The sequence below is a fragment of the Pseudacidovorax intermedius genome, assembly GCF_001476815.1.
Taxonomy (GTDB): Bacteria; Pseudomonadota; Gammaproteobacteria; order Burkholderiales; family Burkholderiaceae_C; genus Xenophilus; species Xenophilus intermedius_A.
On the sequence record NZ_LDSL01000145.1, the window covers coordinates 1 to 45,364 of the forward strand.

At 71.7% G+C, this 45,364-nt stretch carries 42 protein-coding genes; 19 read left to right on the plus strand and 23 right to left on the minus strand.

Translation table 11 applies throughout. The annotated features are described in order from the left end of the window. Positions 1-115: 115 nt before the first annotated feature. Together NS331_RS20805 and NS331_RS20810 are read right to left on the minus strand one after the other, a co-directional pair. Positions 116-1,015 (minus strand): TauD/TfdA dioxygenase family protein, encoded by a 900-nt coding sequence (locus NS331_RS20805; RefSeq protein ID WP_082702660.1) that lies wholly within the window; start codon positions 1,013-1,015, stop codon positions 116-118. 13 nt (positions 1,016-1,028) lie between these two features. After that, complete coding sequence (locus NS331_RS20810) at positions 1,029-1,340, minus strand: hypothetical protein (protein WP_058643862.1); 312 nt, start codon at positions 1,338-1,340, stop codon at positions 1,029-1,031. Between the two features lie 178 nt (positions 1,341-1,518). Here NS331_RS20810 and NS331_RS20815 point away from each other — a divergent pair, with 178 nt between their 5' ends. Together NS331_RS20815 and NS331_RS20820 are read left to right on the plus strand one after the other, a co-directional pair. Beyond that, on the plus strand, positions 1,519-2,454 hold the full coding sequence (locus tag NS331_RS20815) for a LysR substrate-binding domain-containing protein (RefSeq protein ID WP_153012959.1): 936 nt from the start codon (positions 1,519-1,521) through the stop codon (positions 2,452-2,454). A 46-nt stretch (positions 2,455-2,500) separates the two neighbouring features. After that, complete coding sequence (locus tag NS331_RS20820) at positions 2,501-3,094, plus strand: DNA-3-methyladenine glycosylase (protein WP_058643863.1); 594 nt, start codon at positions 2,501-2,503, stop codon at positions 3,092-3,094. Between the two features lie 10 nt (positions 3,095-3,104). Here NS331_RS20820 and NS331_RS20825 read toward each other — a convergent pair whose 3' ends face one another. Further along, positions 3,105-4,319, minus strand: coding sequence for an MFS transporter (locus NS331_RS20825; protein ID WP_058643864.1), 1,215 nt, complete (start codon positions 4,317-4,319; stop codon positions 3,105-3,107). A gap of 140 nt (positions 4,320-4,459) precedes the next feature. On the opposite strand from NS331_RS20825, the gene NS331_RS20830 reads away from it, so the two are divergent. Beyond that, positions 4,460-5,380 (plus strand): LysR family transcriptional regulator, encoded by a 921-nt coding sequence (locus NS331_RS20830; protein ID WP_058643865.1) that lies wholly within the window; start codon positions 4,460-4,462, stop codon positions 5,378-5,380. A gap of 42 nt (positions 5,381-5,422) precedes the next feature. On the opposite strand, the gene pepE is transcribed toward NS331_RS20830, so the two are convergent. The 3 genes from pepE to NS331_RS20845 form a co-directional block, all read right to left on the minus strand. Continuing rightward, positions 5,423-6,184: a dipeptidase PepE gene (gene pepE, locus NS331_RS20835; protein WP_058643866.1), complete on the minus strand. Its 762-nt coding sequence runs from the start codon at positions 6,182-6,184 to the stop codon at positions 5,423-5,425. Beyond that, entirely contained in the window at positions 6,181-7,719 is a 1,539-nt protein-coding gene (locus NS331_RS20840) for an OPT/YSL family transporter (RefSeq protein ID WP_058643867.1), read from the minus strand. Before NS331_RS20840 ends, pepE begins: the two co-directional genes overlap by 4 nt. A gap of 102 nt (positions 7,720-7,821) precedes the next feature. Beyond that, complete coding sequence (locus NS331_RS20845; RefSeq protein ID WP_058643868.1) at positions 7,822-8,583, minus strand: IclR family transcriptional regulator; 762 nt, start codon at positions 8,581-8,583, stop codon at positions 7,822-7,824. Positions 8,584-8,873: 290 nt separating this feature from the next. Between NS331_RS20845 and NS331_RS20850 the strand changes: the two genes are divergently transcribed. From NS331_RS20850 to NS331_RS20865, 4 genes are all read left to right on the plus strand, one after another. After that, positions 8,874-9,863, plus strand: a complete 990-nt coding sequence (locus NS331_RS20850; protein WP_058643869.1) for a DUF1177 domain-containing protein — start codon at positions 8,874-8,876, stop codon at positions 9,861-9,863. Between the two features lie 69 nt (positions 9,864-9,932). Next, a complete protein-coding gene (locus NS331_RS20855; RefSeq protein WP_058643870.1) occupies positions 9,933-11,255 on the plus strand; it encodes an Nramp family divalent metal transporter in 1,323 nt (440 codons plus the stop codon). 125 nt (positions 11,256-11,380) lie between these two features. Next, on the plus strand, positions 11,381-11,671 hold the full coding sequence (locus tag NS331_RS20860; protein ID WP_058643871.1) for a YciI family protein: 291 nt from the start codon (positions 11,381-11,383) through the stop codon (positions 11,669-11,671). Further along, positions 11,668-12,594: a hypothetical protein gene (locus tag NS331_RS20865; protein WP_058643872.1), complete on the plus strand. Its 927-nt coding sequence runs from the start codon at positions 11,668-11,670 to the stop codon at positions 12,592-12,594. Before NS331_RS20860 ends, NS331_RS20865 begins: the two co-directional genes overlap by 4 nt. A gap of 10 nt (positions 12,595-12,604) precedes the next feature. Here the strand turns inward: NS331_RS20865 and NS331_RS20870 are convergent, their stop codons facing one another. After that, positions 12,605-13,636 carry a pirin family protein gene (locus NS331_RS20870; RefSeq protein ID WP_058643873.1) on the minus strand — a complete coding sequence of 344 codons (1,032 nt, stop codon included), beginning with the start codon at positions 13,634-13,636 and terminating at the stop codon, positions 12,605-12,607. Between the two features lie 208 nt (positions 13,637-13,844). Between NS331_RS20870 and NS331_RS20875 the strand changes: the two genes are divergently transcribed. The 3 genes from NS331_RS20875 (at position 13,845) to NS331_RS20885 (ending at position 16,188) form a co-directional block, all read left to right on the plus strand. Continuing rightward, the gene (locus tag NS331_RS20875; RefSeq protein WP_058643874.1) at positions 13,845-14,132 is read left to right on the plus strand and encodes a hypothetical protein; all 288 of its coding nucleotides are present in this window, start codon (positions 13,845-13,847) and stop codon (positions 14,130-14,132) included. 105 nt (positions 14,133-14,237) lie between these two features. Next, positions 14,238-14,618 carry a response regulator gene (locus NS331_RS20880; RefSeq protein ID WP_058643875.1) on the plus strand — a complete coding sequence of 127 codons (381 nt, stop codon included), beginning with the start codon at positions 14,238-14,240 and terminating at the stop codon, positions 14,616-14,618. A gap of 136 nt (positions 14,619-14,754) precedes the next feature. Beyond that, the gene (locus NS331_RS20885; protein ID WP_058643876.1) at positions 14,755-16,188 is read left to right on the plus strand and encodes an amidase family protein; all 1,434 of its coding nucleotides are present in this window, start codon (positions 14,755-14,757) and stop codon (positions 16,186-16,188) included. A gap of 3 nt (positions 16,189-16,191) precedes the next feature. Here NS331_RS20885 and radA read toward each other — a convergent pair whose 3' ends face one another. After that, positions 16,192-17,574 (minus strand): DNA repair protein RadA, encoded by a 1,383-nt coding sequence (gene radA / locus NS331_RS20890; protein ID WP_058643877.1) that lies wholly within the window; start codon positions 17,572-17,574, stop codon positions 16,192-16,194. A gap of 158 nt (positions 17,575-17,732) precedes the next feature. Between radA and NS331_RS20895 the strand changes: the two genes are divergently transcribed. The 3 genes from NS331_RS20895 (at position 17,733) to NS331_RS20905 (ending at position 20,673) form a co-directional block, all read left to right on the plus strand. Then, on the plus strand, positions 17,733-18,719 hold the full coding sequence (locus tag NS331_RS20895; RefSeq protein ID WP_058643878.1) for a Bug family tripartite tricarboxylate transporter substrate binding protein: 987 nt from the start codon (positions 17,733-17,735) through the stop codon (positions 18,717-18,719). Then, entirely contained in the window at positions 18,719-19,570 is an 852-nt protein-coding gene (locus NS331_RS20900) for a class II aldolase/adducin family protein (RefSeq protein ID WP_082702661.1), read from the plus strand. The genes NS331_RS20895 and NS331_RS20900 overlap by 1 nt, the downstream gene beginning before the upstream one ends. Before the next feature lie 122 nt (positions 19,571-19,692). Next, entirely contained in the window at positions 19,693-20,673 is a 981-nt protein-coding gene (locus NS331_RS20905; RefSeq protein WP_058643879.1) for a 2-dehydropantoate 2-reductase, read from the plus strand. Positions 20,674-20,682: 9 nt separating this feature from the next. On the opposite strand, the gene NS331_RS20910 is transcribed toward NS331_RS20905, so the two are convergent. Beyond that, positions 20,683-21,480, minus strand: a complete 798-nt coding sequence (locus NS331_RS20910) for a hypothetical protein (protein ID WP_058643880.1) — start codon at positions 21,478-21,480, stop codon at positions 20,683-20,685. An 82-nt stretch (positions 21,481-21,562) separates the two neighbouring features. Next, complete coding sequence (alr, locus tag NS331_RS20915) at positions 21,563-22,663, minus strand: alanine racemase (RefSeq protein ID WP_058643881.1); 1,101 nt, start codon at positions 22,661-22,663, stop codon at positions 21,563-21,565. Positions 22,664-22,837: 174 nt separating this feature from the next. On the opposite strand from alr, the gene lplT reads away from it, so the two are divergent. From lplT to NS331_RS20940, 5 genes are all read left to right on the plus strand, one after another. Beyond that, positions 22,838-24,142 carry a lysophospholipid transporter LplT gene (lplT, locus tag NS331_RS20920; RefSeq protein WP_058643882.1) on the plus strand — a complete coding sequence of 435 codons (1,305 nt, stop codon included), beginning with the start codon at positions 22,838-22,840 and terminating at the stop codon, positions 24,140-24,142. Positions 24,143-24,309: 167 nt separating this feature from the next. Then, positions 24,310-24,798, plus strand: coding sequence for a glutathione peroxidase (locus NS331_RS20925; RefSeq protein ID WP_058643883.1), 489 nt, complete (start codon positions 24,310-24,312; stop codon positions 24,796-24,798). A gap of 74 nt (positions 24,799-24,872) precedes the next feature. Next, positions 24,873-25,250, plus strand: coding sequence for a DUF2946 family protein (locus tag NS331_RS20930; protein WP_058643884.1), 378 nt, complete (start codon positions 24,873-24,875; stop codon positions 25,248-25,250). 176 nt (positions 25,251-25,426) lie between these two features. After that, positions 25,427-27,784 (plus strand): TonB-dependent receptor, encoded by a 2,358-nt coding sequence (locus NS331_RS20935; RefSeq protein WP_082702662.1) that lies wholly within the window; start codon positions 25,427-25,429, stop codon positions 27,782-27,784. Positions 27,785-27,815: 31 nt separating this feature from the next. Continuing rightward, on the plus strand, positions 27,816-28,703 hold the full coding sequence (locus NS331_RS20940; protein WP_058643885.1) for a copper chaperone PCu(A)C domain-containing protein: 888 nt from the start codon (positions 27,816-27,818) through the stop codon (positions 28,701-28,703). Positions 28,704-28,964: 261 nt separating this feature from the next. Here the strand turns inward: NS331_RS20940 and NS331_RS20945 are convergent, their stop codons facing one another. From NS331_RS20945 to NS331_RS20985, 9 genes are all read right to left on the minus strand, one after another. Beyond that, positions 28,965-29,333: an HU family DNA-binding protein gene (locus NS331_RS20945; protein ID WP_058643886.1), complete on the minus strand. Its 369-nt coding sequence runs from the start codon at positions 29,331-29,333 to the stop codon at positions 28,965-28,967. 232 nt (positions 29,334-29,565) lie between these two features. After that, positions 29,566-29,970, minus strand: coding sequence for a carboxypeptidase regulatory-like domain-containing protein (locus NS331_RS20950; protein ID WP_058643887.1), 405 nt, complete (start codon positions 29,968-29,970; stop codon positions 29,566-29,568). A gap of 170 nt (positions 29,971-30,140) precedes the next feature. Next, a complete protein-coding gene (gene glcF, locus NS331_RS20955; protein ID WP_058643888.1) occupies positions 30,141-31,373 on the minus strand; it encodes a glycolate oxidase subunit GlcF in 1,233 nt (410 codons plus the stop codon). A gap of 77 nt (positions 31,374-31,450) precedes the next feature. After that, positions 31,451-32,266: a YoaK family protein gene (locus tag NS331_RS20960; protein ID WP_082702663.1), complete on the minus strand. Its 816-nt coding sequence runs from the start codon at positions 32,264-32,266 to the stop codon at positions 31,451-31,453. A gap of 52 nt (positions 32,267-32,318) precedes the next feature. Next, entirely contained in the window at positions 32,319-33,422 is a 1,104-nt protein-coding gene (glcE, locus tag NS331_RS20965) for a glycolate oxidase subunit GlcE (RefSeq protein ID WP_193758166.1), read from the minus strand. Positions 33,423-33,451: 29 nt separating this feature from the next. Further along, positions 33,452-34,414, minus strand: a complete 963-nt coding sequence (locus NS331_RS20970) for an SMP-30/gluconolactonase/LRE family protein (protein ID WP_058643890.1) — start codon at positions 34,412-34,414, stop codon at positions 33,452-33,454. A 223-nt stretch (positions 34,415-34,637) separates the two neighbouring features. Further along, entirely contained in the window at positions 34,638-36,161 is a 1,524-nt protein-coding gene (locus tag NS331_RS20975; protein WP_193758167.1) for an ammonium transporter, read from the minus strand. Between the two features lie 34 nt (positions 36,162-36,195). Then, on the minus strand, positions 36,196-36,534 hold the full coding sequence (gene glnK / locus NS331_RS20980; RefSeq protein WP_017762018.1) for a P-II family nitrogen regulator: 339 nt from the start codon (positions 36,532-36,534) through the stop codon (positions 36,196-36,198). A gap of 72 nt (positions 36,535-36,606) precedes the next feature. Then, a complete protein-coding gene (locus tag NS331_RS20985; protein ID WP_058643891.1) occupies positions 36,607-37,455 on the minus strand; it encodes a TorF family putative porin in 849 nt (282 codons plus the stop codon). A 192-nt stretch (positions 37,456-37,647) separates the two neighbouring features. On the opposite strand from NS331_RS20985, the gene NS331_RS20990 reads away from it, so the two are divergent. After that, positions 37,648-39,186: a YifB family Mg chelatase-like AAA ATPase gene (locus NS331_RS20990; protein WP_058643892.1), complete on the plus strand. Its 1,539-nt coding sequence runs from the start codon at positions 37,648-37,650 to the stop codon at positions 39,184-39,186. Here NS331_RS20990 and NS331_RS20995 read toward each other — a convergent pair. The 4 genes from NS331_RS20995 to NS331_RS21010 are packed head-to-tail and all read right to left on the minus strand — an operon-like array spanning position 39,170 to position 45,214. Next, positions 39,170-43,207 carry a molybdopterin cofactor-binding domain-containing protein gene (locus NS331_RS20995; protein WP_058643893.1) on the minus strand — a complete coding sequence of 1,346 codons (4,038 nt, stop codon included), beginning with the start codon at positions 43,205-43,207 and terminating at the stop codon, positions 39,170-39,172. The genes NS331_RS20990 and NS331_RS20995 overlap by 17 nt on opposite strands. Beyond that, the gene (locus NS331_RS21000) at positions 43,204-43,695 is read right to left on the minus strand and encodes a (2Fe-2S)-binding protein (RefSeq protein ID WP_242873845.1); all 492 of its coding nucleotides are present in this window, start codon (positions 43,693-43,695) and stop codon (positions 43,204-43,206) included. The genes NS331_RS20995 and NS331_RS21000 overlap by 4 nt, the downstream gene beginning before the upstream one ends. A gap of 8 nt (positions 43,696-43,703) precedes the next feature. After that, on the minus strand, positions 43,704-44,441 hold the full coding sequence (pncA, locus tag NS331_RS21005) for a bifunctional nicotinamidase/pyrazinamidase (RefSeq protein ID WP_058643901.1): 738 nt from the start codon (positions 44,439-44,441) through the stop codon (positions 43,704-43,706). 35 nt (positions 44,442-44,476) lie between these two features. Beyond that, positions 44,477-45,214, minus strand: coding sequence for an ABC transporter ATP-binding protein (locus NS331_RS21010; protein ID WP_058643895.1), 738 nt, complete (start codon positions 45,212-45,214; stop codon positions 44,477-44,479). Positions 45,215-45,364: the final 150 nt, after the last annotated feature.

Genomic DNA, 45,364 nt, shown 5'->3' on the forward strand with positions numbered 1-45,364 from the left:
GGCGGGGGTCGTCGGCATGGCCGATTCTGTGCTGGTGGGCGCTCGCGCGGTATCGCCGGGCGACTGCCCGCCATGCGCCCGCACGCCGGCGCGCGGCCGACCCGGCCCCGCGCGCCTACGCCGAGTGCGCGCGGCTGCGCTGGCCGTGGACCGACACGGGCACCTCGCCGACCACGGTGGCGCGGCGCATCACGCGCATGCGGTCGCCATAGTCGTTGATGGCGTAATGCTGGGTGCTCCGGTTGTCCCACATGGCCACGTCGCCGGGCGCCCAGCGCCAGCGGATGGTGTTCTCCAGGCGGGTCACGTGCGCCTGGAAGACCTCGTAGAGCCGGTCCGAGTCGTGGGTGTTGAAGCCGACGAAGCGTTGGGCGTAATGGCCCAGCAGCAGGCTGCGCTCCCCCGTTTCCGGATGGACGCGGACGACGGGATGCTCGTGCTTGATAACCTGTGCCGCATACTGGCGCCGGTACTTCCGCGCCGTGTCGTCATGCAGCAACTCCACCCGGCTGGCCGCATAGTCGAAGTCGTTGCCGTGCACCGCCCAGAGCCGGTCCGCCAGCAGCTGCAGTTCGATCGGCAGGTGCTGGTAGGCCGCCACCGTGTTGGCCCACACCGTGTCGCCGCCCACCTCGGGCAGGGTGACGGCCCGCAGCACCGACAGCTTGGGCGGGGCCTGCTCGAAGGTGACATCGGTGTGCCAGGAATTGGCACGGCCGCCCTGGTGCGAATGCAACTCCAGGATCTGGGAATCGGAATTGCCGACCGTGGGATGCCCGACCATCTGGCCGAATTGGCTGGCAAATCCCAATTGCGTCGCGTCGCTCAGCCCGTGCTGGTTCCGGAAGAAAACCACCCGGTGCTTGAGCAGCATGGCGTGGATGAATTCGATGTCGGACGCCGGCATTCCCTTTCTGATGCGAATGCCGTCGATGATGGCGCCCAGGCTGTCCGACAAAAGGGTGACGGTGGATCGCGCCTCGCCTGCTGGCATTTCTTCGGCTTCCTTGTACATGTCTCGCTCCTCGTCAGGATTTCTCGAATGAATGCATGGCCGCCGGGTCGGCCAGGGTGGCCGCGCAGCGCGAGCGCAACTCGAAGATGAGCTGCGTGTCGCTCGCTGTTGCGGCACGGCGGCGCTGGGCCGCCAGCGCCGCGGCGAGTCCCGATTCGTACCTGGAAAGGAATTCGCGGCTTTCGCTGCCGGGCGGCGACACCATGTAGGCGCAGAATTCGACGTTGGACGCGAATTTTTCGGCGTCGCCGGAATTCTGCGCATTGGCTGCCGTGCCGGTTCCCAGAAAAAACAGAAAGCCGAATAAGAAAGCCGGTTTATTCATTGTCCGCGTGATGGTTCGGACCCATGCTAATGAGCGGCCGGATCAGGTACAAACAACGTTTTCAGAAGCTCTGCATAAGGGTTCGTGATGGTCGCCGGGGCCCCGGGGACGCCGCGGCCCGACCGCCATGGAAGACCCCACGCCTTCGACCGCCCCCCGCGGTGCTGCGCCGCGAGGCATGCCCCGGTCATCGCCGGCCGCGGCCGGCCCGCCGCTCGGCCGCCTGCTGGACCCCGAACTCCTGCGCGCCTTCGTCGCCGTCGTCGACTGCAACGGCCACACCCATGCGGCGCACCACCTGCACCGGACGCAGGCCGCCGTCAGCCAGCAGGTCTCGAGGCTGGAGGACGCGGTCGGCACGGCGCTGTTCGCAGGCCCCAAGCGGCACATCCGGCTCACGGCGGCCGGCGGCGTGCTGCTGGACTATGCCCGCCGCCTGCTCGCGCTCAACCAGGAGGCGCTGGAGCGGCTGCGCCCCGAGCCGGTCAGCGGCACCGTGCGCATGGGTGCCACGCACTACTACGCCACCAGCGTGCTGCCCGGGCTGCTGGCCGAGTTCTCGCGGCGGCATCCCGGCATCCACATCGAGATGGAGGTGGGCGTGGCCGACGACATGCAGCGCAAGCTGGGCCGCGCCTACGACCTGATCATCAACGCCTTCCCCGGCGGCTCGGGCCGCGGCGTGCTGCTGCGGCGCGAGGCGGTGGTCTGGGCCGCCGCGCGCGATGGCGATGCGCCCGCGCGCGACCCGGTGCCGCTGGCCGTGCTGCCGCCCGGCTCGCTGCTGCGCAAATGGGCCGAGGCCGCGCTCACGGCCGCCGGCCGCCGCTGGGTGGTGGTGCAGGAAAGCCTGAGCATCGAGGTGCTCAAGGCCAGCGTGCGCGCCGGCGCGGCCGTCGGCGTGTTCCAGGCCGCCACGGTGCAGGCCGCGCCGCCGCTGCGCGTGCTGGATGGGGCGGACGGCTTCCCGCCGCTGCCCGCGTCGGAAATGTGGCTGGACAAGGCCGACCGTGCGCTGCCCAAGGCGGCGAGCTGCCTCTACGACTTCCTGCGCGAACAGTTGCCGCCCTGGCAGGAGGCCGAGGCGCCGTCCGGCGCGGACGATCCGGGCTGATGGCCACGATGGTTGCTTCCTGCTGCGCGCTGCTGACCCGCTCCCCATGGCCCCGCCCACGCCCGTCCTGCCCCATCTCGCCATCGACTTTTTCGCGCCGGCCCACGAGGTGGCCGCGGCCCTGATCGGGGTCGAGCTGCTGGTGGACGGCGTGGGCGGCCGCATCGTGGAGACGGAGGCCTACGACCGCGACGATCCCGCCTCGCACAGCCACCGCGGCCCTACGCTGCGCAACGCCGCCATGTTCGGGCCGCCGGGGCGGGCCTACGTCTACCGGTCCTATGGCATCCACTGGTGCCTGAACGTCGTGTGCGGGCCGGAAGGCCACGGCGCCGGGGTGCTGATCCGCGCGCTGGCGCCCACCCATGGTCTGGCCCGCATGCGCGAGCGGCGCGGGCTGCAGGACGTGCGACTGCTGGCCGCCGGCCCCGGCCGGCTCGGCCAGGCGCTGGCCATCGACCCCCGCCTGAACGGCCGGCCGCTGGACCAGCCGCCCTTCGAATTGCGGCCCCGCGCGGGAACGGAGCAGGTCCAGATCCAGACCGGCCCGCGCATCGGCATCACGCGCGCGGCCGACGTGCCCTGGCGCTTCGGCGAGGCAGCGTCGCCTTTCCTGAGCCGGCCCTTTCCGCGGCGCTGAGTGCAAGGAATCAGCGTCGGCCAGCCCGCATCCGCACCACCAGCGTCCCCCCCGCACTCGCCATCGCCAGCAGCACCACGCCCCACCAGCCCACGTGCGCCAGCACCTGGCTGCCCAGGGCGGCGCCGGCGGCCATGCCGATGAACATGCCGGTGAACAGCAGCGCGTTCAGCCGGCTGCGGGCACCCGGGTCCAGGCTGTAGACCAGCGTCTGGTGCGCCACCAGCGTGGCCTGCACGCCGAAGTCGAAGCCGATGGCGGCCACCACCAGCAGGCCGATCTGGGCGGCGGGCGGCAGCAGGTCCTGCAGCAACAGCAGGGCGAACGACGCCAGCGCCAGGCCGGCGCCCAGCTGCGTCACGCGGTTGGGACCGCGGCGGTCGGCCAGGCGGCCGGCCAGCGGGGCGGCCAGGGCGCCCGCGGCACCGGCCAGGCCGAAGGCGCCGGCGGCGGCGCTGCCCATCTGGAAGCGCTCGTGCAGCATCACCGCCAGCGTGGACCAGAAGGCGCTGAAGCCGATGGACAGCAGGCCCTGCGCCAGCGCCGCGCGGCGCAGCGGCTCGTGCCGACGCCATAGCTGCACCAGCGAGCCCATCAGCTGGCCGTAGCCCAGCTGCGTGGTGGGCACAAAGCGCGGCAGGCCGCGCCACAGGGCGATGCCGATGAGCGCGATGGACGCCGCCGCCGCCACGAACACGGCGCGCCAGCCCCATTGCTCGCCCACCAGCCCGCTGGCCACCCGCGACAGCAGGATGCCCAGCAGCAGCCCGGTCATGACGGTGCCGACGGTGCGGCCCCGGTGCGCCTCGGGGGCCAGGGCCGCGGCGGCCGGGACGATGTCCTGCGCCAGCGTGGCGGTGAGGCCGATGGCCAGGCTGGCCACCATCAGCGCGCCCAGGCCCGGCGCCAGGGCACAGGCCAGCAGCGCCAGCATCAGCAGCACGGCCTTGGCCAGGATGATGATCCGCCGGTCGTAGCGGTCGCCCAGCGGAATCAGCAGCAGGATGCCGGCCGCATAGCCCAGCTGGGTGAGCGTGGGCACCAGCCCGGTCTGTGCCGGGCTGGCGCGCAGATCGGCGCCCAGGATGCCGAGCAGCGGCTGGGCGTAGTACAGGGCGGCGGCGCCCAGGCCGGCGCCGGCCGCGAGCATGAGCACCAGCGGGCGCGACAGGCCCGCCTCGGCGGGCGCCGTGGGCGCGGTGGCGGACAGGGGAAGGGAAGACATGGCGAAGCTCCTGATCACGAAGACGGCCGCAGCGCCGGCCCCTCCAGGCCGCGATGCTGCAGTGCAACAGGCTGCATTCTTCCAACGAATGATTGCCCGCTGTAGAGGCCGGCAATGCAGATTGGATATACGCTCAACGCATGAAAGACCCTGCCGTTGCCGCCGACCGCCTGGAACTGCTGCAGACCTTCCTGCGCATCGTCGAGGCCGGCAGCCTGTCCGCCGCCGCCCAGCAGATGGGCAGCACCCAGCCCACCGTCAGCCGCCGGCTCCAGGCGCTGGAGCGATCGCTGGGCCTGCGGCTGCTGCACCGCTCAACCCACGCCATGGCGCTGACCGAGGACGGCGAGCGCTGCCTGGCCCATGCCCGCGACCTGCTGGAGCGCTGGGACAGCTTCGAGGCCGAGGCCCGCGGCGCGCGCGACCTGCCGCGCGGCCACCTGCGCGTGCTGGTGCCGCATGCCTTCGGGCAGGACCAGCTGATGGCGCCGCTGCTGGGCTTTCTGGACGCGCATCCGCAGGTCAGCATCGAATGGCTGCTGCACGACCGCCAGCCCGACTTCATCGCCGAGGGCATCGACTGCGCGATCCGCGTCGGCGCGGTGAGCGACCCGTCGGTGGTGGCGCAGCGCCTGACCGAGATCCAGCGCGTGGTCGTGGCGCCGCCCGGCCTGTGGGGCAACGGGCCGCCGCCGGCCACGCCGCAGGCGCTGGCCGACCTGCCCTGGCTGGCGCTGCAGACCTTCTACCGCGACGAAGTGACGCTGACGCGCGAGGCCGACGGCGCACGCGAGACCTTCCCCATCCGCCCGCGGCTGGCCACCGACAGCCTCTATGCCACCCGCCGCGCCGTGCTGGGCGGGGCGGGCATCGCGCTGGTGTCGGCCTGGGCCGTGGCGCCGGACCTGGCCGCCGGCCGGCTGGTGCGCCTGGCACCGCAGTGGGTGGGCGATCCGCTGCCCATCTACCTGATGCATCCCTACGCCCGGCAGTACCCGCCGCGGCTGCGGGCCTTCACGGCGTGGATGCGTGAGCACATGCCGCTGCCGGGCAACTTCTGAACCCCGGGCCGGCACGCTGGCGGCGTCACGCCGCAGCGCCCTTCAGCGCCGCGCAGCGACAGTTGCCGCTACGGGCCCTTCCGGCACCTGGCGCAGATCACCATCACCTGCGAGAAGGAAGACAGGCCCGCCCAGAACACGCATTCCCTGCGCACCGACGTGAAGCCCCGTGCCCTCGGGCAGAGCCCAAACCGGCACGTCTGGATTGAGCGCGCAGAACTCCTGCAGACGCTGCAGCCGTGTCTCACCCCGATGCCCCGACGGATGAACCTGCGTGAAGTGCGGATTGATCTGAAAGGGCACGGCGGCGAGCGCATCGAATCCACCGGGGTCCACCACTGGCATGTCGTTCGTCGTGCGAATCGTGGGGCAGGCCAGATTGGCACCCGCGCTCCAGCCCAGGTAGCTGCAATGCCACTGCCTGACGCGATCCGCCAGCGGCGCCAGAAGCCCGCGCCGGCGCAGCTCGTACAGGAGATGGAAGGTGTTGCCTCCACCGACGACCACATGGGTCGCCCCAGCCAGCAGCGCCTGCATGTCGGCCGCTCGATGGAGCGGCCGCAGAGGGATGCCGAGCCGCTCGAGTGCGCCGGCGACGAGTTCGGCGTAGGCATCCCAGTCACGCACGACGCCCGCGAAGGGCACGAACACCGCTTCGCCTGGCGCCTCGCCAAGCGCCCACCAGGTCCGGATGGCGTCGAGCGCGTGGGCGAGATAGCCATCGGCGCCCACCGAATTGCTGAGCAGCAGGAGGTTGGCCGAAGGAGCTTCCCGCCGGCCGTCTAACGCTCGGGGTTCAGTCATCTGGATTTCGTGTACGACTTCGCGGCCGAGTTGCAGAAGCTGAACAGCGCGTCGCCCGCGATGACGCCCCCGGCGAACACCTCCAGGCGGCTGCGCACCGTCTCGCCACCCCAACGTTGCGCCACCAGCCTCAGCACCAGGCCCACGGCCACGGCCCAGCCGGCCATCGGATGGGTGATCAGCAACCCCGTGGCCAGCATCACGCCCAGTTGGCGCCGGGGGCCACCGGCCCACTGGATCAGTGCGCCCGGCACGGCCCACATCGCCAGCTTCAGGCCGACACCGCTGGCGATGCCGGCCTGGATGGTCGTCGCATAGACGCGCGCGACCGGCGGTAACAGGTTCTGCGAGAAGAACATGGGATGGCTGAAGTAAACGACCGGGATGGCGACGACAAAAGCCAGCATGCCGCCCATCAGCTGATGGCGCCGGCCTTCGAGCTCGAAGGCCGGGTCCTGTCCGTTGCCACGCAGGATGAAGCCGGCCTTGAGGTCATATCCCATGTCGGCGAAAGCCGGTCCCGTGGCGGCGGAGAAGCCGCACAGCACGACCAGGGCCACGGGCGGAAAACCCAGCAGCATGCCGATCAGAAGCGTGATGAGGGCGACGGCGAATGCAGGAAACCATCCGGAGTGCATCGCGGCCACGCCGACGATCAGCTCGTGCACATAGGCGGCGAAGGCCGCGTACATCACGAAGCCGACCAGCGCGAGCAGCGACATGTCTGCATAGAGTCCGCAGACAAGGGCGAGAAAGGCCGCGATCAGAACGTAGGCGACGGCCCCCTGGCGCAGCACGCGGTGCATCTGCGTGGCGTCCAACCGCGGCTCGGCGTTTGCGGGCGCATCGCCGGACACCTTTCGGTGGCGCAACTGGCCGGCCACCTGTATCAGCGCCACCAGGCCGGCACCGATCATCAGTCCGTGAGGCAGATACTGTTTGCCGATATCGATGCCCACGAGGGCCTGGCTATAGCCTCTTGTCAGAAGGCCCAGCCCGAACATGCTCAGTGCCCAGACGTTGCCGATGAAGGCGGTACCGAACGCGGACATGGGCACGCTCAGCCAGGCGCCCGCAACGCCGACGCCCAGGCCCAAGGCCAACAAGCGCGCCTGCCGGCCACCTTGATCGCCCGCCTTGATGGCCTCGGCGGCTGCGACGCCGGGCGGCCACGCACCCGACGCAGGAAAGACCCGCGAGTCGAACATGCGGTAGAGCAGCCAGCCGTCGAGAAGCATCGCCAGGCTCACGCCCACCAGCATCGGCAGCACCAGGTCGGCACGGCCGAATGCAAAGGGCACGGCGATCGGCAGCAACAGGCTGTTGGCCGCGCCGAAGGTGGCCGACGAAATGACGGTCTGCGCCATGTTCTGCACGTGCACCGAGCGGTAGGTGCTGAACCATCGCAGCGGAATGCGTGCAGCCACCATCGCGACGAGGGCGCCGATCAACGACGTGTTGGGCGTGACGCCCAACGTCGTCAGCAGCTGGATGCCGATGATGGCGCCCAATACGCTGAGCAGCAGCATGAACATGAGGTTGCCGGCGCCAAAAAGGCCGGAGCGACGAGGTACGGAAGACACGGCTTTACTCCCCAGGTGAACGGACCGATAAACAAAAATCGAGGGACCGGCGGCTCACTGCCAGTGCGGATCGTCGATGGAACGCCCGAGACGACGAGCGCTTCGCACCAACTGGCGCGACAGGTCCTCGACGAAGCTCTTTTCCTGCGCGAGAACCGAAGGAAAGCTCAGGCAGAAAGCCCAGCTCTGGCCGCTGGAGGGTTCGCCCACGGCACAACTCACGCTTCCCACATGCGCGAAGGCTTCATCGAGTGCGACGGCGCAACCCGTCCTGCGCACACCGGCCAGTGATCTCAGAAGCCAGGGCAACCCCCGGCTCTGCGGGGAAGCATCCATGCCCAAGGTTTCCCCGAACGCGGCGGCCACCCTGTCGTCGGACAGCCGCGCCAGCAAAGCCCGGCCGGTGGACGTCGATACGGCACTGTTGCGCTTGCCGGCCTGGGTGACGATGCGCAGCATCTGCGTGCCGTGAAGAACGCGGAGCACGACCACCTGATGCAGGGTGCTGTCGAGCACGCTGATGAAACCCGTGTGTCCGTTGAGCGCCACGGCCTCGCTCAATTCGGACTCGATGCGGCGGATCACTGGCTGGTGTTCCAGGACGAATCGGCCCAGCGCCACCATCATGTCGGCCGGCGAATAGGCGAGGGACTCGGCGTCCCTCATCAGCAGCCCCGCGTCGGCCATCTGTCTGAGAAGGCGCGATACAGAGCTCTTCGGCATCTTCAGCGCGAGGGCGATGTCGTTCACACCCATGGGCCGCCCCTGGTGGACGAAGACGGCGAGCACAGCCGCAGCGGAGTGAAGGATGGCCATGTCAGCGCGACTGCAGCATGGACGCGGGGGCGAAACCGTTCATGAGGAGGCAACTATCCGGCCGTGCCGCGCCGGTGTCAGCCGATGCCAAAAAATGGAACTGCGTGGATTGCGCACTTCGCCTTGTCCTCCCTCGCTCGCCTCTGGTTCCACCGTTTGCAACCGTTTGATCGGCCGTTGCCAGCGGCCTACGCTGCGACGCGCTTCGTCCCCTGCTGCGCGCGACGCGCGTGCTCTGCTCAAGGCTCCGCAGCCCCGAGGCGACATCTTCAACTTCCTAACGGATCACCATGGCCCTGGTTCAAACTCTGAAGTTCTACGAATTGCTCGACAGCGCCCGCGTCCGCGGCACGGACGTCAAGGCCGTCTTCGACGGCTTTGAAGACGTCACGGTCGATGTGGAGACGGTGCCGGACGAGCCGCCGGCCGAATCCGACAAGACCACCGACTTCGTCACCATCCGCATCCCGGGAACCAGCGGCCGCACGCGTGGCGGCCAGGCGCCGACCACGGGCATCATCGGCCGCTGCGGCGCCATCGGCGCGCGGCGCAATGAGGCGCATCCGGAACTGTCGGAGATCGGCATGGTCTCCGACGCAGACGGGCCCATCGCCGCCCTGGCCGCGGCGCTCAAGATCGCCACGATGGCCGTCAATGGAGACCCGCTCCCGGGCGACGTGATCGTCACGACCCATATCTCCACCGACGCGCCCACGCAGCCGCACACGCCGGTGCCCTTCATGGGCGCACCGGTGTCGATGGTCACGATGAACCGGCACGAGGTTCTGCCGGAGATGGACGTCATCCTCTCGATCGATGCTTCCAAAGGCAACCGCATCGTGAAACAGAAGGGCATCGCCATCACACCGACCATCATGCAGGGCTACGTTCTCGCGGTCAGCGACGACCTGGTGAGCATCATGGAGTACTGCACCGGACGTGTGGCCGTCACGCTGCCCATCGCGATCCAGGACATCATCCCGTACGACCTCAAGCAGTTCCCTCGCTTCAACAGCATTGTTTCCCCCCACGCGGCCACGACCTCGCCGGTCGTTGGTGTCGCTGTCACATCCCAGTCCGTCATTCCAGGCAGCGCCACAAGCGCGAACCATGCCATCGACATCGCGGAAGCGGCCCAGTTCGTGGTCGAGGTGGCCAAGCAGTACGGCGCCGGGCGCTGCCAGGTGGTGGACATTCCGACCTTCGAGCTGCTCGTTTCACAGTACTTGGACCTCAACATCTTCCGCACCAACGGCAAGGGCGCGGCGGCCCAAGCCTGACGCCAGCGCTCGCCGGCGAGGCCGGGCGGCGGTTCATCGAGGGCGTGCCTGCCTATCATCCCGCCCGCCATGTACCGCCTGCCCCGCACCGCCACCGCGCCCTTCTGCCCCTCCGAGGTCAAGGGCAGCGTCACCGTCGACCCCGGCCAGCCCTTCCACCGCAGGCTGCTGAAGTTCGCCGGCCCCGGCCTCCTCGTCTCCGTGGGCTACATGGACCCGGGCAACTGGGCCACCGACATCGAGGCCGGCTCGCGCTTCGGCTATGGCCTGCTCTTCGTGGTGCTGCTGGCCAGCCTGGCCGCGATGCTGCTGCAGACGCTGTGCGTGCGGCTGGGCCTGGCCGCGCGGCTGGACCTGGCGCAGGCCTGCCGCCGCCACTACGGCCCGCGCGTCAACCGCTTCCTGTGGCTGGGCGCCGAGCTGGCCATCGTGGCCTGCGACCTGGCCGAAGTGCTGGGCAGTGCGCTGGCGCTGCACCTGCTGCTGGGCGTGTCCATTCCGGTGGGCATCGCCATCACCGCCTTCGACACGCTGCTGGTGCTGGGCCTGCAGGGCGCGGGCTTCCGCCGGGTGGAGGCCATCGTGCTCGGCCTGGTGCTGACCATCGCCGGCTGCTTCGCGGTGGAGCTGGCCATGTCGCAGCCCAACTGGTTCGGCGTGGCCATCGGCTTCGTGCCCAGCCTGGAGCGGCTGCAGCAGCCCGGCGCGCTGTACCTGGCCATCGGCATCGTGGGCGCGACGGTGATGCCGCACAACCTGTACCTGCATTCCTCCATCGTGCAGACACGGCTGGTGGCGCGCACGCCGGCGGCCACGCGCGAGGCGGTGCGCCTGGGCACGGTGGACGCCGTGCTCTCGCTCACGCTGGCGCTGTTCGTCAACGCGGCCATCCTGATCCTGGCGGCCAGCGCCTTCCACGGCGGCGGCCGCGCGCCGGTGACCGAGATCGAAGAGGCCTACCACCTGATCGAGCCGCTGGTGGGCAGCCTGGCCGCGCTGCTCTTCGGCATCGCGCTGCTGGCCTCGGGCCAGAGCTCGACCTTCACCGGCACCATCGCCGGCCAGATCGTCATGGAAGGCTTTCTGGACCTGAAGATTCCCTGCTGGCAGCGGCGCCTGATCACCCGCGCGCTGGCGCTGGTGCCGGCCTTCGTCGGCGTGTGGTGGTTCGGCGACGGCGGCGTGGGCAAGATGCTGGTGCTCAGCCAGGTGGTGCTGAGCTTCCAGCTGCCCTTCGCCATCTGGCCGCTGGTGCGCTTCACCAGCGACCGCCGGCTGATGGGCGAGTTCGCCAGCGGCTGGGCGATGAAGGGCACGGCCTGGGGACTGTTCGCGGTGATCGCCGTGGCCAACGTGTGGCTGGTCTGGACGGTGGCGACGGGGCAAGGCTGAGGCGGAAGCGACGGCCGCAGCCGCTAGCGGCACCGTCCAGGGACAGGCACCGCGGCGCTTCAATCCTCCGCGCCCGCCGAGGCCTTCCGAGACAGCGGCCGGGGCCACGGGCTACCCTCGGGCGCATGTTCATCGTCACCCTCACCTACATCCGCCCCGTCGAAGAGATCGACGCCCACATGGAGGCCCACGTGGCCTGGCTGCGCCGCCATTACGAGAGCAGCCTGTTCGTCGCCTCCGGCCGGCAGGTGCCGCGCGTGGGCGGCGTGATCCTGGCCCGCTCGGGCGACCGCGCCGCCCTCGAGGCCGTGCTGGCCGAAGACCCCTTCGCGCAGCACAAGCTGGCCCGCATCGACATCGTCGAGTTCACTCCCAGCATGACCGCGCCCGGCGCCGAGGCGCTCAAGTCGATATGAGCGGGCGCCCGGGCGCGCCGCCGCGGTCGGGCCTGGGCACGGCCCTGAAGCGCGCCCTGCTGCTGCTCGTCGCCGCCGCGGTGCTGGCCGGCTGCTGGCTGCTGCCGCTGGAGCCGCTGGCGCGCGAGCAGTTGCGCGCCGGCCTGCAGCGTTCGCTCACCGCCTTCGCGGCGGCGCGGGCGCTGGGCGCGGTGCTGTCGGTGGCACAGGGCACGCAGCTGGACGTCAAGCCGGCCGGCGTCGGCCTGAGCCTGGCACCCGGCCAGGCGCTCAAGCCGCTCAACGAGCTGGTGGACCGCTTCGCCGCCGTCATGCTGGCGGCCAGCGTGGCGTTCGGCATCCAGCTGCTGATGCTGGGCATCGGCGGGCATGGGGCGGTGTCGGTGGCGCTCACGGCGGTGCTGCTGGCCTGGCTGGTGCTGCGCTGGCGGACCGCCGGCGCGCCGGGCGCTGCGGAGGGCACCGCAGCCCGCGCCGACGCGCCGCCGGCCACCGGCGCTGCAGTGGCGTCGTCCCGCACCCTGCGCTGGCTGTCGCCCGTGTTCGCCGGCCTGCTGCTGGTGCGCTTCGCGGTGCCGGCGGTGGGCCTGGCCAACGAGGGCGTCTACCGCGCCGTGATGGCGGGCGAATACCAGTCGGCCCTGGCGGTGATCGAGGCCTCGCCCGAGCAGGTCGCCGGCCGCGCACCGCACGCCGAGCCGAAGGACGACGGGCTGCTGGAGCGCCTCAGGCGCTGGTCCGAGCGCGCCACCGACCTGCGCGCCGGCTACGAGGCCATCCTGCAGGCGGCCGGCGAATGGACGCGCACGATGGTGCGGCTGATCGCCCTGTTCGTGGTGCAGACGGTGCTGCTGCCGCTGGGCTTCCTGTGGCTGATGTGGCGGCTGGCCCGCGCCATCGCGGGCACCGCCGCTCGCCGCTGAGGCTCCGGCCTCAGCCCGCCGCGTCCACCGCCTCTTCGCGCCGCCCGTCCGGGTAGCGTGCGAAGCGCGCCGGCGCCGCGCCATGCACCGGCGCCGCGTCCGGCCAGGGCCAGCCGCCGAACTGGGTGCGGCGGTAGTCCTGCATCGCCTGCGCGATCTCGGCCTGCGAGTTCATGACGAAGGGGCCGTACTGCGCCACCGGTTCGGCGATGGGCCGGCCCTGCAGCAGCAGGAATTCGCAGACCTCGTCGCCCGCCGCCAGCGCCACCGCGGCGTCGGCCCGCAGTTCGATGGCCGCCGGCCCCTGCACCGCCTGACCGCCCACCGTGGCGGACGCGCCCTTGAAGAAGTACAGCACCCGCTGCGTGCCCGCGCCCGCCGCGGCCGGCAGCGTCCAGCGCGCGCCGGGTTCCAGGCGAAGGGTCCAGATGGCCACGTCGGCATCGGCCTGCGCAGCCCACGAATCCGGCGGCGGCGACGGCGGGGCATCGGCGCCCTCCAGCCGGCCGGCCACGACGGTCACGTCCACGCCTTCGGCGCGCCAGTGCGGCACCTGGCCGGACCAGAGCATGGTGAAGTGCGGATCGACCATCTTGCGCGCCGCCGGCAGGTTCAGCCAGATCTGGAACAGCTCCAGCGGATTGCCCGCGTCCTCGCGCAGCAGCGGAAACATCTCCGAGTGCACGAGGCCGCGGCCGGCCGTCACCCACTGCACGTCGCCGCCGCCGAAGCGGGCCGCGGCGCCCAGCGAGTCGGCATGGTCGATCAGGCCGCGGCGCACCAGCGTCACGGTCTCGAAGCCGCGGTGCGGATGGGCCGGAAAGCCCGGTACCGACTCGCCGTGGTACATGCTCCAGCCGTCCTTGCGGCTGAAGTCGGCGCCGATCTCGCGGCCGGCCAGCGAAGCGGCCGGCGCCATGCGACCGTCGCCGCGCGGATAGCCGTCGTCGTGGTACGCGCAGAACAGGAAGGGGTCGACGGTCGGCCAGGGAAAGCCCAGCGGGTGGACGCCCAGGACGGCGGAGGCGGGGGTGTCGTTCATGGAGTGCTCTTTTCTAGGGTGCGAAGGCCCGGCAGGCCCGAACTCCGAAGATGGGGCCACCCGGCCGATTGTGGAAGGCCCGCCGGCGCGACAGCCCGGACCATGGGTGCAACAGTGGCTTGGCCGGCAGCGGCGGCCGCCGGGCGCTACCATCGCCGGTCGTCACACAGGCGCCAGGGGCCATCGCTGGCTGGCGCAGGAGCGTTGAATGAGCCAGAACAAGCAGGACAAGGCCGCGGAGGCGGTCGAGGCGCTGGAGCGCACACTCGACCAGGCCAAGGCCGTGGCTGCGGAGATCCGCCAGGCGGCGGACAACCTCGCGGTGGTCAACACCGTGCTGGAAGAAGCCCTGCCCGCCACCACCCAGGTGGGCGAGGTGGCGCAGGCGCTCGACCAGTCGGGCCAGGTCGAAGACCAGATCAGCCGCTCGGCCGAGGTGCTCGAGGCCCTGGAGGCCGCCCAGGCCGAGGTGACCAAGCAGGTGGCGCCGCGCTGACGGCAACCCGCCTGTCGGCAATGTCCGACACCAAGGGGGGCCCCGCACGCCCACGGCGCCCCGCCCCCGGTCGTTAAGCTGCCCATTCCCTGCACGCGCCACGTCATGGCCGCTCTCCGCATTTTCATCGTCGAAGACAACCCGACCATCCGGGACAGCCTCATCCCCACGCTCGAAGACCTGACCGACGCCGAAATCGTCGGGCTGGCCGAGGGCGAGGACGAGGCCGTCCGCTGGATGCAGGCGCACCCGGGCGGCTGGGACCTGGCCATCGTGGACCTGTTCCTCCGGCAGGGCTCGGGCCTCGGCGTCCTGCGCCGTGGCCGCTCCGGCGGTGCCCGCCAGTCGATGGTGGTGCTGACGAATTACGCCACCACCGACATGCGCCGCCGCTGCAGCGAGGCGGGCGCGGACCGGGTGTTCGACAAGTCCAACGACCTGGACGCCTTCTTCGACTACTGCAACGCGCAGGCGCCCTCGCGCTGAGGCGATCCGCCGCCATCGCGGCACGCCTGCCCGCCGGTCGCTGCGACGCGGCTTGGCCGCCACAGCTTGTTCTGGACGGCGCGGCGGCTGTTGCACAGGAGTGGACAGCCGCCCGCACTTGCCGCTACACCGGCGTATGCCCTCCGCCGCACCCTCCGACTCCCTCCCCACCGAACTCTGGCGCCTCGGCGCCGCGCAGACCGCTGCGCTGGTCGCCAGCCGCCGCATCAGCGCCACCGAGGCGACGCAGGCCGCGCTCGACCGCCTTGAGGCGGCCAACCCGGCCATCAACGCCGTGGTCGACCACCGGCCCGAAGAAGCGCTGCGCCGCGCCGCCGAGGTAGATGCCGCACTCGCCCGCGGCGAACCCGCCGGGCCGCTGGCCGGCGTGCCCGTCACGCTCAAGGTCAACGTGGACCAGGCCGGCTTCGCCACCACCAACGGCGTGCGGCTGCAGCAGGACCTGATCGCCGACCACAACAGCCCGGTCGCCGACAGCCTGCTGGCCGCCGGCGCGGTGATCGTCGGCCGCACCAACACGCCCGCCTTCAGCTACCGCTGGTTCACCGGCAACCAGCTGCACGGCACCACCCGCAATCCGCGCAATGCGGCGCTCACGCCCGGCGGCTCCTCCGGCGGCGCGGCGGCAGCCGTGGCGGCGGGCATCGGCGCCATCGGCCATGGCACGGACATCGCCGGCTCGATCCGCTACCCGGCCTATGCCTGCGGCGTGCACGGCCTGCGGCCCACCGTCGGCCGGGTGCCGGCCTGGAATGCCTCCAGCCCCGAGCGCACCGTCGGCGGCCAGATCACCGCCGTCTCCGGCCCCATCGCCCGGCAGGTGCAGGACCTGCGCCTCGCCCTGGCCGCCATGGCCCGCTGGGACGCCCGCGACCCCTGGGCCGTGCCCGCGCCGCTCATCGGTCCGGCCGTGCCGCGCATCGCCGCGCTGTGCGTGCGCCCCGACGGCCTGGCCACGACCGCGCCGGTCGAGGCCGCCCTGCGCGATGCCGCCGACCGGCTGCGCGACGCCGGCTGGGTGGTGGACGAGGTCGACGCCCTGCCGCCGCTGCAGGCGGCCTGCGCCGACCAGGTGCGGCTGTGGATGGGCGACGGCTACGCCGCCCAGCTGCGCAACGCCGAGCGCGAGGGCGACCCGGCCGCCCTCGCCGCCCTGCACGGCCAGGCCGACCTGGCGGGCCGCATGGACGGCGAGATGCTCTCGGCCGTGCTGGTGCGCCGCGCCACGCTGGCGCGGCAGTGGCAGCGCTACCTGCAGGAGCGCTATCCGCTGGTGCTGCTGCCGGTGTCGGCCGAGCTGCCCTTTCCGGCCGACCTGGACCTGCAGGGCCCCGAGGCCTATGCCCGCGTGTGGGCGGCGCAGATGACGCAGATCGCCCTGCCCTTCGTCGGCCTGCCGGGGCTGGTGGTCAGCACCGGCATGGCCGAGGGCGAATGCGGCCCGGCGCCGGTGGGCGTGCAGCTGGTGGCGGGGCGCTTCCGGGAAGACGTCTGCCTGGAGGCCGGCGAGGCCATCGAGGCGCGCGGCGTCCCGCCGGCGCCGGTCTGACGCTCAGTCGAGCTGTCGCACCACCGCCATCGCCTCGTCCACCCGGTCCACGGCGTGGATCGTCAGGCCCTCGATGGGCTTCTTCGGCGCATTGGCCTTGGGCACCAGCGCGACCGAGAAGCCGAGCTTGGCCGCCTCGCGCAGGCGCTCCTGCCCGCGCGGCGCCGGCCGCACCTCGCCCGCCAGGCCGACCTCGCCGAAGGCCACGAAGCCCTTGGGCAGCGCCTTGCCCCGAAGGCTGGAGCTGATGGCCAGCATCACCGCCAGGTCGGCCGCCGGCTCGGTGATGCGCACGCCGCCCACGGCGTTGACGAACACGTCCTGGTCCATGCTGGCCACGCCCGCGTGGCGATGCAGCACGGCCAGCAGCATGGCCAGGCGGTCGCGCTCCAGGCCCACCGACAGGCGGCGCGGGCTGGGGCCGCCGTCGTCCACCAGCGCCTGTATCTCCACGAGCATGGGCCGCGTGCCCTCCAGCGTGACCAGCACGACGCTGCCGGGCACCGGCTGCGCATGCTGGCTCAGGAAGATGGCGCTGGGGTTGGCCACGCCACGCAGGCCGCGCTCGGTCATGGCGAAGACGCCGATCTCGTTGACGGCGCCGAAGCGGTTCTTGATGGCGCGCACCAGGCGGAAGCTGGAATGCGTGTCGCCCTCGAAATACAGCACCGTGTCGACCATGTGCTCCAGCACGCGCGGGCCGGCCAGGGCGCCTTCCTTGGTCACGTGGCCCACCAGCACCACCGCCGTGCCGCTGGCCTTGGCGAAGCGCGTGAGGTGGGCCGCACATTCGCGCACCTGCGCCACCGAGCCGGGGGCGGAGGTGAGCTGGTCCGAATACACGGTCTGGATCGAATCAATGATGGCGATGGCCGGCCGGTGGGCGTCGAGCGTGGCGAGGATCTTTTCGAGCTGGATCTCGGCCATCAGCTGCACCTGCGAGCGCTCCAGCCCCAGCCGGTGTGCGCGCAGCGCGACCTGGGCGCCGCTTTCCTCGCCGGTCACGTACAGCGCGATCTGGCCGGCGTTCTGCAGCGCGTCGGCCGCCTGCAGCAGCAGGGTCGATTTGCCGATGCCCGGGTCGCCGCCGATCAGCGTCACGCCGCCGGGCACGATGCCGCCGCCGAGCACCCGGTCCAGTTCCTCCAGCCCGGTGGGCGTGCGGGCCACGTCGGTGGCCTCGATCTCGGCCAGCACCGCCAGCTCGGAGGCGCCGCCCAGCGCGGCGAAGGTGTTGCCGAAGCGGTTCTGCGCCGGGCCGCCGGCCGCTGCCGGCGCCTGCTCGACCAGCGTGTTCCAGGCGCCGCACGAGGGGCATTTGCCCAGCCACTTGGGGCTGGTGCCTCCGCATTCGCTGCACACGTACTGGGTCTTGTCCTTGGCCATCGAGGGAGTGTATTGAGCCGGCCGCGTCCGGCCGGGAACGGGATGACGGTTGCCCGGTGCTCGCGTAAACCAGAAGACGCAGCGGTGCCTGCTGCTGGAACAATCGCGCCCATCATCGGGCGCGTCGCGCCCCTTTTTTTCTTCTGGAGACACCTCCCATGCAGATCACCCGCCGCCACCTGCTGCAGACCACGGGCGCCTCGGCGCTGCTCGCCGGCATCGGCCAGCAGGCCTTCGCCCAGGGCGCCCTGGAGAACGCCACCATCGTCACCGGCTTCGCCGCCGGCGGCACCTCCGACACCATCTGCCGCCGCGTGGCGCAGAAGCTGCAGCCCGACTACGCCAAGGCCGTGGTGGTGGACAACCGCACCGGTGCCGGCGGCCAGATCGCCATCAACTACATCAAGGCGCGCCCGGCCGACGGCACGACGATGCTGCAGACGCCCACGTCGATGCTGACGATCTATCCGCACATCTACAAGAAGCTGTCGTACGACCCGCAGGCCGACCTGACGCCGGTGAGCCTGGGCTGCGTGTTCGACTTCGGCTTTGCCGTGGGCCCGGCCGTGCCGGCCAGCGTCAAGAACGTGGCGGACTTCCTGGCCTGGGCCAAGGCCAACCCGACGGGCGCCAACTTCGGCTCGCCGGCCGCCGGCTCCACGCCGCACTTCGTGGGCGTGCTGATCGGCAAGAGCGCCGGCGTCGAGCTCAAGCATGCGGCCTACCGCGGCACGCAGCCGGCCATGCTGGACCTGCTGGGCGGCAACATCTCGGCCGTGTCGGGCCCCATCGGCGACATCACGCAGCACCTGTCCACCGGCAAGGTGCGCATCCTGTCGGTGTCGGGCGCCAAGCGCAGCCGCTTCGCACCCGACGTGCCCACGCTGATGGAACAGGGCATCAACATGGCCCACAGCGAGTGGTTCGCCTTCTTCCTGCCGCCCAAGGCCAACCCCGAGCTGGTGGCCCGCCTGAATGCCGGCATGAAGAACGCCCTGGCGCAGAAGGACGTGATCGACGGCCTGGGCACCTTCGGCCTGGAAGCCATGTCCTCCAGCCCCGCCGAACTGGCCGACCTGATCAAGAAGGACACGGCCAAGTGGGCGCCCATCGTGAAGGAAGTGGGCTTCACGGCCGAGGCCTGATGCGCACCACGCCGGACGTCGGCGCTGCGGCTGTGCCGGCCGTGGCAGCCGCTTCGGCCACCTCGGCCGCATCGGCCGCATCGGCCACTTCGGCCGCTTTGCGCGGCATGCATCCGGACGAACGGGCCGCCCGCGTGCAGCTGGCGGCCTGCTACCGCGTCTTAGCCATGCTCGGCTGGACGGAGATGATCTACAACCACATCACCGTCCGGCTGCCCGACAGCGTGACCGGCGGCGACAAGCAGTTCCTGATCAATCCCTTCGGCCTGCACTACAGCGAGGTCACGGCCAGCAACCTGGTGCGCATCGACCTGGCGGGGCAGGTACTCGATGGGTCGTCGCATCCGGTCAACCCGGCCGGCTTCACCGTGCATGCCGCCATCCACGACGGCCTGCCCGGCGCCCATTGCGTGATGCACACCCACACGACCGCCGGCATGGCGGTGGCCTGCGTGGAGGGCGGGCTGTCGCTGTCCAACTTCTACGCCGCGCAGCTGCACGGCCGGGTGGCCTACCACGACTTCGAGGGCGTGACGGTGCATGCCGACGAAGGCCCGCGCCTGCTGGCCAGCATCGGCGACAGGCCGGCCGTCATCCTGCGCAACCACGGCCTGCTGGTCTGGGGCCAGACGCTGCCGCAGGCCTTCGTCACGCTGTGGACGCTGCAGCGCGCCTGCGAGGTGCAGCTGGCCACGATGAGCATGGGCCGGCCGATTCCGGTGGCCCAGGCCGTCGCCGAGCAGTGCAAGCGCGACGCGCTGCAGTTCCATCCCGCGCAGGGTGCCGGCCAGGACGTGTTCGACGCGCTGGTGCGGCAGGTGGACCGGATCGATCCGGGCTACCGGGACTGACCCCGGTTTTGCCGCGCGCGCAGGGCCGGGCGCCGCGCCCCGTGGGCGCAGCGCGGCTGGCACGCGCACACCGCAGCGCCTAGCATGGCGCTTTCCGCGGCTTTGGACTTTCGGACTCTCCCATGAAGATCTGCATCTACGGCGCCGGCGCCATCGGCGGCTGGATCGGCACGGCCTTCGCCCAGGCGGGCGAACGGCTCAACGTGGTGGCGCGCGGCGCCACGCTCGCCGCCCTGCAGGCGGACGGCCTGGCGGTCGTGCGCCAGGGCGGCGCGACCCAGCGCGTGCCCGTGCATGCGGTGGACGACCCGGCCGCGCTCGGGCCGCAGGACGTGGTCGTCATCGCCGTCAAGGCGCCCGCCCTGGCCGGCGTGGCCGAGCGCATCGGGCCGCTGCTCGGGCCCGACACCGTGGTGCTGACGGCCATGAACGGCGTGCCCTGGTGGTTCCTGGACGGCGGCTTCGGCGGCCCGCTGGCCGGGCGCAGGCTGTCGGCCGTGGACCCCGAGGGCCGCATCGCCGCCGCCATCCCCGGCCGGCACGTGATCGGCGGCGTGGTGCATGCGAGCTGCTCGCTGGATGCGCCCGGCGTGGTGCGCCACCACTTCGGCAACGGCCTGATCCTGGGCGAGCCCTCCGGCACGCCGACCGAGCGCGTCCAGCGGCTCGCCGGCCTGCTGCAAGGCGGCGGCATCGACGCCCGCGTGTCGCCGCAGATCCAGAAGGACGTCTGGTACAAGCTCTGGGGCAACATGACGGTCAACCCGATCAGCGCGCTGACCGGGGCGACCACCGACCGCATCCTGGCCGACGACCTGCTGCGCGGCTTCATCTCCGCCGTGATGCTGGAGGCGCGTGCCGTGGGCGAGCGCATCGGCGTGCCCATCGCCGAGATGCCGGAAGACCGTCATGCGGTCACGCGCAAGCTGGGCGCCTTCAAGACTTCAATGCTGCAGGACGTGGAAGCCGGCCGGCCGGTGGAGCTCGACGCGCTGGTGAGCGCCGTGCGCGAACTGGCGCAGGGCGTGGACCTGCCGACGCCCTTCACCGATGCGCTGCTGGGGCTGGCGCGGGTGCAGGCGCGGGGGTTGGGCCTGTACTGAGCGCGAGGGCTACCGCCGCGCCGCGATGATCCGCAGCGCCTCGGGCAGCGTGCGGGCCTGCGGCACGAAGCGGTCGACCAGCGCCCCCAGCAGCACGGCGCACAGCAATGCACCAAGCAGCGGCTTCCAGGTGAGCCGCACGGCAGCGCCGAGCCAGCCTTCGCGCGCCAGGCGCCGGGTCGTGCGCACGGCGGCATAGGAGAAGGCGACTTCGACGGCCACGGCGAGCAGGGCCTCGGAGCCGAAGTACAGCCAGACGAGCGAACCGGCGCCCATCACGACCGCGACGCCGATCAGGAAGATGGCCACCACGGGCACGACGACGACCGCGCCTTCATCGGCCGCACTGGCGGCATCGAGCGCGTCCGAGGCGAGGCCGCGCAGGCCGGAGGCTTCGCCGCCGGCGCGGTCGGCCGGGCCTGCCTGGTCCGCACGTCCACCGCGCGGGGCTGGCACGCCGTCGCCGTCTCGCCCCGCTGACGCCTCGTCGGGACGGTCGGGCAGGAGCTCGGCCAGGTCGCTCCAGTCGTCCGCTTCGTCCGCGTCCTCGCGCAACAGGCGGCGTGCCCACAAGCGCAGCAGGCCCAGGTACGTCGCATAGCCGAGCCCGAGCGTGAACAGGTAGCGCAGCGCGAGCGAATCGACATGGGCCATGTCGCGCAGCATCGCCGCGAAGGCCCACATCAGCAGCAGCACCAGGCTGCCGATGAGCCAGCCGTGCAGGCGCAGGCTGTGGCGGCGGTGCAGGGCCTGCTCCAGCGCGGATTCCTCCAGGCGCACCGAGCGCCAGGTCGAACGGACTTTCATCGCGGCGATCCCTCCCGCCAAACACCCACCGCGGTCGATGGAACCGGCGCCGCGGCGAGGCCGGGGAACGGCAGGCGGCGCGTCATTCCAGCGCGTCCACCATGACGGGCACGCGCGGCGCCACGGCACACATCAGCTCGTAGCCCACGGTGCCGCTGGCGCGGGCCACCTCGTCGATGGGCAGCAGGGTGCCGTGCAGGGCGCTGCGGCCCCACAGCACCACCTCGCTGCCGAAGCCGGCGTCGGGCACGGGCGTCAGGTCGACCGTGACCATGTCCATGCTGACGCGGCCGACGACGCGGGTGCGCACGCCCTCGACCAGCACCGGCGTGCCGGTGGGCGCATGGCGCGGATAGCCGTCGGCATAGCCCACGGCCGCGATGCCGATGCGCATCGGCTGCTCGGCCACGAAGCCGGAGCCGTAGCCCACCGTGTCGCCCGGCTGCAGCGACTGCACGCCGATGAGCCGCGTGGCCAGCGTCATGCCGGGCTGCAACTGCCAGTGGGCCGCGTCGTTCTCGGGAAAGTCGGGCGCGCTGCCGTAGAGCACGATGCCCGGCCGCACCCAGTCGGCCCGGGTGCGCGCCGCGTGGCGCAGCAAGGCGGCGCTGTTGGCGATGCAGCGCTCGCCGGGCAGGTCGGCCGTGGCTTCGTCGAAGGCGGCCATGGCGGCGTCGATGCCGCGCGGGCCGTCGGCATCGCTGAAATGCATCATCAGCGAGACCTCGTCCACCTGCGGCAGGGCCGTCAGGCGCGTCCATGCGGCACGCATGCGGACGGGCGCGAAGCCCAGCCGGTTCATGCCCGAGTTCATCTTGAGGAAGACGCGGTGCGGCGCCTGCGTCTTGTGCGCGGCCAGCCAGTCGATCTGCTCGTCGCAGTGCACCGTGTGCCACAGGCCCAGGCGCGAGCACAGCTCCAGGTCGCGCGCATCGAACACGCCCTCGAGCAGCAGGATGGGCCCGCGCCAGCCCAGGGCGCGCACGCGCTCGGCCTCGGCCAGGTCCAGCAACGCGAAGCCGTCGGCGGCGCGGAAGGCGTCGAACACGCGCTCGATGCCGTGGCCGTAGGCATTGGCCTTGACCACCGCCCAGACGCTGGCCGGGGCCGCGCCGCGGCGGGCCCGCTCGAGGTTGTGGCGCAGCGCGCCGGGGTGGATGGTGCAGAGGATCGGGCGGGGCATGGGGCGGCCGGAATTCGATGCGGGATGACGCCCGTGTCGGACGCGGACGGGTCGCCCCGGCGAGGGTTATGGGTCATTTTGGCATTGCACCTGCGTGCTATAACCACGGGCCCCCGACCCCGGGGATTTTTTGTATACAGCCTCGAGCCTGCACATGGCCAGCCAGCCCCATCGATGAAGCGCGGCTTCTACACCATCATGTCGGCCCAGTTCTTTTCGTCGCTGGCCGACCAGGCGCTCTTTGTGGCCGCGGTCGAACTGCTGCGGACGGCGGGCTCTCCGGAATGGCAACGCGCGGCGCTGGTGCCCATCTTCGCCATCTTCTATGTGGCGCTGGCCCCGCTGGTGGGTGCCTTCGCCGATGCGCTGCCCAAGGGCAAGGTCATGTTCATCAGCAACGCCATCAAGGTGGCGGGCTGCCTGATGATGCTGTTCGGCAGCCATCCGCTGGCGGCCTATGCCGTGGTGGGCCTGGGCGCGGCGGCCTATTCGCCGGCCAAGTACGGCATCCTGACCGAGCTGCTGCCGGCCTCGCAACTGGTGAAGGCCAACGGCTGGATCGAGGGCCTGACCATCGCCTCGATCATCCTCGGCATCGTGATGGGCGGCCTGCTGGTGGGCGGGCCCGTGTCCAGCAAGCTGCTGGCCATCGACCTGCCCTTCATCGACACCGGCATCGACACACCCCCCGAGGCGGCCATCACCGTGCTGATCGCGGTGTATGCGCTGGCGGCGTGGTTCAACACGCGCATCCCGCACACCGGTGTGGCCATGCGCCCGCTGCGTTCTGACCCGAACCGCAGCTTCGCGGGCAACCTGGTCGCGCTGCTGCCCGACTTCTGGCAGTGCAATGCCCGCCTGTGGCGCGACAAGCTGGGCCAGATCTCGCTGGCCACCACCACACTCTTCTGGGGCGCGGGCGGCAACCTCAAGTACATCGTGCTGGCCTGGGCCTCGCTGGCGCTGGGCTACAGCACGCCGCAGGCCTCTGCGCTGACGGGCGTGGTGGCCATCGGCACCGCCGTGGGTGCGGTGGTGGCGTCGGTGCGCATGCGGCTGGACATGGCGACGCAGGTGATTCCGCTGGGCATCGGCATGGGGCTGCTGGTGATCGGGATGAACTTCATCTCCAACGTGTGGGTGGCGATCCCGTTCCTGATCGCGCTGGGCGGGCTGGGCGGCTTCCTGGTGGTGCCGATGAATGCGCTGCTGCAGCACCGCGGCCACAACCTGATGGGTGCGGGCCGCTCGATCGCGGTGCAGAACTTCAACGAGCAGGCCTGCATCCTGCTGCTGGGCGCCTTCTACAGCGCCTGCACGGGCCTGGGGCTGTCGGCCTTCGGTGCCATCACGGCCTTCGGCATCGTGGTGGCGGGCTTCATGGAAATCATCCGCCGCTGGCACCAGCGGAACCTGAAGGTGCATGGCGAGGAAGTGCAGCGCCTTCTGGAGATTGCGCGCAGCGACAAGCATCATTGACCACCCCCGTTGCTTGCTCACTTCGTGTAGCCGCCTCCCCCCTCAAGGGGGCGCACCCGGCGGCCCGGCGGAGCCGGATCCGCGGGTGCACGCGGATGGCCTGCTCCGCGGCCGACTGAATGACGAGCTGGGCGCAGGTGGCGATTTACCTGACTGAGGAGATGCCAATGACGACGCTTCACGACTTCGAGGTCCGCCGGCTGGACGGCACGCCGGTCTCGCTGGGCGAGTTCCGGGGGCAGGTGGTGCTGGTGGTCAACACCGCGAGCCAGTGCGGCTTCACGCCGCAGCTGGGCGGGCTGGAGCAGCTGCATGCGCGCTTCAAGGACCGCGGCTTCGCGGTGCTGGGCTTTCCCTGCAACCAGTTCGGCGGCCAGGAGCCGGGCACGGCCGAGGAGATCGGCAGCTTTTGCCAGCGCAACTACGGCGTGAGCTTCCCGATGATGGAGAAGATCGACGTCAACGGCGCCAATGCGGCGCCGCTGTACCAGTGGCTCACGCGCGAGAAGCCGGGGCTTCTGGGCACGCAGGCCATCAAGTGGAACTTCACCAAGTTCCTGGTCGGCCGCGACGGGCAGGTGATCCGCCGCTATGCGCCGCTGGACAAGCCCGAATCCATCGCGGCGGACATCGAGGCGGCGCTGGCCGCGGGCTGAGACCTGTTCGACGGCCACGGACAAAAAGTCCACCGCCGCGCGCGAAGCCCACTCCTAGAATCGCCGGCTCGCCCATGCCCTTCTTCGACCGCCACCTCCATCGCCTCGCCCGCGGCCTGCTCGGCCGCGCGGTGCTGCTGTGGTTCGCGCTGTCGATGGGGGCGGCCATCGCCTCGCCGATGGTGCATCCGCAGGCCATGGAGCTGGTCTGCTCGGCGATGGGCGCCGTCAAGGTGGTCGTGAAGACCGACGACGGCGTGCGGGAGATCGGCGCCACGCACATGGACTGCCCGCTGTGCGTCTCCACCGGCGCGCCGCCGCCGGCGGCGCCCCTGCTGCAGCTGCCCCAGGCCCAGCCCCTGGGTCTTGCGCTGCAGCCCATCGAGGCCGCGCGCCTCGCGGCGGCCACGGCCGCGCCCTTGCCGGCGCGCGGGCCACCGGCCCTGCGCTGATCCTGTTGTCCCCCTTCCGTTCGCCCGCGGCCTTGCGCGGCACGGCGGCCCTGGCCCTGCGGGCCGGCTGGCCGACCGCCGCACGCCCGGTGTGAACCCGAACGACAGATCGCCGCGCAGGCCTGGGGCCGGACCGAGTCCGGCCCCGGCAGGCCGCGCGGATGCCAGGCCTTCGCATGAATCCTCACCCCTACCCACGCGCCGACGCGCGCGTCCGCTTCTCGCGGCTGGCCCTGCGCGCCAGCCTTTCATTGCCGCTGGCGCTGCCCCTGGGCGCCCTGGCGCAGCAGGCCGGCACGGCCACCGCCGACGCGCCCGAGCGCGTCAAGTCGCTCGGCGTGGTCACCGTCACCGGCGGCCAGCCGAGCTCGCTGCCCACGCAGATTCCCACCACCATCGAAGGCGTGACGCGCGAGGAGATCGCCACCCGCATCAACGCCACCGACAGCGAGGACGCGCTCAAGTACCTGCCCAGCCTGCTGGTGCGCAAGCGCTACATCGGCGACTACAACCACGCGATCCTCTCCACCCGCGCCTCGGGCACCGGCAACAGCGCGCGCTCGGCCGTGTATGCGGACGGCATCCTGCTGTCCAACTACCTGGGCAACGGCATCGCCAACGGCACCAACTTCGCGCCGCGCTGGGGCCTGGTGTCGCCGGAGGAGATCGAGCGGGTGGACGTGATGTACGGCCCCTTCTCGGCCGCCTACCCGGGCAACTCGGCCGGCGCGGTGGTCGACTACGTGACGCGCATGCCGACACAGCTGGAGGCGCATGCGAGCGCCGGTTATTCCTCGCAGCCCAACCGGCTCTACAACACCGATGCGACCTTCGACAGCTGGCAGACCAGCGCCTCCATCGGCAGCCGCGCGGGCGACTGGTCGTGGTGGATCCACCTCAACCGCACGCGCAGCGAAGGCCAGCCGCTGACCTTCACCACGGCCACCGTCGCCTCGGGCACGCCGGGCAATGCGGGCACGCCGGTCACCGGCTGGGTGGGCGGGCTGAATACCACCAACACGCCCTGGTACATCCTGGGCACCGGTACGGCCTACCGGACGGTGCAGGACCAGGCCAAGCTCAAGCTGGCCTACGACATCACGCCCACGCTGCGCGCCAGCTACACGCTGGGCTGGTGGCAGAACGCGTCGGAAGGCCGGCCAGAGAGCTACCTGATGGGCACCAACGGCCTGCCGGTGTACAGCGGGCCGGTCAACATCCTGGGTCGCAGCTACACGCTCGCGCCCACGGCCTTCCCGCTGACCAACGACGACCAGACGCACTGGATGCACGGCCTGTCGCTCAAGAGCCGCACCGAGGGCGTGTTCGACTGGGAACTCGCCGCCAGCCTGTACGACTACCGGAAGGACCGGCAGCGGGCGCCCACGGTCGCGCTTCCGCTGGCCGCCTACGGCGGTGCGGGCACGCTGCAGGACCAGGACGGCACCGGCTGGAACACGCTGGCCGCCAAGGGCACCTGGCGGCCCCAGGGCCTGCAGGGCGCGCACATCGTGGACTTCGGCATCGGCCGCGATGCCTACACGCTGGCCATCGCGAAGAACAACGTCATCGGCAGCTGGATCGACGGGCCGGTCAACCCGCTCTCGCTGGTCAGCAACGTGGGCGGCCGCACGCAGACCGTGAGCGCCTGGGCGCAGGACGCCTGGCGCTTCGCCCCGCGCTGGAAGGCCGTGCTCGGCCTGCGCTGGGAGGACTGGCAGGCCACCGACGGCCTGAGCGCCGGCGCCACCAGCAGCTTGCGCTACGCCCGCCGCAGCGAGTCGCACCTGTCGCCCAAGGCCGCCCTCGCCTTCCAGGCGACCGACGACACGGTGATCAAGGCGTCCGTGGGCCGCGCGGTGCGCTTTCCGACAGTGGGCGAGCTTTACGGCGCCACCGGCGGCACGCTGTCCTTCGTCAACGATCCCACGCTGGCGCCCGAAAAGTCGTGGACCGGCGAGCTCAGCGTCGAGAAGGACCTGGGCCACGGCCTGCTGCGCGCCACCCTCTTCCACGAGACCACGCGCGATGCGCTCTTCAGCCAGCTGGTGCCCGGCACCACCATCTCGCGCGTGCAGAACGTGGACAAGGTGCGCACCACCGGCATGGAGCTGGCCTACACCGGCACCGACGTGCTGATGCGCGGGCTGGACCTGGGCGGCAGCCTGACCTTCGCCGACTCGCGCACCGTGGCCAATGCCGCCAACCCGGCGAGCGTGGGCAAGTGGCAGCCGCGCGTGCCGCGCTGGCGCTCCACCGTGTACGCCACCTACCGGGCGGACGACCGCTGGTCCTTCACCGTGGCGGCGCGCTACAGCGGACGGCAGTATTCGAACCTGGACAACAGCGACGTCAACGCCAACGCCTACTTCGGCGCCAGCCGCTACTTCACCGTCGACACCCGCGTGCGCTGGCAGATCGACCGGCACTTCTCGGCCGCTTTCGGCATCGACAACCTCAACAACGCCCAGTACTGGAACTTCCATCCCTACCCGCAGCGCACCTACACCGCCTCGCTGCAGTGGGACCTGTGAACCTGCACCGACTTCAAGGAGCCTCAAGACCATGACCCGTTTCGCCAAGCCCCTCTTCGCCCTCGCCCTGCTGGCCGGCACCGGCAGCGCCCTAGCCCACGTGACCCTGCCGCCCGGCGGCGCCACCGTCGGCACCGACTACGAGGCCGCCTTCCGCGTCGGCCATGCGTGCAAGGACGCCAGGCTCACCAATGCCCTGACCGTGCGACTGCCGCAGGGCTTCACGCTGCAGGACGTGCCCGCGCGGCCCGGCTGGACCATCGAGCAGACGCGCAGCGGCAACGAGGCCGTGGTGCGCTGGACGGCGACCAGCGCCGCCACCGCCGTGCCGGCCGACCAGAAGACCGAATTCGTGCTGCGCGGGCGCCTGCCCGACAAGCCGGGCCCGCTGTACTTCAAGGTGCTGCAGGGCTGCGACGTCGGCAGCAGCGACTGGGCCCAGCTGCCCACGGGCGCGACCGACGAGAAGCTGCCCCTGCCCGCCGCGAAGCTGGACGTGCTGCCGCGCGGCGTGGCGGCGGTGGACGTGCAGGGCGGCTGGGCCCGCATGGCCGTCGCCGGCCAGAGCGGCACCGGCGCCTTCATGAAGCTGCAGGCGCCCTCGGGCGCCCGCCTGGTGGGGGCCAGCACGCCGGCCGCCGGCATCGCCGAAGTGCACGAGATGTCAATGCAGGGCGACCGCATGCAGATGCGCGCCGTCGACGAACTGACGCTGCCCCCGCGCCAGACCGTGGAGCTGAAGCCGGGCGGCCTGCACGTGATGCTGATGGACCTGAAGCAGCCCCTGCCGGTGGGCAGCACGCTGCCGCTGACGCTGCGCTTCAAGGACGCACAGGGCAACGAGTCCACGCGCGAGGTGCAACTGCCGGTGCGCGCTGCGCCCGCTGCAGCCGCGGGCGGCGGCGGCCATCAGCACTGAGGGGCTCGAGTCTTCTGCCCTCTCCCCTCGCGGGAGAGGGGCCGGGGGAGAGGGGGTGCCACGCCACGGAAGCTGGCGTGGCGGTGCAAGCGCCGTCGCCCCCTCTCCCCAGCCCTCTCCCACGAGGGGAGAGGGAGCGAGGCCGGTAAGCACTCCGGCTCGGCCACTGCAAAGAGAAGGCAGGGCGCAAGCCCCAAAGCAAAGAGGCCCCGAAGGGCCTCTTGCTCACTGCGCCGGCACCGCGAGGGTGCCCGGTCGCCCTCAGGCCTTCTTGGCCTTCTTGGCAGCGGCCTTCTTGGCAGCCGGCTTGGCCGAAGCCGCCTTCTCGGCCTTGTCGGCCTTGCGCTTGGCGGCCTTGGGGTCCACGGCGGCCTTGAAGGCGGCGCCCGGCACGAACTTCGGCACCTTCTGGGCGGCGATCTTGATCTTCTCGCCGGCTTGCGGGTTGAAACCGGTGCGGGCGGCGCGGGCCACCTGCTTGAAGGTGCCGAAGCCCACCAGGGTCACGCTGTCGCCCTTCTTGACGGCGGTGACGATGCTGCTGGTCACGGTCTCCAGGATGCGGCCGGCTTCGGCCTTGGAGACGTCATGGGCGGAGGCGATCTTTTCGATGAATTCGAGACGGTTCAAGATGGATTCCTAGAGTTGCTTCGATCTGCGCCGGCCCCGGGCGCGTGGAGCGCCCGGGCCGAGCGAGCCGCGAAGTGTAGTGGAGCCACAAGACGAATTGGCGGTGCCTTGCGAGCGGCATGGCGGCGAAAGCCCACTTGGCAGCGGCTTGGCGGGCCGTGCGTGAAAAACTTCACTGTCGCGCAGGCCTCGAAGGCGGCGCGCCCACCACCCGGTGTGGCGTCGGGCCCACTCAGAAGCGGAAATCCGCGCTGCGCGGTGCGCCGCCCAGCGTCACTTCGCGGCGCTGCGTGCGGCCCTCGAAGGTGGCTTCCACCACATAGGCGCCCGCGGGCAGGTCGACCAGGCAGACCGGGCCGTCCGCCCGTAGCGACAGGCCGGCGCCGCCATTGGCGGGGCGCACATGCACCGCCACCGAGGCCAGGTAGGCCCCGTCGGCGCGCGCGAACAGCAGCGACAGCGGATGCGAAGCCATGGCCGCCCGCATGGCCGTGGATTCATCGGAGCCGATGCCGCCGCAGACATAGCGGCCGGCACCGTTTTCGGTCCAGGCAGGCATCTGGGCCTGCGCGAGGCCGGCGGTGCACAGGGCCAGCAGCGCGGCCGGCAGGGCGAGGAAGGAGCGGGACGAGGACATGGCGGTCTCCTGGTTCGACGGACGGCGCGGATGCTCGCCGCGACGCCTGCGGCCGCCTGTCGGACCGCGGCGACCGGTGGCGTGCGGCATCGCCGCCCGCGCGGGCGTGGGCCGGACACGGCCCGCATTGCCCGGCATGCCGATGGCTGTCGATTCGGCGCGGCCGGCGCTCAGGCCTGCGGCGTCAGCGCCGCATCCAGCCACTCCACCCAGTGCCGCACCGGCAGTTCGGTGCCGGCCTGCAGGTGGGTGATGCAGCCGATGTTGGCCGAGGCCACGGCCTCAGGCTGCAGCCGCTGCAGGTGGCCCAGCTTGCGCTCGCGCAGCTGGGTGGCCAGTGCCGGCTGCAGCACCGAGTAGGTGCCGGCGGAGCCGCAGCACAGGTGGCTTTCGTTCTGCGCCACGCGCAGGTCGAAGCCCAGCGCACGCAGGCCCGACTCCACGCCGCCGCGCAGCTTCTGCCCGTGCTGCAGCGTGCACGGCGGGTGGTAGGCGATCACGCCCTCGGGCGCGCGCACGCGCTCGCGCAACAGGGGCACCAGCGCGGGCAGCAGCTCGCCCAGGTCGCGCGTCGCGCGCGACACCTCGCGCGCCTTGTCGGCATAGGCCGCATCGCCGGCCAGGGCATGGCCGTAGTCCTTGATGGCGGTGCCGCAGCCGGAGGCGTTGCTGACGATGGCCTCCACCTCGCCGGCCTGCAGCAGCGGCCACCAGGCATCGATGTTGGCGCGCATCTGGTCCAGCGCGCCGGCCTGGTCGTCGAGGTGGAAGCGGATGGCGCCGCAGCAGCCGCCGGCCTGCGGCACCACGCTTTCGATGCCGGCGGCGTCGAGCACGCGCGCCGTCGCGGCGTCGATGGACGGGGCCATGGCCGGCTGCACGCAACCCAGGGGCAGCAGCACCTTGCGCGCATGGCTGCGCCGCGGCCAGGCGCCGGCCGGGCGCGGCGCCGGCACCTTGGCCTTGAGGCCCTCGGGCAGCAGGCCGCGCACCGCCTGGCCCAGCTTCATCGCCGGCGCGAACAGCGGGGCGTTGAGGCCTTCCTTGAGCAGCCAGCGCGCGGCGCGCTCGCCGGCCGGCCGGGGCACTTGCTCGTCCACCAGCTTGCGGCCGATGTCCACCAGGTGGCCGTACTGCACGCCGCTGGGGCAGGTGCTTTCGCAGTTGCGGCAGGTCAGGCATCGGTCCAGGTGCACCTGCGTGGCGCGCGTGGGCGCATGGCCTTCGAGCACCTGCTTGATGAGGTAGATGCGCCCGCGCGGGCCGTCGAGTTCGTCGCCGAGCAGCTGGTAGGTGGGGCAGGTGGCGGTGCAGAAGCCGCAGTGCACGCACTTGCGCAGGATGGCCTCGGCCTCGCGGCCTTCGGGCGTGCCCTGGTATCGGGGGGAGAGGTCGGTCTGCATCGTGTCTCGTCGTGGGTGTCGTCGTCGGGGTGGCCGGCGCCGCGGCCCGGGGGCCGGCGGCAGGCGGCGTCAGCGCATCAGGGCGGCGGCCCGGGCAGGCCCCGCGGCGGCGGGCGGCGCAGGCGGCCCAGCCAGCCGAAGGTCCAGGTCCGCAGCGCGTCGTTGTGGCGCAGGTCGTCCAGGTAGGGCGGCAGCGACAGCCACAGCAGCAAAGCCGCCAGCGGCAGCACGCAGACGAAGCCCACGTGCTTGAAACCCGCCGCACCCGCCAGGCCGCCCAGCACGAAGGCCAGGATCAGGCCGCCGAACAGCCGCACCCGCGCCAGGTTGGGCCGCACGCGGTCGGCGTCGGCGCGCCGCCGGTTCCAGTACAGCGCCTTGCCCAGCTCGATGCCCAAGTCGGTGAAGTTGCCGGTCATGTGCGTGGTGCGGATCTTGCCGGCCGACACCTTGGAGGCCAGCGCGTTCTGCAGCCCCATGATGAAGGACAGCAGCAGCACCGTGAGCGGCACCGCGAAGGGCGTGTGCCATTCCAGCGTGATGGCGCCCATCAGGCCGAAGGGCAGCATCAGGGCCGCCTCCAGCAGCAGCGGCAGCGCGTAGACGTGATTGAGCCGGTAATGCCGGCCCCAGTTGATCTGGATGGCGGCCGTCGCCGCCCCTGCCAGGAAGGCCAGGATGGCGCCCAGCGCCCCCAGCAGCAGCGTCATGTCGCCCAGCACCAGCGAATCGGCCACCTGCGAGGTGAAGCCGGTCATGTGCGAGGTGTAGCGGTGCAGCAGCAGGAACCCGCCCGCGTTGATGGCGCCGGCATTGAAGGCCAGCAGCAGGCCCAGCGCGCGGTTGGTGGACGGGGCGCGGTGGCGGCCGGTCAGGTGGCGCAGGCGGCGCATGGGCGAAGGGCGCTCGGTCGGTCGCGTCGGCGTGCAGCCGCGGCGCCTGGGTTCAGAGGCCGGCCACCAGCCGGCCGCGGTTGAAGATGCCGGCCGGGTCGAAGGCGGCCTTCAGGCGCTGGTGGATGGCCTGCAGCGCCGGCGGCAGGGGTGCCGGTTCGGCGCGCCGGCCCGCCGCCGGGCGGAAGGACACGGCCCAGCCGCCGGCCTGGCGGGCGGCGTCGGCGAGCGCGGCGACGGCGCCGTCGGGCACCGCGTACCAGCGCTGCGCGCCATGCCATTCCACCAGCAATGCCGACGCGCCTTCGGCCGCCAGCGCCGGCGCGGTCTGCGGCACGCTGGCGCGCCACAGCGCCAGGCCCGCGGCCTGCGCCGGCGCGAAGGCCTCGTGGCGCTGGTCGCGCAGCGCGGCCCAGAACGGCACCGCGGTGTCCTGCGGCACCGTCTCGCCGCCGAGCTGGCGGCAGGCCGACTGCACCGCGGCCACGGCCCCGCGCAGGCGCAGGTGCAGGTGCCCCACGCTGCCGTCGGGCCCGGCCAGCCAGGCGCTGGCATTGAGCGGCAGGGGCTGGCCTCCCCATGCGTTGAGCAGGCGCAGGGCGCCGGCCTGCGTGCATTCGAAGGCCAGGGTGGCCTCGGCCGGCGGCACCGGCAGCACCTTGAGGCTGAGTTCGGTGATGGCGCCCAGGGTGCCCCAGGCGCCGACGAGCACGCGCGAGACGTCGTAGCCCGCCACGTTCTTCATCACCTGGCCGCCGAAGGTCAGCAGCTCGCCGCGGCCATTGACCAGGCTGGCGCCCAGCACATAGTCGCGCACCGAGCCGACGCTGGCCCGGGCCGGCCCGGCGATGCCCGCGGCCACCATGCCGCCGACGGTGCCGCCCGTGCCGAACTGCGGCGGCTCGAAGGGCAGGCACTGGCCGTGGGCCTGCAGCAGCGCCTCCAGCTCGGCCAGCGGGGTGCCGGCCCGCACCGTCACCACCAGTTCGCTCGGCTCGTGGCTGACGATGCCGCGCAGGTCCCGCAGGTGCAGCGGCTCGCCTTCCAGCGGGCCGCCGTGGAAGTCCTTGGTGCCGCCGCCGCACAGGCGCAGCGCCCGCCCGTCGGCCGCAGCGGCGCGGATCTGCTCGGCGATCTGGGTCAGGGCGGGGCTCATCGCGGGCATGGTACGCCAGGGGGCGGGGCTCAATCCTCGAAGAAGGCGACGGGCCGGCCCGGTGCGGCCATGCGGCGCCAGAGCACCTGGCCGGCCATCGGCTGCCGGGCCAGTTCCGCGGCCGGGCGGCCCTTGCGGGCGGTGGTCACGAACAGGGTGCACAGGTCGTCGCCGCCGAAGCAGGGCATGGTGGGGCAGCGCGCCGGCACGGGCAAACGTTCGAGCGTGCGGCCCTCGGCGTCCAGCGCCTGCAGCTGGCCGCCCTCGAACATCGCCACCCAGTAGCGGCCGTCGCGGTCCAGGGTGGCACCGTCGGGCCGGCCGTCGTAGGGCACGCCGGATTCCGGCGTCCAGCCTGCGGGCTTGGGGTCGAACTGCCGGAAGAGGCGTTCGCCCGTCAGGGCGTGGGGCGGGTCCGTCCAGTCGTAGGCCCGCACGGCATGGGCCGCGGTGTCGGCCCAGTACACGCAGCCGCGCTCAGGCACCAGCACCAGCCCGTTGGCCGTGATGGCCTCGCCGGCCATCTTCTGCACCCGCGCCGGGCCGCCGCCGCGCGCGTCGATGCAGTACAGGGCGGCGATCGGCCGGTCCTTGGGTTCCTGCAGGGTGCCGGCCCATAAACGGCCCTGCGGGTCGCACTTGCCGTCGTTGAAGCGCATGGTGGCGGTGTCGTGGTCGAAGGCGGCGATGCACTGCAGCGCACCGCCCCATTCACGGGCGCGGTAGATGCCGTCGCGCAGCGCGATCACCAGGCCGCCGCGGCGCGCGGGCGCCATGCAGCCGGGCTCCTGCGGCAGGGCCCAGCGCTCGACCACCGCCTGCCCGCCGGCGATGTCGCCACGCGTGCGCAGGGCCTGGCGGCCCGGAATGTCCAGCCAGTAGAGCGCGCGCTCGTGCGGATGCCAGAAGGGGGATTCGCCCAGGGCGCAGTCGCTGCCGGGCAGGGCGGTCCAGCCGGCGGTGTCGGAAGGGTTGGGGGTCGGGTCAGCCATCCGCCCATTATTGGCGGCGAGCGCGGGCCGAGCGATCTGCGTCGACGAGGGCTGGCCGCTGCGCCGGGCCTTTGCGACAGGCAAAAAAATGGCCCGCTCGTGCCGAAGCACTTGCGGGCCGAACATCCAAAGGAGACTCTCGCTAAAACATTCGAATCGGTTGTCGGGACATCCGTCCCCGGACCGCGGCGCCTGGCGAGAGGGCGCCGCGTCCGGTGGGCGATCAGCGGTTGTACGCCGTCTCGCCGTGGGAGGTGATGTCGAGGCCTTCGCGCTCTTCCTCTTCCGTCACGCGCAGGCCCACCGTCAGGTCGGCGATCTTGTAGGCGATGAACGAGACCACGGCGGACCAAACGATGGTCAGCAGCACGCCCTTGAGCTGGATCCAGACCTGGGCGCCGATGCCGTTGGAGCCGACGGTGGCCGTGACCCAGTCGGTGACCAGGCCGGGGCCGCCCAGCGCCTGGGTGTTGAACACGCCGGTCAGCAGGGCACCCACGATGCCGCCCACGCCGTGCACGCCGAACACGTCCAGCGAGTCGTCCGCGCCCAGCAGGCGCTTCAGGCCGCTCACGCCCCACAGGCAGGCGAAGCCGGCGATGAAGCCGACGACGATGGCGCCCATCAGGCCCACGTTGCCGGCGGCCGGCGTGATGGCGACCAGGCCGGCGACGGCACCGGAGGCGGCGCCCAGCATCGAGGCCTTGCCCTTGTGCAGTGCTTCACCCAGCGACCAGGCCAGCACGGCAGCAGCGGTGGCCGAGAAGGTGTTGATGAAGGCGAGCACGGCGCTGTTGCCGGCTTCCAGGGCCGAACCGGCGTTGAAGCCGAACCAGCCCACCCACAGCAGCGAGGCACCGACCATGGTCAGGGTCAGCGAGTGCGGCGTGAAGGCTTCCTTGCCGAAGCCGATGCGCTTGCCGATCACGTAGGCACCGACCAGGCCGGCGACCGCGGCGTTGATGTGCACCACGGTGCCGCCGGCGAAGTCCAGCGCGCCCCATTGCCAGATCAGGCCAGCCTTTGCGTTGGTGGCGTCCACCACGTCGGCGGCGGTGTAGGCGTCCGGACCCATCCAGAACCAGACCATGTGGGCCAGCGGCGTGTAGCTGAAGGTGAACCAGATCACCATGAACACCAGCACCCCGGAGAACTTGGCACGCTCGGCGAAGGCACCCACGATCAGGCAGCAGGTGATGCCGGCGAAGGTGGCCTGGAAGGCGGCGAACAGCAGCTCGGGGATGTAGACGCCCTTGCTGAAGGTCGCACCGGGCGCGAAGGCGCCGGTGGCCGGATCGAAGATGCCCTTCATGAACAGCCGGTCGAAGCCGCCGATGAAGGCATTGCCCTCGGTGAACGCCAGGCTGTAGCCGTAGATGCACCAGAGCACGACGATCAGCGAGAAGGTGACGAACACCTGCATCAGCACGCTGAGCATGTTCTTGCTGCGCACCAGGCCGCCGTAGAACAGGGCCAGGCCGGGGATGGTCATCAGGATCACGAGCAGCGTGGACACGAGCATCCAGGCCACGTCGCCCTTGTCGATCTTGGGCGCGGGGGCGGCAGCGGCGGCGTCGGCCGGGGCGGCCGCAGGTGCGGCGGCTGCGGGTGCGGCCGTGGCGGCAGCGGCGGCCGGTGCCGAGGCGGCGGGCGCCTCGGTGGTGGCGGCCGGCGCCTGCGCGAAGCTGGACACGCCAGCCGTGAGGACGCTCAGGCCGAGCGCCAGGGAGACGAGGAACTTCTTCATCTTGGTCTTTCTTGTGCCTTCTTCTGCTGTGTGTTCAGAGCGCTTCGCGCCCGGTCTCGCCGGTGCGGATGCGAACGACCTGCTCCAGGTTGAACACGAAGATCTTGCCGTCGCCGATCTTGCCGGTGCGGGCGGCGCTTTCGACGGCCTCGATGACGCGGTCGACGAGCTCATCGGCCACGGCGGCCTCGATCTTGACCTTGGGCAGGAAGTCGACGACGTATTCCGCGCCACGGTAGAGCTCGGTGTGGCCCTTCTGGCGGCCGAAGCCCTTCACCTCGGTGACAGTGATGCCCTGCACGCCGATGGCCGAGAGCGCCTCGCGCACCTCGTCGAGCTTGAAGGGTTTGATGATGGCTGTGATCAGCTTCATGATTTCTCTCCGTTGGATGAACCGGGCGCGGCAGCGGTGGCCGCGCCCACCTTGCGGCTGGCTGGCCGGACCTCAGAAGGTCTTGGTCAGCGTGGCGATGAAGCGGGCCTTGTTGGGCGACTCGCTGTAGGTCAGCGTGCCCGTGGGCAGCACCACCTGGCCGGTGGTGGCCTGGTAGGCGTCCTTCTTGTTGGCGCCGACCACGGCGCCGGTCAGGCTCAGGCCGCCGCCGAAGTCGTAGGTGGCGCCGACGTTGTAGTCCACGTAGCTCTTGTAGGGCGTGTTGCGGCGGATGTCGCTGGACAGCGCGGTGTAGCCGACGGCGGCCTTCAGCGTGACCTTCGGGAAGATTTCCTTGCTGTACGCGATGTTCAGGTAGCCGGTGCCGCGGCCCTTCCAGCCGGTGGTGCGGTTGCTGGCGAAGCCGAAGTAGTCCTTGGAGACGGTGCTGGAGTACTTGACGGTGAAGGCGCCGATGGCCTCGTCGCTCCAGGTGGCGGCACCGTACAGCTCGGTGGTGTTGCCGTTGCGGTTGCCGGGGTAGATGTAGGTCAGGACACCGAAGTCGAGGTCGAAGACGCCGGCCTTGAACTTGTAGCCGCCGTAGATGTCGCTCTCGATGGAATTGCCGGGGAGCCAGTTGACGCTGGAGTTCCAGTTGCCGACGTAGAAGCCGCTTTCGTGGGCGTAGTCGAAGCCGCCCTGGACGGCGGGCTTGGCGGCGTTGGTCTTGTAGAAGCCGTTGTTGCCCAGCGCGTCCTGGTCCTGGCCGCGGAACTTGTAGTTGCTGGTCAGGGAGATGTTGGCCGTGATGGGCGAGGGCTCCGGCGCGGCCGGAGCGGTCTGCGCACTGGCGCCGGCGGCAGCGGCCAGGCACAGAGCCATCGTTGCCATCTTGATCGTGGCCGAGCGGATCTTCATCAGGAAACTCCTCGCGAGTGGGTATTTGTTGGAGACACCTTCAAAGCAGGGAGCGTGCCAAACGCCAGCCGTGTCCTACGCGACGGGCGCCGAGCCAGCCGCCGCACAATGGTTCCCGGGCGTCCACTGCCACGCCATGTTCAACACATGGAACACCGCGGCGGAGCGCACCATTTCAGGGAGAAATCAAAAATGAGCCTTTCTTTGGTGCAGACACGCGCCTTGGTGGCGCTTGAATCCGCGCCAGTCACCGTTGAGGTGCATTTGGCCAACGGTTTGCCCAGCTTTACGCTGGTCGGGCTGGCGGACGTGGAGGTCAAGGAGGCCCGCGAACGCGTGCGCTCGGCGATCCAGAACTGCGGCCTCGCCTTTCCGCACGACCGGCGCATCACCGTCAACCTGGCCCCGGCCGACCTGCCCAAGGACTCGGGGCGCTTCGACTTGCCGATCGCGCTGGGCATCCTGGCCGCCAGCGGCCAGATCGACGGCGCGCGGCTGGCGGGCCACGAGTTCGCCGGCGAGCTGTCGCTGTCGGGCGACCTGCGTCCGGTGCGCGGCGCGCTGGCCACGGCGCTGGCGGCCGAGGGGCCGTCGCCGCGCCCCGTCCTGGTGCTGCCGCTGGACAGCGCCCGCGAGGCGGCGCTGGTGCCCGGCGCCACCGTGTATGGCGCGGCGCACCTGCTGGACGTGGTGCGGCCCTTCCTGCCGCCCGACACCCTGGCCCAGGTGGAGGACGGCCCCGGCTGGGTGCGCATGGCGCCGCCCGACCTGGCGGCGGCGGTGCCCGGCGGGCCCGACCTGGCCGACGTGAAGGGCCAGGCCGCCGCCCGCCGCGCGCTGGAGATCGCCGCCGCCGGCGGCCACAGCCTGCTGATGGTGGGCCCGCCCGGTGCCGGCAAGTCTATGCTGGCGCAGCGGCTGGCCGGCCTGCTGCCGCCGATGGACGTGCAGGCGGCGCTGGAGAGCGCCGCCATCGCCAGCCTGGCCGGCCGCTTCGACCCGCAGCGCTTCATGCAGCGGGTGGTGGCCAGCCCGCACCACACGGCGAGTGCCGTGGCGCTGGTGGGCGGCGGATCGCCGCCGCGGCCGGGCGAGATCTCGCTGGCGCACCACGGGGTGCTGTTCCTGGACGAGCTGCCGGAATTTCCGCGCGCCGCCCTGGAGGCGCTGCGCGAGCCGCTGGAGACCGGCACCATTTCCATCGTGCGGGCCGCGCGGCGGGCGCAGTTCCCGGCGCGCTTCCAGCTGGTGGCGGCCATGAACCCCTGCCCCTGCGGCCACCTCGGCGCGCAGCGCATGGCCTGCCGCTGCTCGCCCGACCAGGTGGCGCGCTACCAGGCACGCATCAGCGGCCCGCTGCTGGACCGCATCGACCTGCACGTGGACGTGCAGGCCATCGACCCGCGCGAGCTGCTGGGCGCGCCGCCCGGCGAATCGAGCGCCGTGGTGCGCGAGCGCGTGGCCGCGGCCAGGGCCGTGGCCCTGGACCGGCAGGGCAGCGCCAACCAGGCCCTGGCCGGCCAGGCGCTGGACACCCACGCCCGGGCCGATGCCGCCGCCCTCGCCTTCCTGCAGAAGGCCGCCACCCGCCTGGGCTGGAGCGCCCGCGCCACGCACCGCGCGCTGCGGGTGGCGCGCACCATCGCCGATCTGGCCGGCGCGCAGGACGTCGGCGCCACGCACGTGGCGGAAGCGATGCAGTACCGGCGCGCGCTCAACGCGGCGCCGTGACGGCGGCCGGCGTGCTCGCCGGTGCCCCCTGCGCCGCCGGCGCACCGTGTCCCGGCGCGGCGCGCACCCGCGCCACCTGGGCGGGCAGGTCGGCCCAGGCCGGCGCCTGCGGCGCGAAGCGGGCGCGCATGTAGCCGGCCAGCTCGGCGATCTGCGCGTCGTCCAGCGCCTCGCGGAAGGCGGGCATGAAGCCGACGTCCCGCGTGGGTGGGGTGCGCACGCCATCGAGGATCGTGCGGATCAGGTTGTCCGGCCGCGTGCTGGTGAGCTGGCTGTTCAGCGCCAGCGGCACGTTCGCGCCCAGCAGCGTGGGCCCGTCGCCGTCGTGGTGGCAGGCGGCGCAGGCGGACTCGAACATGCGCTGCGCCGCGCCCAGCAAGGCGCCCTGCCCGGCGGCGGCGCGCTGGACGGCCTGAGTGGCCAGTGCCTGCGGGTCGGCCGCGGGCGGCGGGTTGAAGCTGGCGAGGTAGGTGGCCATGGCGCGCACGTCCGCATCGGGCAGCTGCTGCAGGCCGTGCACCACCTCCGCCATGGGCCCGCCGGCGATGCCGTGCCGCGGCGAATGGCCGTGGCGCAGGTAGGCGTAGAGGCTGCCCTCGTCCCAGGGCACGGCGTTGGTGGTGCGGGCGGTGAGGGCCGGCGCCTCCCAGCCATCGATCATGGCGCCGGCCAGGAAGTCAGTGCCGGCTTTCTCGGCGCCCAAGGCGTTGCGCGGGCTGTGGCAGGCGGCGCAGTGGCCCAGGCCGTTGACCAGGTAGGCGCCGCGGTTCCATTCGGCGCTCTGGCCGGCGACGGGCTGGTAGGGCGTGGGATCGTGGAACAGGCCGTTCCAGCCGGCCATGAGCGGGCGCAGGTTGAAGGGGAAGCGCAGGTCGTTGGGCGGCATGACGGCCGGGCCGCCGTCCTCGCGTGCACCGGCCTGCACGGGCGGCAGGGACATGAAGTAGGCGTAGAGCGCCTGCAGGTCGTCGTCGCTGGTCTTGGCGAAGGCGGTGTACGGGAAGGCCGGGTACAGGTGCCGCCCGTCGCGGGAGATGCCCTCGCGCATCGCGCGCTGGAAGGCGGTGAAGGACCAGCGGCCCAGGCCGGTCTCGGCATCGGGCGTGAGGTTGGTCGTGTGGATCGTGCCGAAGGGGGTGTGCATGGCCCGGCCACCGGCATTGGGCAGGCCGCCGTCGGCCGTATGGCAGACGGCGCAGTCGCCGGCCGCGGCGAGCTGGCGGCCACGCTCGATGGTCTGGGCGCTGTAGGCAGGTGCGCTGAAGCTGACCGGCGCGATGGCGGGGCGCCAGCCGAGCAGGCCGGCGATGGTGCCGAGGCCGCCGACGAGCAGGCCGGCGATCAGAGCCGGCCAACCCTTGCGGCGCGGTGCGAGGGTCTGGCTCCTTCCCCCGCTGGGGGAAGGTTGGGATGGGGGCTGCGGCGCTTGATCAGGCGACGGCGTGGTGAACTGGCCCCCACCCCCGCCCTCCCCCAGCGGGGGAGGGAGTGAAGACAGGGCCGCCAGCACCTTCTCCGGCGTGAACGGCGGCTCGCGCAGGCGCACGCCCGTTGCATCGAAGATGGCATTGGCGATGGCCGCCGTGCCCGGCACCGAGGCCGACTCGCCGGCGCCCAGCGGCGACTCGCCAGGGCGCGGCATCTGCAGCACTTCGATGACCGGCACCTCGCGGAAGTGCAGGATCGGGTAGCTGCCCCATTCGCGCGTGGCGACCACGCCCGCTGGCGGCATGCCGGGCAGCGGGGCCTTCACCGGGACCGGCGCCTTGCCGACATCGACCGGCTGCGGGGCAGGCGCGAAGCGCACCTCCTCCTTCAGCGCCCGGCTGGTGGTCTGGATGACGTTGCCGTGCACCTGATGCGCGACGCCGGCCGGGTTGACCGTCAGGCCCGCATCGTGGCCGACGACCACGCGGCGCACGTGCACCTCGCCGGTCCGGCGGTTGACTTCGACATCGGCCACCCAGGCGGCCCAGGCCGCACCGAAGCCGGGCCACTTGCTGTGGATGTAGCGGGCGTAGGCGAACCCTTGGCCGAAAACGATATCGCCCCCACGCTCCCCCACTTCGTGTGGTTCGCTGCCCCCCGAGGGGGCCGCGTTCCGCCTTGGGAGCGGCCCGGCGGCGGAACGGATGTCGCCCCCCGGCCCCACCCGCGACTGCGGCGGCCGCGAGGGATGGTCGCCATGCGCATCCTCCTGCGGCCCGGTGCGCCAGCGCCAGCCGGCCTTCTGCGCCGTGGCCTCGATCAGCTCGCGCGCCCGCTCGTCCGGCAGGTGGCGCAGGCGGAACTGCACCGGGTCCACGCCGGCGGCGGTGGCCAGTTCGTCGATGAAGCTCTCGTGCGCGAAGGAATTGGGCAGGGCCGACACGCCGCGCAGCCACGAGGCGCGCACGATGGGCGCCATGTCGTGCACCTGCACCCGCAGGTGGTCGTAGGCATAGGGCGGGCGCGCGGTGCGGTCGCCCATCTCGTAGGCCTGGGCCAGCGGCTCGACGGTGCGCGTGAGCAGCAGGGCCAGCGTGGGCGCGCCGTTGCTCGGGTAGCTCGTCTGGAAGTCGTAGGCGGCGATGCCGCCGTCGGGCGACAGCGCGCCGGCCACGTCCATCAGTTGCGCGGTGCCCTTGGGCTCCCACAGGTGCTCCTGCTCGCGGCTGAGCTGCACGCGCACCGGCGCGTCGACGGCGCGGGCCAGCAGCGCGGCATCGGCCGCCACGTCGTCGGCGCCGTTGCGGCCGTAGCAGCCGGCGGCTTCCAGGCGGACGACGTCGACGTCGACGTCCTGCAGCGCCAGCAGGCGGGCCAGGTCGGCGCGCAGCACGTGCGGGTTCTGCGTGCCGGCCCAGCAGCGCAGGCGCACGCGGCCGTTTCGGGCGGTGGCCTGCGCTGCATCGGCGGCACCATCGCGGCCGTCGCCTGCGCCATCGCCACCGTCTTCGGGCTCCCACTGCGCCACCGCGCACGACGGCCCAATGGAGGCATGCAGCTGGTAGGGCCACAGGTAGGTGCGGCGCAGCGTGCCCTCGCCCTGCAGCGCCGTCTCGACGTCGCCTTCGTCCACCAGCGTGCGCGTGGTGGCGGGATTGGCGCGGATGGCATCGGCCACCTTGCCCGCGCCGGCCAGGTCGGGCATGCCGGGCCAGGGCTTCCAGGTGACGCGCAGCTCGCGCATGGCCTGTTCGGCATGCTCCTCGCGCTCGGCCACCACGCCGACGAAGTCGCGGATGACGACCACGGCGCGGATGCCCGGAATGTGGGCGATGGACGACTCGTCCATCGCCTCCAGCGTGTTGCCGATGAAGTCGCCATGGTCGGCGCCGGCATAGGGCGGGCGGATCACGCGGCCGTGCAGCATGCCGGGCAGGCGCATGTCGTGCACGAAGGCCAGCTCGCCGGCCAGCTTGGCGGGAATGTCGATGCGCGGCTGCGGCGTGCCGACGAGGCGGTAGTCCTCGGGCCGCTTGAGCGTGGCGTTCGGGTCCAGCCGCAGCACGGTGCGCTGGCCGGCCAGCAGGTCGGCGAAGGACAGCGCCACGCCCTCCGCCACGATGCGGCCGCGGTCGATGGCCAGTTCGCCCACCGATCGGCCGAGCCGCCCGGCGGCGCGCGCCAGCAGCCAGTGGCGCGCCTGGGCCGCGGCCAGCCGCAAGGGCTGGGCATGGATCTGGATCGAGGCGCTGGCGATGGTGGCGCCCTGGTTGGGCACCTGCGCCGTGTGGCCCAGCGCCATGGCGACGCAGGCCATGGGCACGTCCAGCTCTTCGGCCACGATCTGCGCCAGGGCGGTCTGGATGCCGGTGCCCAGGTCCACGTGGCCGTTGAGGGCCGTGACGCTGCCGTCGTCCCAGACGGCGAGCAGGACCTCGTCGCCCTCCGCCGGATTGCCGGGCACGGCCGCGGGCTGGCCCTTGGCGGGCGGCGGCGGAAGGGGCGTATCTCGCACGACGACCAGCACGCCCTCGGCGCCGAGGAAGTCGGCGCGTGTGCGGGGCTGGGCGGCGCGGCGCGGGTCGGGCGTCACCGCGGGGCCTCCGGTGCCTCGGCCGCACCGAGCCGGGCCGCGGCCAGGCTCACCGCGCGCAGGATCTCCACGTGCGTGCCGCAGCGGCACAGGTTGCCCGACAGCTCGCTGCGGATGCGCGCCTCGTCCGCCTGCGGCTCGCGCGCGAGCAGGGCCGCGGCCTGCATCACCATGCCGTTGAGGCAATAGCCGCACTGGGCGGCCTGCGCCTCCTCGAAGGCCTGCTGCACCGGATGGAAGTGACCGCGGCGGCCGAGGCCCTCCAGCGTCGTGATGCAGCGCCCCGCCACGCCATGCGCCGGGATCACGCAGGCCCGCGCGGCGATGCCATCCACGTGCACCGTGCAGGCGCCGCACTGGCCCAGGCCGCAGCCGTACTTGGGCCCGTTCAGGCCCAGGTCGTTGCGCAGCAGGTGCAGCAGCGAGGCCTGGCGCGGCACCTCGCCCGCGAAGGGCTGGCCGTTGACGGTGAGCGCGAGCGCGGGCAAGGACGCGATCAGGCCAGGTCGGCCGACTGGATGCGCTTGACGCCCTTGGCCTGCATCTGCTTCCAGGCCTTGTCCAGCGAGCCGTTGAGGTCGATGGCGCGCGTGGCGTCCTCGATCACGTAGACGTTGAAGCCGGCCGCACGCGCGTCGAGCGCCGTCCAGGCCACGCAGAAGTCGGTGGCCAGGCCGGTGACGTAGACGGTCTTGATGCCGCGCGCCTTGAGGTAGCCCGCCAGGCCGGTGACGGTCTTGCGGTCGGCCTCCTGGAAGGCCGAGTAGCTGTCCACGCCCTTGTTGTAGCCCTTGCGGATGATCAGCTGCGCGGTGGGCAGCTTCAGGTCCTTGTGCAGGGCCGCGTCATCGGTGCCCTGCACGCAGTGGTCGGGCCACAGCACCTGGTTGCCGTAGTTGAGCTTGACGCTGTCGAAGGGCTTGGTGCCGCTGTGGGCGCTGGCGAAGGAGGTGTGGCCGGGCGTGTGCCAGTCCTGCGTGACGACGACGTTCTGGAACTTGGGCGCCAGCGCGTTGATGACCGGCACCACGTCGGCGCCGCCCTTCACGGGCAGCGTGCCGCCGTCGACGAAGCAGTTCTGCACGTCGACCACGATCAGCGCGGCCTGGGCGCTGGGGCTGATCTTCTTCGCGGCCTTGGCATCGGCCGCCGGCAGCGGCGGCGCGATGGCGGCAGCGCCGAGGGCGGCGGCGGCCTGCAGGAATTGGCGGCGTGGGGGTGCGGTGCGCAGCATGGTCATCATCGGTCCCTCCGAGGACAGGTTGGAAATCAGACGCTGAGGTAGGCCCGGCGGACTTCGTCGTTGGCGGCCAGCTCGTCCATGGTGGCCTGGTAGCGGATCTGGCCTTTCTCCAGCACGTAGGCGCGGTCCGAGACGAGTTCGGCGAAGTGCATGTTCTGCTCCGACAGCAGGATGGACACGCCCTGGGCCTTGAGCTCCAGGATCATCTGCGCCATCTGCTCCACGATGACCGGCGCGACGCCCTCGGAGGGTTCGTCGAGCAGCACGAGGTAGGGATTGCCCATGAGCGTGCGGGCGACGGTGAGCATCTGCTGCTCGCCGCCGCTCATGCGGCCGCCGGGGCGGTCGGGCATCTCGCCGAGGTTGGGGAAGAGCCTGAACAGCTTCTCGGGCGTCCACAGCGGCGCGGCGCCGCCGTCGGCCCATTGGCGGCCGGCCTGGCGGCCCACTTCGAGGTTCTCCATGACCGTGAGATCGGTGAAGACGCGCCGGTCCTCGGGCACGAAGCCCAGGCCCAGGCGGGCGGCGTGGTGCGGCTCGGTCCTGGAGATGTCGTGGCCCAGGAAGCGGATGCTGCCGCGGCGCTTGGCGAGCATGCCCATGAGGGCCTTGAGCGTGGTCGACTTGCCGGCGCCGTTGCGGCCCAGCAGCACGACGACCGCGCCCCGGCGCACCACCAGGTCCACGCCGTAGAGGAAGTGGTACGCGCCACCGGGGGTGTGCACGCCGCCGAGCGTGAGCAGCGCTTGCGTGGCCGTCCTCATGCGACCTACTTCGCCACGCCCACGTACGCTTCCGGCACTACCGGCGAGGCGATCACCGCGGCCGCCCGCCATTCGCCCACCAGCGTTCCGTTCTGCCGCCCGATGATGCGGCTCGCCAACCCGCACACCGAGGCCCTCTTCGTCGCTACA

What these genes read in the sequence shown, in the direction of transcription:
- NS331_RS20820 (WP_058643863.1), top strand. Translation starts at nt 2,501, where the DNA reads ATGGCCCCGCCCACGCCCGTCCTGCCCCATCTCGCCATCGACTTTTTC.
- NS331_RS20975 (WP_193758167.1), bottom strand. Translation starts at nt 36,161, where the DNA reads ATGAAGAAGTTCCTCGTCTCCCTGGCGCTCGGCCTGAGCGTCCTCACG.
- radA (WP_058643877.1), bottom strand. Translation starts at nt 17,574, where the DNA reads ATGGCCAAGGACAAGACCCAGTACGTGTGCAGCGAATGCGGAGGCACC.
- NS331_RS20870 (WP_058643873.1), bottom strand. Translation starts at nt 13,636, where the DNA reads ATGAACGACACCCCCGCCTCCGCCGTCCTGGGCGTCCACCCGCTGGGC.
- NS331_RS20855 (WP_058643870.1), top strand. Translation starts at nt 9,933, where the DNA reads ATGTACCGCCTGCCCCGCACCGCCACCGCGCCCTTCTGCCCCTCCGAG.
- NS331_RS20805 (WP_082702660.1), bottom strand. Translation starts at nt 1,015, where the DNA reads ATGTACAAGGAAGCCGAAGAAATGCCAGCAGGCGAGGCGCGATCCACC.
- NS331_RS20825 (WP_058643864.1), bottom strand. Translation starts at nt 4,319, where the DNA reads ATGTCTTCCCTTCCCCTGTCCGCCACCGCGCCCACGGCGCCCGCCGAG.
- glcE (WP_193758166.1), bottom strand. Translation starts at nt 33,422, where the DNA reads ATGAGCCCCGCCCTGACCCAGATCGCCGAGCAGATCCGCGCCGCTGCG.
- NS331_RS20860 (WP_058643871.1), top strand. Translation starts at nt 11,381, where the DNA reads ATGTTCATCGTCACCCTCACCTACATCCGCCCCGTCGAAGAGATCGAC.
- pncA (WP_058643901.1), bottom strand. Translation starts at nt 44,441, where the DNA reads ATGCTGCGCACCGCACCCCCACGCCGCCAATTCCTGCAGGCCGCCGCC.
- NS331_RS20810 (WP_058643862.1), bottom strand. Translation starts at nt 1,340, where the DNA reads ATGAATAAACCGGCTTTCTTATTCGGCTTTCTGTTTTTTCTGGGAACC.
- NS331_RS20925 (WP_058643883.1), top strand. Translation starts at nt 24,310, where the DNA reads ATGACGACGCTTCACGACTTCGAGGTCCGCCGGCTGGACGGCACGCCG.
- NS331_RS20815 (WP_153012959.1), top strand. Translation starts at nt 1,519, where the DNA reads ATGCCCCGGTCATCGCCGGCCGCGGCCGGCCCGCCGCTCGGCCGCCTG.
- NS331_RS20960 (WP_082702663.1), bottom strand. Translation starts at nt 32,266, where the DNA reads ATGCGCCGCCTGCGCCACCTGACCGGCCGCCACCGCGCCCCGTCCACC.
- NS331_RS20940 (WP_058643885.1), top strand. Translation starts at nt 27,816, where the DNA reads ATGACCCGTTTCGCCAAGCCCCTCTTCGCCCTCGCCCTGCTGGCCGGC.
- NS331_RS20935 (WP_082702662.1), top strand. Translation starts at nt 25,427, where the DNA reads ATGAATCCTCACCCCTACCCACGCGCCGACGCGCGCGTCCGCTTCTCG.
- NS331_RS20905 (WP_058643879.1), top strand. Translation starts at nt 19,693, where the DNA reads ATGAAGATCTGCATCTACGGCGCCGGCGCCATCGGCGGCTGGATCGGC.
- NS331_RS20950 (WP_058643887.1), bottom strand. Translation starts at nt 29,970, where the DNA reads ATGTCCTCGTCCCGCTCCTTCCTCGCCCTGCCGGCCGCGCTGCTGGCC.
- NS331_RS20850 (WP_058643869.1), top strand. Translation starts at nt 8,874, where the DNA reads ATGGCCCTGGTTCAAACTCTGAAGTTCTACGAATTGCTCGACAGCGCC.
- NS331_RS20900 (WP_082702661.1), top strand. Translation starts at nt 18,719, where the DNA reads ATGCGCACCACGCCGGACGTCGGCGCTGCGGCTGTGCCGGCCGTGGCA.
- NS331_RS20865 (WP_058643872.1), top strand. Translation starts at nt 11,668, where the DNA reads ATGAGCGGGCGCCCGGGCGCGCCGCCGCGGTCGGGCCTGGGCACGGCC.
- NS331_RS20895 (WP_058643878.1), top strand. Translation starts at nt 17,733, where the DNA reads ATGCAGATCACCCGCCGCCACCTGCTGCAGACCACGGGCGCCTCGGCG.
- NS331_RS20875 (WP_058643874.1), top strand. Translation starts at nt 13,845, where the DNA reads ATGAGCCAGAACAAGCAGGACAAGGCCGCGGAGGCGGTCGAGGCGCTG.
- NS331_RS20845 (WP_058643868.1), bottom strand. Translation starts at nt 8,583, where the DNA reads ATGGCCATCCTTCACTCCGCTGCGGCTGTGCTCGCCGTCTTCGTCCAC.
- NS331_RS20880 (WP_058643875.1), top strand. Translation starts at nt 14,238, where the DNA reads ATGGCCGCTCTCCGCATTTTCATCGTCGAAGACAACCCGACCATCCGG.
- NS331_RS20930 (WP_058643884.1), top strand. Translation starts at nt 24,873, where the DNA reads ATGCCCTTCTTCGACCGCCACCTCCATCGCCTCGCCCGCGGCCTGCTC.
- NS331_RS20830 (WP_058643865.1), top strand. Translation starts at nt 4,460, where the DNA reads ATGAAAGACCCTGCCGTTGCCGCCGACCGCCTGGAACTGCTGCAGACC.
- NS331_RS20840 (WP_058643867.1), bottom strand. Translation starts at nt 7,719, where the DNA reads ATGTTCATGCTGCTGCTCAGCGTATTGGGCGCCATCATCGGCATCCAG.
- NS331_RS20990 (WP_058643892.1), top strand. Translation starts at nt 37,648, where the DNA reads ATGAGCCTTTCTTTGGTGCAGACACGCGCCTTGGTGGCGCTTGAATCC.
- NS331_RS20885 (WP_058643876.1), top strand. Translation starts at nt 14,755, where the DNA reads ATGCCCTCCGCCGCACCCTCCGACTCCCTCCCCACCGAACTCTGGCGC.
- NS331_RS20970 (WP_058643890.1), bottom strand. Translation starts at nt 34,414, where the DNA reads ATGGCTGACCCGACCCCCAACCCTTCCGACACCGCCGGCTGGACCGCC.
- NS331_RS21010 (WP_058643895.1), bottom strand. Translation starts at nt 45,214, where the DNA reads ATGAGGACGGCCACGCAAGCGCTGCTCACGCTCGGCGGCGTGCACACC.
- lplT (WP_058643882.1), top strand. Translation starts at nt 22,838, where the DNA reads ATGAAGCGCGGCTTCTACACCATCATGTCGGCCCAGTTCTTTTCGTCG.
- NS331_RS20910 (WP_058643880.1), bottom strand. Translation starts at nt 21,480, where the DNA reads ATGAAAGTCCGTTCGACCTGGCGCTCGGTGCGCCTGGAGGAATCCGCG.
- glcF (WP_058643888.1), bottom strand. Translation starts at nt 31,373, where the DNA reads ATGCAGACCGACCTCTCCCCCCGATACCAGGGCACGCCCGAAGGCCGC.
- glnK (WP_017762018.1), bottom strand. Translation starts at nt 36,534, where the DNA reads ATGAAGCTGATCACAGCCATCATCAAACCCTTCAAGCTCGACGAGGTG.
- alr (WP_058643881.1), bottom strand. Translation starts at nt 22,663, where the DNA reads ATGCCCCGCCCGATCCTCTGCACCATCCACCCCGGCGCGCTGCGCCAC.
- NS331_RS20985 (WP_058643891.1), bottom strand. Translation starts at nt 37,455, where the DNA reads ATGAAGATCCGCTCGGCCACGATCAAGATGGCAACGATGGCTCTGTGC.
- pepE (WP_058643866.1), bottom strand. Translation starts at nt 6,184, where the DNA reads ATGACTGAACCCCGAGCGTTAGACGGCCGGCGGGAAGCTCCTTCGGCC.